The 57671-nt window shown below is 39.3% G+C and carries 52 protein-coding genes (2 of these 52 cut by a window edge); 26 read left to right on the top strand and 26 right to left on the bottom strand.

What is annotated here, in order from left to right:
* Both ACQ2HE_RS06670 and ACQ2HE_RS06665 read right to left on the bottom strand, forming a co-directional pair.
* Positions 1-727: the start of an aldehyde dehydrogenase (NADP(+)) gene (locus ACQ2HE_RS06670; protein WP_430897172.1), read on the bottom strand. Its footprint begins 755 nt before the window's first position; only the first 727 of its 1482 coding nucleotides appear in the window; its start codon is at positions 725-727; the stop codon falls past the left edge of the window.
* A gap of 147 nt (positions 728-874) precedes the next feature.
* Positions 875-1789 carry a dihydrodipicolinate synthase family protein gene (locus ACQ2HE_RS06665; protein WP_430897174.1) on the bottom strand — a complete coding sequence of 305 codons (915 nt, stop codon included), beginning with the start codon at positions 1787-1789 and terminating at the stop codon, positions 875-877.
* Between the two features lie 129 nt (positions 1790-1918).
* On the opposite strand from ACQ2HE_RS06665, the gene ACQ2HE_RS06660 reads away from it, so the two are divergent.
* On the top strand, positions 1919-2782 hold the full coding sequence (locus ACQ2HE_RS06660; RefSeq protein WP_430897176.1) for an AraC family transcriptional regulator: 864 nt from the start codon (positions 1919-1921) through the stop codon (positions 2780-2782).
* Here ACQ2HE_RS06660 and ACQ2HE_RS06655 read toward each other — a convergent pair whose 3' ends face one another.
* Entirely contained in the window at positions 2783-7930 is a 5148-nt protein-coding gene (locus ACQ2HE_RS06655; RefSeq protein ID WP_430897178.1) for a PAS domain S-box protein, read from the bottom strand.
* Between the two features lie 206 nt (positions 7931-8136).
* Between ACQ2HE_RS06655 and ACQ2HE_RS06650 the strand changes: the two genes are divergently transcribed.
* Entirely contained in the window at positions 8137-10548 is a 2412-nt protein-coding gene (locus ACQ2HE_RS06650) for a TonB-dependent receptor plug domain-containing protein (RefSeq protein WP_430897180.1), read from the top strand.
* 1 nt (position 10549) lies between these two features.
* Here ACQ2HE_RS06650 and rimO read toward each other — a convergent pair whose 3' ends face one another.
* A complete protein-coding gene (rimO, locus tag ACQ2HE_RS06645) occupies positions 10550-11860 on the bottom strand; it encodes a 30S ribosomal protein S12 methylthiotransferase RimO (protein ID WP_430897182.1) in 1311 nt (436 codons plus the stop codon).
* 193 nt (positions 11861-12053) lie between these two features.
* On the opposite strand from rimO, the gene ACQ2HE_RS06640 reads away from it, so the two are divergent.
* The gene (locus ACQ2HE_RS06640; protein WP_430897184.1) at positions 12054-12533 is read left to right on the top strand and encodes a hypothetical protein; all 480 of its coding nucleotides are present in this window, start codon (positions 12054-12056) and stop codon (positions 12531-12533) included.
* Positions 12534-12599: 66 nt separating this feature from the next.
* Here ACQ2HE_RS06640 and ftsY read toward each other — a convergent pair whose 3' ends face one another.
* The 4 genes from ftsY to rpmB all read right to left on the bottom strand — a co-directional run bounded on the left by ftsY (position 12600) and on the right by rpmB (position 14350).
* Positions 12600-13559 carry a signal recognition particle-docking protein FtsY gene (ftsY, locus tag ACQ2HE_RS06635; protein ID WP_430897186.1) on the bottom strand — a complete coding sequence of 320 codons (960 nt, stop codon included), beginning with the start codon at positions 13557-13559 and terminating at the stop codon, positions 12600-12602.
* A gap of 78 nt (positions 13560-13637) precedes the next feature.
* Positions 13638-13811: a DUF4295 family protein gene (locus ACQ2HE_RS06630; RefSeq protein ID WP_430897188.1), complete on the bottom strand. Its 174-nt coding sequence runs from the start codon at positions 13809-13811 to the stop codon at positions 13638-13640.
* A gap of 94 nt (positions 13812-13905) precedes the next feature.
* Positions 13906-14088 (bottom strand): 50S ribosomal protein L33, encoded by a 183-nt coding sequence (gene rpmG / locus ACQ2HE_RS06625; protein ID WP_038107717.1) that lies wholly within the window; start codon positions 14086-14088, stop codon positions 13906-13908.
* A 25-nt stretch (positions 14089-14113) separates the two neighbouring features.
* Positions 14114-14350, bottom strand: a complete 237-nt coding sequence (rpmB, locus tag ACQ2HE_RS06620; RefSeq protein WP_430897190.1) for a 50S ribosomal protein L28 — start codon at positions 14348-14350, stop codon at positions 14114-14116.
* A gap of 210 nt (positions 14351-14560) precedes the next feature.
* Here rpmB and ppk1 point away from each other — a divergent pair, with 210 nt between their 5' ends.
* The 7 genes from ppk1 to ACQ2HE_RS06585 all read left to right on the top strand — a co-directional run bounded on the left by ppk1 (position 14561) and on the right by ACQ2HE_RS06585 (position 24162).
* The gene (ppk1, locus tag ACQ2HE_RS06615) at positions 14561-16675 is read left to right on the top strand and encodes a polyphosphate kinase 1 (protein WP_430897192.1); all 2115 of its coding nucleotides are present in this window, start codon (positions 14561-14563) and stop codon (positions 16673-16675) included.
* 4 nt (positions 16676-16679) lie between these two features.
* Positions 16680-17585: a Ppx/GppA phosphatase family protein gene (locus tag ACQ2HE_RS06610; protein WP_430897194.1), complete on the top strand. Its 906-nt coding sequence runs from the start codon at positions 16680-16682 to the stop codon at positions 17583-17585.
* Between the two features lie 29 nt (positions 17586-17614).
* Positions 17615-18430, top strand: coding sequence for a 3-methyl-2-oxobutanoate hydroxymethyltransferase (panB, locus tag ACQ2HE_RS06605; RefSeq protein WP_430897196.1), 816 nt, complete (start codon positions 17615-17617; stop codon positions 18428-18430).
* 49 nt (positions 18431-18479) lie between these two features.
* Positions 18480-20003 (top strand): L-piperidine-6-carboxylate dehydrogenase, encoded by a 1524-nt coding sequence (gene amaB / locus ACQ2HE_RS06600; protein WP_430897198.1) that lies wholly within the window; start codon positions 18480-18482, stop codon positions 20001-20003.
* A gap of 148 nt (positions 20004-20151) precedes the next feature.
* Positions 20152-21651 carry an OmpA family protein gene (locus ACQ2HE_RS06595; protein WP_430897200.1) on the top strand — a complete coding sequence of 500 codons (1500 nt, stop codon included), beginning with the start codon at positions 20152-20154 and terminating at the stop codon, positions 21649-21651.
* Between the two features lie 158 nt (positions 21652-21809).
* Complete coding sequence (locus ACQ2HE_RS06590; protein ID WP_430897202.1) at positions 21810-23519, top strand: S8 family peptidase; 1710 nt, start codon at positions 21810-21812, stop codon at positions 23517-23519.
* Positions 23520-23622: 103 nt separating this feature from the next.
* Positions 23623-24162 (top strand): DinB family protein, encoded by a 540-nt coding sequence (locus tag ACQ2HE_RS06585; protein ID WP_430897204.1) that lies wholly within the window; start codon positions 23623-23625, stop codon positions 24160-24162.
* 1 nt (position 24163) lies between these two features.
* On the opposite strand, the gene ACQ2HE_RS06580 is transcribed toward ACQ2HE_RS06585, so the two are convergent.
* The gene (locus ACQ2HE_RS06580) at positions 24164-24928 is read right to left on the bottom strand and encodes a Rossmann-like and DUF2520 domain-containing protein (protein WP_430897206.1); all 765 of its coding nucleotides are present in this window, start codon (positions 24926-24928) and stop codon (positions 24164-24166) included.
* A 16-nt stretch (positions 24929-24944) separates the two neighbouring features.
* On the opposite strand from ACQ2HE_RS06580, the gene ACQ2HE_RS06575 reads away from it, so the two are divergent.
* From ACQ2HE_RS06575 to ACQ2HE_RS06565, 3 genes are all read left to right on the top strand, one after another.
* Complete coding sequence (locus ACQ2HE_RS06575) at positions 24945-25790, top strand: alpha/beta hydrolase (protein ID WP_430897208.1); 846 nt, start codon at positions 24945-24947, stop codon at positions 25788-25790.
* A 69-nt stretch (positions 25791-25859) separates the two neighbouring features.
* Positions 25860-27167 (top strand): 4Fe-4S dicluster domain-containing protein, encoded by a 1308-nt coding sequence (locus ACQ2HE_RS06570; RefSeq protein ID WP_430897210.1) that lies wholly within the window; start codon positions 25860-25862, stop codon positions 27165-27167.
* Positions 27168-27178: 11 nt separating this feature from the next.
* Positions 27179-27508 carry a DHCW motif cupin fold protein gene (locus tag ACQ2HE_RS06565; RefSeq protein WP_430897212.1) on the top strand — a complete coding sequence of 110 codons (330 nt, stop codon included), beginning with the start codon at positions 27179-27181 and terminating at the stop codon, positions 27506-27508.
* A 56-nt stretch (positions 27509-27564) separates the two neighbouring features.
* Here the strand turns inward: ACQ2HE_RS06565 and ACQ2HE_RS06560 are convergent, their stop codons facing one another.
* From ACQ2HE_RS06560 to ACQ2HE_RS06510, 11 genes are all read right to left on the bottom strand, one after another.
* Positions 27565-28410: a hypothetical protein gene (locus ACQ2HE_RS06560; protein ID WP_430897214.1), complete on the bottom strand. Its 846-nt coding sequence runs from the start codon at positions 28408-28410 to the stop codon at positions 27565-27567.
* 107 nt (positions 28411-28517) lie between these two features.
* Positions 28518-29153 carry a LysE family translocator gene (locus tag ACQ2HE_RS06555; RefSeq protein ID WP_430897215.1) on the bottom strand — a complete coding sequence of 212 codons (636 nt, stop codon included), beginning with the start codon at positions 29151-29153 and terminating at the stop codon, positions 28518-28520.
* Position 29154: 1 nt separating this feature from the next.
* Complete coding sequence (locus ACQ2HE_RS06550; protein ID WP_430897217.1) at positions 29155-30117, bottom strand: ATP-grasp domain-containing protein; 963 nt, start codon at positions 30115-30117, stop codon at positions 29155-29157.
* Between the two features lie 98 nt (positions 30118-30215).
* The gene (locus ACQ2HE_RS06545) at positions 30216-30944 is read right to left on the bottom strand and encodes an NRDE family protein (protein ID WP_430897219.1); all 729 of its coding nucleotides are present in this window, start codon (positions 30942-30944) and stop codon (positions 30216-30218) included.
* Complete coding sequence (locus tag ACQ2HE_RS06540; protein ID WP_430897221.1) at positions 30932-31432, bottom strand: DinB family protein; 501 nt, start codon at positions 31430-31432, stop codon at positions 30932-30934. Before ACQ2HE_RS06540 ends, ACQ2HE_RS06545 begins: the two co-directional genes overlap by 13 nt.
* A gap of 63 nt (positions 31433-31495) precedes the next feature.
* Positions 31496-32038, bottom strand: a complete 543-nt coding sequence (locus ACQ2HE_RS06535; protein WP_430897223.1) for a YceI family protein — start codon at positions 32036-32038, stop codon at positions 31496-31498.
* 50 nt (positions 32039-32088) lie between these two features.
* Complete coding sequence (locus tag ACQ2HE_RS06530; protein ID WP_430897225.1) at positions 32089-32520, bottom strand: DM13 domain-containing protein; 432 nt, start codon at positions 32518-32520, stop codon at positions 32089-32091.
* A gap of 1 nt (position 32521) precedes the next feature.
* Entirely contained in the window at positions 32522-33052 is a 531-nt protein-coding gene (locus ACQ2HE_RS06525) for a hypothetical protein (RefSeq protein WP_430897226.1), read from the bottom strand.
* A 26-nt stretch (positions 33053-33078) separates the two neighbouring features.
* On the bottom strand, positions 33079-33642 hold the full coding sequence (locus ACQ2HE_RS06520; RefSeq protein ID WP_430897228.1) for a DoxX family protein: 564 nt from the start codon (positions 33640-33642) through the stop codon (positions 33079-33081).
* A gap of 7 nt (positions 33643-33649) precedes the next feature.
* Positions 33650-34111 (bottom strand): YHS domain-containing (seleno)protein, encoded by a 462-nt coding sequence (locus ACQ2HE_RS06515; protein ID WP_430897230.1) that lies wholly within the window; start codon positions 34109-34111, stop codon positions 33650-33652.
* A gap of 50 nt (positions 34112-34161) precedes the next feature.
* Entirely contained in the window at positions 34162-34908 is a 747-nt protein-coding gene (locus tag ACQ2HE_RS06510) for a Crp/Fnr family transcriptional regulator (RefSeq protein ID WP_430897232.1), read from the bottom strand.
* Between the two features lie 89 nt (positions 34909-34997).
* Between ACQ2HE_RS06510 and ACQ2HE_RS06505 the strand changes: the two genes are divergently transcribed.
* Entirely contained in the window at positions 34998-35774 is a 777-nt protein-coding gene (locus tag ACQ2HE_RS06505) for a (Fe-S)-binding protein (protein WP_430897234.1), read from the top strand.
* Here ACQ2HE_RS06505 and ACQ2HE_RS06500 read toward each other — a convergent pair.
* A complete protein-coding gene (locus ACQ2HE_RS06500) occupies positions 35752-36546 on the bottom strand; it encodes a hypothetical protein (protein WP_430897236.1) in 795 nt (264 codons plus the stop codon). The two genes, ACQ2HE_RS06505 and ACQ2HE_RS06500, sit on opposite strands and share 23 nt — an antisense overlap.
* A gap of 78 nt (positions 36547-36624) precedes the next feature.
* On the opposite strand from ACQ2HE_RS06500, the gene ACQ2HE_RS06495 reads away from it, so the two are divergent.
* Complete coding sequence (locus ACQ2HE_RS06495) at positions 36625-37134, top strand: hypothetical protein (RefSeq protein ID WP_430897238.1); 510 nt, start codon at positions 36625-36627, stop codon at positions 37132-37134.
* A 3-nt stretch (positions 37135-37137) separates the two neighbouring features.
* On the opposite strand, the gene ACQ2HE_RS06490 is transcribed toward ACQ2HE_RS06495, so the two are convergent.
* Complete coding sequence (locus ACQ2HE_RS06490; protein ID WP_430897240.1) at positions 37138-39546, bottom strand: outer membrane beta-barrel protein; 2409 nt, start codon at positions 39544-39546, stop codon at positions 37138-37140.
* 156 nt (positions 39547-39702) lie between these two features.
* Here ACQ2HE_RS06490 and miaB point away from each other — a divergent pair, with 156 nt between their 5' ends.
* The 7 genes from miaB to ACQ2HE_RS06455 all read left to right on the top strand — a co-directional run bounded on the left by miaB (position 39703) and on the right by ACQ2HE_RS06455 (position 46264).
* Positions 39703-41124 carry a tRNA (N6-isopentenyl adenosine(37)-C2)-methylthiotransferase MiaB gene (gene miaB, locus ACQ2HE_RS06485; RefSeq protein WP_430897242.1) on the top strand — a complete coding sequence of 474 codons (1422 nt, stop codon included), beginning with the start codon at positions 39703-39705 and terminating at the stop codon, positions 41122-41124.
* A 22-nt stretch (positions 41125-41146) separates the two neighbouring features.
* Positions 41147-42388 carry a sigma-54 interaction domain-containing protein gene (locus ACQ2HE_RS06480; protein ID WP_430897244.1) on the top strand — a complete coding sequence of 414 codons (1242 nt, stop codon included), beginning with the start codon at positions 41147-41149 and terminating at the stop codon, positions 42386-42388.
* 3 nt (positions 42389-42391) lie between these two features.
* Positions 42392-42913: an LPS assembly lipoprotein LptE gene (gene lptE, locus ACQ2HE_RS06475; protein ID WP_430897246.1), complete on the top strand. Its 522-nt coding sequence runs from the start codon at positions 42392-42394 to the stop codon at positions 42911-42913.
* 9 nt (positions 42914-42922) lie between these two features.
* Entirely contained in the window at positions 42923-43864 is a 942-nt protein-coding gene (locus ACQ2HE_RS06470; protein WP_430897248.1) for a hypothetical protein, read from the top strand.
* A 3-nt stretch (positions 43865-43867) separates the two neighbouring features.
* Positions 43868-44191, top strand: coding sequence for a preprotein translocase subunit SecG (gene secG, locus ACQ2HE_RS06465; RefSeq protein WP_430897250.1), 324 nt, complete (start codon positions 43868-43870; stop codon positions 44189-44191).
* A gap of 67 nt (positions 44192-44258) precedes the next feature.
* Positions 44259-45296, top strand: a complete 1038-nt coding sequence (mltG, locus tag ACQ2HE_RS06460) for an endolytic transglycosylase MltG (protein ID WP_430897252.1) — start codon at positions 44259-44261, stop codon at positions 45294-45296.
* Complete coding sequence (locus ACQ2HE_RS06455; RefSeq protein WP_430897254.1) at positions 45293-46264, top strand: YihY/virulence factor BrkB family protein; 972 nt, start codon at positions 45293-45295, stop codon at positions 46262-46264. Before mltG ends, ACQ2HE_RS06455 begins: the two co-directional genes overlap by 4 nt.
* On the opposite strand, the gene ACQ2HE_RS06450 is transcribed toward ACQ2HE_RS06455, so the two are convergent.
* On the bottom strand, positions 46254-46736 hold the full coding sequence (locus ACQ2HE_RS06450; protein ID WP_430897256.1) for a TlpA family protein disulfide reductase: 483 nt from the start codon (positions 46734-46736) through the stop codon (positions 46254-46256). The two genes, ACQ2HE_RS06455 and ACQ2HE_RS06450, sit on opposite strands and share 11 nt — an antisense overlap.
* The gene (locus ACQ2HE_RS06445; RefSeq protein ID WP_430897258.1) at positions 46726-47340 is read right to left on the bottom strand and encodes a TrmH family RNA methyltransferase; all 615 of its coding nucleotides are present in this window, start codon (positions 47338-47340) and stop codon (positions 46726-46728) included. Before ACQ2HE_RS06445 ends, ACQ2HE_RS06450 begins: the two co-directional genes overlap by 11 nt.
* 71 nt (positions 47341-47411) lie before the next feature.
* Between ACQ2HE_RS06445 and ACQ2HE_RS06440 the strand changes: the two genes are divergently transcribed.
* From ACQ2HE_RS06440 to ACQ2HE_RS06425, 4 genes are all read left to right on the top strand, one after another.
* On the top strand, positions 47412-50078 hold the full coding sequence (locus ACQ2HE_RS06440; RefSeq protein ID WP_430897260.1) for an AsmA-like C-terminal region-containing protein: 2667 nt from the start codon (positions 47412-47414) through the stop codon (positions 50076-50078).
* A gap of 194 nt (positions 50079-50272) precedes the next feature.
* On the top strand, positions 50273-52687 hold the full coding sequence (locus ACQ2HE_RS06435) for a sodium-translocating pyrophosphatase (protein WP_430897262.1): 2415 nt from the start codon (positions 50273-50275) through the stop codon (positions 52685-52687).
* Positions 52688-52838: 151 nt separating this feature from the next.
* Positions 52839-53225, top strand: coding sequence for a BlaI/MecI/CopY family transcriptional regulator (locus ACQ2HE_RS06430; RefSeq protein ID WP_430897264.1), 387 nt, complete (start codon positions 52839-52841; stop codon positions 53223-53225).
* On the top strand, positions 53225-54904 hold the full coding sequence (locus ACQ2HE_RS06425; RefSeq protein ID WP_430897266.1) for a M56 family metallopeptidase: 1680 nt from the start codon (positions 53225-53227) through the stop codon (positions 54902-54904). The genes ACQ2HE_RS06430 and ACQ2HE_RS06425 overlap by 1 nt, the downstream gene beginning before the upstream one ends.
* 1 nt (position 54905) lies before the next feature.
* Here ACQ2HE_RS06425 and ACQ2HE_RS06420 read toward each other — a convergent pair whose 3' ends face one another.
* Both ACQ2HE_RS06420 and ACQ2HE_RS06415 read right to left on the bottom strand, forming a co-directional pair.
* A complete protein-coding gene (locus tag ACQ2HE_RS06420) occupies positions 54906-55925 on the bottom strand; it encodes a PorP/SprF family type IX secretion system membrane protein (protein WP_430897268.1) in 1020 nt (339 codons plus the stop codon).
* Positions 55926-55987: 62 nt separating this feature from the next.
* Positions 55988-57671, bottom strand: the final stretch of a protein-coding gene (locus ACQ2HE_RS06415; protein WP_430897270.1) for a PKD domain-containing protein. 2651 nt of this gene lie beyond the right edge of the window; the window shows 1684 of its 4335 coding nt (coding positions 2652-4335); the start codon falls outside the window, past its right edge — the gene reads right to left on this strand; it ends in the stop codon at positions 55988-55990.

The raw sequence follows: 57671 nt of genomic DNA, 5'->3' as shown, positions 1-57671 counted from the left end.
TTTCGTTTAAAATAAAAACAGGATTTACGCTTCCCATTTCAGCAAAAACGGGAATGGGTTCTGGTCGTTGATTCGCCCAATCGAACAATTGCTTACCACCTCCGTAAGAACCTGTAAATCCAACTGCTTTGATGCGGTGGTTCGTTACCAGCGCCTTTCCTACCTCAAAAGACTTCCCATACACATGTGTGAAAATATTCTTTGGCATGCCACATTTTTCAACTGCCTTTTGGATGGCTTGTGCAACAATTGTTGAGGTTTCCTCATGTGCGGGATGGGCTTTCACAATAACAGGGCACCCGGCGGCAAGTGCACAGGCTGTATCTCCTCCTGCAGTAGAATAAGCAAAAGGGAAATTGGATGCGCCGAATACTGCAACAGGTCCTAAGGGCACTAACATTTTCCGAATGTCGGGTTTAGGAGGGTTTTTGTCAGGAATCGCCGTATCAATTCTAATTTCCAACCAATCGCCTTTTTCGCAGGCATCTGCATATTGTAGCAATTGAAAAATAGTTCTTCCTCTTTCCGCTCTTAATCGAGCTTCCGGTAAATTCGTTTCCTTCATTGCAACGGCAATCAATTCATCGCCGGTCTCTTCTAAGGCAGTTGCAATTGTTCTCATTAGCAGGGCTCTTTGACTAACTTGTGTTCTTTTGAAAACAAGAAAGGCATCCCAAGCATTTTCACAAACCTCTGCTAAAGCAGCTAGATCAATATCGTTGTACATAAACATCGTATTTTATTTGTAAATGAATTCGCATTAAAAGATAGTACGAACCATTCAACAATTAACTAAAAATGTTTTCTTCAAAAAGAGGTTGAAAATTCAACCTCCTTCGAAGAAAACGTTCAAGCAACAAGAACGCAAGGCGTTTTATAAATTAAGATAGTCCGGTAAAACAGGACGATTTCTTATACCACTCTTTATAATTGACAACACGGCTTCTCTTTCCTCACCAACCAGTGTTAACCTTGGAGCACGAACTGCCTCTGATCCAATTCCTGCTTCGGTTTCAGCCAATTTAATATACTGGACTAACTTAGGATGAATATCGAGTTCCAAAAGGGGCATAAACCATCTATAAATGGCAGCTGCTTCTTGGATACGACCGGCTTTTACCAAACGATAAATTGCTACTGTTTCAGCAGGAAATGCACAAACAAGTCCGGCCACCCAGCCGTTTGCACCCAAAACCATTTCTTCCATCGCCAAAGTATCAACACCACACAAAATTTGAATGCGATCGCCGAATTTATTGATCATTCGTGTAACATTGGTAACATCTCTAGTACTTTCCTTTACCGCTTGTATGTTCTTACACTCAATCAATTCTTCAAACATTGTCAGTGTAACTTCAATTTTATAGTCCACCGGATTGTTATAAATCATGATGGGTAAATCGGTGTTTTGAGCCACTGTTTTAAAGTACGTTACAGTTTCACGATGATCAGATTTATAACGCATCGGGGGCAACATCATCAATCCTTTGGCACCCCATTTTTGAGCCAGTTCTGCTTGTTTAAGGGCTTCCTTTGTTGCTCCTTCTGCAATATTGATTACAACAGGCACCTTTCCTTCTACTTTTTCAACAGCATTCTTAACTAGTACTTCTTTTTCTTCTGTAGTCAATACACTTGCTTCCCCGAGTGTACCGCCTAAAATGATACCATCTACACCAGATTCCAGTTGGTACTTCAAATTCTTATTGAACAAAGCCAGATCCAATTGATCATCGGCAGTAAATTTAGTTGTCAGTGCGGGAAACACTCCCTTCCAAGTAATAGACATGATGTATTGTTTTAAGAATTCAAAACTACCATTACTTCTGAAGTTTGTATTAACAGGATTGATGAAAAAATAAACAAATATTAACCTAAATATGGCATTTTATGTAATTTTATACATAATATTGGCTAAATGAAGGTAATTCCCTTTACGATACCAGTTCCTAAAGACAAGAGTATTATTTTACAAGAAGAGCAGTTAATACAGTTCTATCCGCATTTGCACCAACATGCTGAAGCGCAAATTACTTGGATACTAAAAGGATCCGGTAGTTTGATAGCCGGTAGTTCGGTTATTCCCTTCCATCCCGGTGCTGTTGTACTTGTTGGAGCTAATGTTCCACATATCTTTAAGAGTGATCGAATTCCAAAAAGAATCAAACAAAAAGCGGTACATGCAAAAACCATTTTTTTTGGAGGGCACCAAAGCATTAGAGGACTGCTAGACCTCCCTGAATTGAAAAAAGTTTCCAAATGGATCGACGCATATCGATTTGGCTATTATGTTCCGGCAAATGCAGCCGGATTGCTAACTCAAGTTATCGAAGCAATTTATAAGTCGGAAGGAGTGCATCAAATACAACTTTTTCTTCAGTTATTAGATCTCTTCACGCATATACATTCGGGAACAGCCATTTCGGGCAATAGAGACTCAGAAGTTGTGTCTGAAGCGGAAGGACAAAAGTTAAATGAAATTTACAACTATACACTTGAACATTTTTCGGAGGATATTCAACTTGCCCAAGTGGCCCATTTGGCGCATATGAGTGTGCCTGCTTTTTGTAGGTATTTTAAAAAGAGAACCAGAAAAACCTACATAAATTTTTTAAATGAAATTCGAATTAGTGAGGCATGTAAAATGCTTCAAAAAGAAGATGCCGAATCGGTTCAGGAAATAGCCTATGCCACAGGCTTCTCACATTCCAGTTCTTTTATAAGAACATTTAAACAAATCACAGGAATTACTCCAAAAAAATATCAATTATTATCCGAATAATTAGAGTGGAATAGTTACCACAATTTGAAAGCCTTGTCCAGGCTTAGAATGAATGGAAAGAGAACCATTGAATACACTAACCCTTGCAGCGATATTGCGAAGTCCTATGCCCGTACTTTTATTGCTTTCGTTCATACCTTGACCATTGTCGGAGATCGACATTTTGAGTTGAGATTCAGAGTATTCAATATAAATGGTTACTTCAGACGCTTTCGCATATTTTAAAATATTAGAACATTGCTCTTGAGCAATTCTGTATATCGCAAGCTTTTTTGCAGCATCGATCTTTTTGTCATCAAAATCATCAGCTAAAATACTAACACGAACTCCCGCCGTTTCTAACATATCGTGCCCTAAATGTTTCAATTCTTCGATCAAGTTTTCTTTGCGCATATCAGGGCTAACCAAAACGTGAGCGATCTTTCTATTTTCATTAATGGCATCTTGAAGATTGTTCATGCAACTCTGTATCAAATTGAGACGCATAGTGGGATCGTCGTAGGCCAAAGACATCAAAAGCTTGGTGCCCACCAAAATTTGGTTAACATTATCATGCAATTCAAGTCCAATCAAATTGCGCTCTTTTTCCTGTGCCTCCAGTGCGGTTGCAGTAATTTTTAATTGTTCATTTCGTTGTTGTTCTCGTAAATTATTTTCGAGACGTTTGCGCTCCGAAATGTCCACAAAGGAGCCAATTAAACGTACCAGCTCACCATCTTGTTTTCGGATAGCAAAACTTCTAGTAAGTGCTGTTCCAATTGATCCATCTTTGCGATAGAATCGAATTTCCTTCTGCCACTCTTTCAATCCGTTTTCTGCAAAATCAATCAAGTTTTGATTCAACACTGTTACATCGTCGGGGTGAATTTTGGTTAGAAACTCTTCCCTAGTGGGCACCGGTAGTTTCGGGTCAAAACCAAACAGTTTGAAATGGGCCATACTCCACCAAAGATCATTCGTTTGCAAATTCCAATCATAAATTGCATCTGAAGAAGCCATTGAAAACAATTGAAAGCGTTCCGAAAAGGCTTTCAATTCCAAATCTGCTTTTCTTCTTTCACTGGTATCAATTCCAATTTCACTGATACATCTTTTACCCTCATATAGAATAGATACCGAATTATTATAAAATGAGATTAGTTGCCCCGATTTCGTCACCAAGTTGAGTTCAATTCCTTGAACTTTTCCATCAATTACCTCGCTCATTCGCTGAAGTAGAATCGCCTTCTTATCCGGTTCATAAAAATCAACTGGATGCATTCGCTTGATTTCACTTTCTGAATACCCGGTAATGATTTCAAAATTTTTATTCCAACGAATGAAATGACCGTGTTCATCACAGAGATAATATATTCCCGGTAAATTATTGATAACGGTATCGGAGAGCAGCTTCTCACTTACAATCAAGCGTTCCGAGTTTTTACTTTCAGTGATATCGCGTATCGATCCAACCATTCGGATCGGTTTGCCTTGGGCATTGTAAATAGCTTGGCCAACAGCCTTTTGCCATTTATAATCTCCTGACCTATGCAGGTGCAAATACTCAACATCAAATTCTGTTCCTTCTTCTAAATGACGTTTAAACGCAATTTCCACCATCGCTCTATGGTCGCGGTGAATTCTGCTCAGCCAAAAATCAAAAGAAGCGATCAAAGGTGAATTGTCATTAGCGTAACCAATAATCTCTTTCCACCGTGGAGAAAAGTATTGAACCTGTGTTTCTAGATCCCAATCCCAGATTCCGTCTTTCGTTGCCTGAATTGCAAGGGCATATCGCTCCTCGCTTTTTTTCAGTTCTTCTGCTGCCTTTCTTCTTTGTGTTATATCAATAGCGGTTCCTAAAATGCTGTTTTTCCCCTGATACTCAACTTTTACAGCCGTGACTAAGTATGGAAGTATCTCTTCGTTCTTGGACACCAAATTCAATTCGGTTTCTGTATAGCCATGATTGAAAATATCTGTTACATGCTGTTCAGCATATTCATATTCGGACGGTAATACAAAATCTATGAAATACTTACTTTTCAATTCTTCTTCATCATACCCCAAAACCTCCCTTAAGCGAGTATTCCATTTAATCAATTTCAAATCATTATCAACTAAAAAGAAAATACCCGGTAAACTATTGATGATGGAATTTGAGAATTCGGTTTCTCTTTGAAGTTTTTGAGCTTCTCTGGTTTCGGAGATTGCCCAAGCTACATCCATTGCTACAGTTTGCATTAAGAAGCCGTCTTCATCAGTAAAATCATGTATTCTATCATAATATACCATGAACTTGCCTAATAGCTTGTTTTGATACATCAATGGAATAAAAGCCAATGATCGTATACCTTCTACTTCAATCGTCTTTCTTAATGAATCCAAGGAAGGCTCCTCAGCTACATCACGCACATATATAGGATGAATATTTTGGTCACTTACTTTCCAAGGAGAATGGCCTTTACAAATTTTCTGGTAATTTGTCGACAATCCTTCGGTTGCAACAAACTGCATGACATCATCTTCATCTAAAAGCAAAATTGATGCATGATCGGCATTCACAATTTTTTTCAAGGATTGCAATGCCAACTTATAAATTTCTTCCAAACTTTTTGCATGACCCACCATCTTACTCAAATCCGATAGGGTTTGAATTCGATCGAAGTGATCTGCCTGCTTTAATTCTGCTTTTCTCCTTTCAGAAATATCTTTAATAATAAGAGTTGCCCTTTTATTGCCCATGGCATCTTTAAATACAGAGGAGTTTACTTCACACAAAAACTCAGCACCGCTTGAATTTAAAAAAGAAAGCTCACCACTTACAGAACCTTGCTCTTCTCTTTGTCTAATCAGCACTTCCGCTTTTGTACATTCCAATTCTGTTACCAAATTACTAGTTGATAAACTCAATAAATCTTCATGCGAATATCCAAACATAGCACAAGCTGCTTTGTTGGCAGCAAGTATCTTACTTTCAGCATCAGTTAATAATACGGCGTCAAGATTGTACTCAAATATTGACCGGTGCAAAGCCTCACTCTCTTCAATTTTGTGCTGTGCCAAATATAAATCATGTATATCTCTGAAATTAACAGTGATCGCTTCAACTCCGGGCAGATCCAGTAAATTGGTATACGTTGCTTCCAGATAACGATATGATCCATCTTTAAAGCGGGATCGATATTGAATAGTTGTACTTGCACCAGGATTACTTCTAATGTGCTGCATTTTTTCTGCAATCATTGGAACATCATCTGGATGAGGGAATGACCTAGGATCCTGATTAATTACATCGTCGATTTCGAACCCGGTTATTCGTTGACAAGAAGAACTTATAAACTTATATCTGCTATTCCTATCTAACAGAATAATCCCAGATGGAGAATTTTCAGTCAATTCTCTGAATAATACTTCACTGTTCTTAATCTTGTTTTCTGCTTCTTTGCGTTCAGTAATATCGATGAAAGACCCGAACAAACAAGTAGGTTGCCCCCATTCATCTGTAATTACATTTGCCTTGAATTCAACAGGAAACAGTGATCCATCCATTCTTTTACCGATGTCTTCACCGTTTTCAAAACCCTTCTCTTGTAAGGCAGCAATCGTTTGATAAACTCGATTGCCTTCGAATATTTCGGTCAACTTTTTACCAATGAGATCTTCTTTATTCTCACATCCCCACATATCAGCAATCGCCCGGTTTACATAGAGGATATTCCCTTGCAAATCGGTGATACCGATACCTCCAAGGGCTGCTTCAATGGAAATTTCCTTTAATCGGAGTTCTTTTTCAGCTCTTTTACGGTCTGAGATATCTCTCCAAATCACATAAAAACAAGGTTGCTTATTAAATTCAACGCTAGTCAATACAATTTCAACAGGCACCGATTCATCATTTGCTTTCTTATGAATCCACTCAAATCGAAGATTACCTTTCTCGATGCATTCTTGTAATTTGATAGGCACTAAATCCTTGGACGGGATTCGATTGTATTGAAACTCAGGTGAAATTTCTTCGGGTGATTTGCCAAGTATGTCTGATTTTTTCGAATAACCGAGTAAGTCAAGAGCCGACTGATTGCAATCAATAAAACCATCGTAACCTAAAACCAAAACCGGATCTGCACCTTGCTCAAAAAGGCGCTTGAACAATTCCTGGTTTTCCTTCAGTGTTGCCTCTGTTTTCTTCCGTTCACTTATATCTCTTGCAATTACAAGAATGTTTTGATCCGGCAATACTTTGCTATTTAATTCAAAGGGGCGAAGTTGTCCGTCTTTACACCTCAAAAGTCTTTCCTGAATCATGCTTTTGTTTTGCCTCAACTCATCAAGTCGCAAAGGTGGTTCCCCTTCTTGAATTTCGATCACTCGCATCAAATTCATTGATTGAACATCTTCTCTTGTAAAGCCGGTTTGCTCATGAAAAGCTGTATTCCCTTGAATGTATTTCCCTTCAAAACTGACGATCAAAATTCCATCTGAGGCGCGTTCAACAAGCGTTTTGTATAAATCATTAGACTGGGACGATTCCGAATTGAATGCAATGTAGTTTGAAACTTCATTTTCAATAATTCGAAATCCTTTTGTATCCTGAGTTTGATCTAATAGCATTAAAAGACGATATCCCAGTTTTCTCTCACCTTTCTGAATTTGATAAACAATTTCATAATACGGGCGTTTCGATGCCAATACATCACTTATACCTTGGTACATCTGTTCCTTCAACGCTGCATCTAATCCCGGCATCATCTTTACCGTTTCTAATATGTTGAGCTTCGCCAATGTGGCAAATCCTACAATACTGCTTCGTTTTGATTGAACTTTGTGAATTTGCTGCTGAATACTCCCCAACTCGGAAACAATGATTTCCAATGTGCATGATTCTTCCCCATCAACTTCCTTGGATGGAGTACCAACTATTAAAACTTGCTGAGACGGTTGTGGGATAATTTGAAAAGAAAAGGGCTCTGCATAAGGATACCCATTCTTAATATGAAGTGTAAATTCGCGAATCTCTAATTGCTCGCTAGATAATCTGATTTCATTTTTGACAAGATTCCATTGCTCCGAATCCAAGTTTGAGAAATAATCAGCAATGATCTTTTCATCGTCCTTGTTTTCAGAATGGGCAAGTTTACTATCGGCCGAAATCAGAATGCTTTTCATAAGAGTTTTTACCTAATCGATTCCCTTGTTCAATGAATTTACTAAAAAAACAATGCAGCTTTATCAGTATTTCATCAACCTACATGAAGTTAGGGCCGAATTCATAAATATTTTCTTTAATAACTCAGAAAAAACACTTAGAGTCAAAAAAAACCCAGCTGCAGGCTTCGACTCAAATTTTGAACCGATTTTTTGTATTTTTAAGGATGAAAAAACGATTGCTGTTTGGAGCGCTCCTCGCCACCTACTGTTTTTCTATTGTGATGGGCCAAGATATCTCTCCTTTTAATCAAATAGCCTCCCGTTTGTATGCAAAACAACAGACTTCGCCTGCAAGAATGAATTTGCTTCATACAAGTCACCGATTCTATAGAACAGGAGAAACCATTTGGTTTAGTTTTCGTCAGATGCTCCCTGAACTCCATCAATCCATGCCTCGTGAAAAAACCCTGAGTGCTCAACTAGTTGATGTAAGAGGTGTTGATGTGAGCTCAATAGCACTTGCCAACGCAGGAGCCGTTACTCCGGGTTCTTTACAGATTCCTGATACAATACCTAGCGGCTGGTATCAGTTGGTAGTTTCTGGTCCCACCATACAGCAACTTCAAGAGAAGCCGGGTGCTTGTTTACTCTACATTTACAATCATAAAATACCTCCTCCAACCGTTTCGACAGAGAAAAATCCGAATCAAAACCCCGTGGAAGTTTTCTCGCTCGACTATGTAATCGAAGGCCAACATATTATTTCCGGAGTCCCAAATACTTTGATGGTTTATACACATGCAAATGGCAAAGGAATTTCTGCTCCAATTGTGCTTACCAACAATGTAGATACGGCTAAAATTTACTCCAGCACGAATAAAGAGGGCAATGCCACGCTTCAATTCACTCCTCAAAAAACAAGAAAATATAAGCTTTACACAAAATGGGACAATGGATTAGTTGAGCAATCACTACCCGATATCAGTCCCTTTAGTGCTCAGGTTAGCATCATTTCGAAAAATGAGCAAGAATACATTGCTAGAGTTGCATTAGGCGATTCATTGTATAAGAAGAAAATTAAAACCTTTTTCCTCGCAGTCAACAATGGAAGGGTTGTTTATGCTGCCGAAGGCAGCAGCATGTATCAAGTTACAGTACCCGCTTCTTCATTTTCACCCGGAAATGCATCGTTTCAAATTTTCGACGAACAATTGAATCTTTTGAGTGAACGTCGTTTTAAGGTGACAAAAAAAACGGTGCAATTAAGTATCAAAGACGCAAATACCACAAAAAATCCTAGAAACCCCAACCAGCTTACATTACAAGTAACTGAACGAAACAAGCCTGCATCGGGGAGTTTCGATATTAGTATAGTTGATTTGCCCCAGGGTACCGAAAAGATCGAAGAATTATGGTCTGAAACAGGTTCTGCTACCACTGATGCTACTACAGCAAAATTCTTAGAAGACTTTTACGCCCAGCAAGAACAAACTCTTGTTAATATCACACTTGAAAATTATCCGGAGCTTTCATTTTATCTCTCAGGGACAGTAATCAACAAAAAGAAGGAACTGCAAAAGAATACTGCTCTAACCATCTTTACTTCCCAATTGAATCAGTTATTCATTCTCGACACCACCGATCAAGATGGCGCCTTTAAAACTTCACTCCCACTGATTTCCGGTCTTACCCCTATATATGCCAAAGTAAGCACCGATAAGGGCAACGCAGGAGATTATACAATTCAATTGAAGAGTTCGGCACTGCCTCCTTGTGAAGGGCTGATTGAATTATGGAAAGACACACTATTCCTTGAAAAAAATGCTTTTCTGTTCCGAACTTCTCAATCTCCAATTATTGAGAAGTATCTAGAAGAAAAATCAAAGTTCAAAGAATTACCGGCCGTAGCAGTGCAGGCAAATTATAGACAACTGAATGAGATCATTCAAAAGAAACGAGTAAGCAAGAATTCTTGGATAGCCGGCCCTGAATTATTAGATCAATTGGGAGACGGAAATACCGCCAATGCAATTTTGGGTGCACCCGGAGTAATGATTATGAATGGATTTCTGACGATTCAAGGAGGTATGCGATCTATGAATGGAGCCGTTACGGCCAATTCAGAACCCCTTGTTGTAGTCAACGGTGTAATTGTAAATGTTGGTGGATTTGCCGGAGCTATAGGTTTCAATATCAATAATAGTCCAGTTATTAACTACCTGAATACTTTCTCGGCGCGAAATATTGACTTTATTGAAGTACTCTCGGGCGCCCAAGGCGCACAGTACGGCACTGTAGGCGCTAATGGTGTAATTTTGATAAATACCAACGTTCGCCCTAGAACGGGTTTAGAAGATGAAAAGAATGCAGACAAATCGAACTCAATTGTTTTCCATGGACTACAAATACCAATAGCATTTGAAACGGTAGACTATTCAAAAGAGAAGGTAAAAAACTCCCTTCCCGACATTCGGAACACCCTGTTTTGGAAAGCCGACTACGCACCTGATAGTGCCGGGGAGATAAAGATCAATTATTACAACTCTGATTACATAAACAAAAAACTCCTGATTGTTTCAGGAGTTACCGGTAACGGCACAATTGTAAGAGAAGTAATTACCATCCCATTAAATTAAGTTAAGAAACCACTTCGCCTTCAATATCATAATTGTAAGCTTTGGTGATTTTGACATTTACGAAATCACCAATAACCAAAGGAGTGTCTGAATTGACCACTACCTCATTGTCAACTTCAACGCTGTCAAACTCTGTTCTGCCGAGGTAACGGCCGGCCTCTTTCTTATCAATAATTACTTTAAAAGTATGTCCAACTTTTTCTTGGTTTTTTTCCAATGAAATCTCTTGTTGTACTTCCATTACTTCCTGCGCTCTTCTTTCTTTTTCTTCGGCTGGAACATCATCTACCAAGTCATATGCAGAAGTTCCTTCTTCATGCGAATAAGTAAAAATTCCCACTCTATCAAACCGTTGCTTTTGAAGGAAGAATTTTAATTCTTCGATATCGTCTAAGGTTTCTCCGGGAAATCCTGCAATTAAGGTGGTTCGAAGACAAATTCCGGGAACCTTTTCTCTAATGGCTCCAATCAGATCTTCCATCTCTTCTCTGGTAATCTGACGCTTCATTGCTTTAAGCATGTTATTGGCGGCGTGCTGAAGCGGCATGTCGAGATAATTACAAATATTGGGGCGCTCACGCATCACATCCAAAATATCCAAAGGGAATTTTGATGGGTAGGCATAATGCAAACGGATCCACTCTAATCCTTTCACATCGCTTAAATGTTTGAGCAAATCGCCCAGCATTCTTTTTTTATACAAATCGAGGCCGTAGTAGGTCAATTCTTGTGCAATTAACATGATCTCTTTTACACCACGTTTTACTAGGCCTTCTGCTTCTTTCACGATTTCCTCAATCGATTTGCTAGTGTGCGCTCCGCGCATCAAAGGGATCGCACAGAATGCACAAGTTCTATTGCATCCTTCTGCAATCTTTAAATAGGCATAGTGCTGAGGAGTGGCTAATAAACGCTCGCCGAGCAATTCCGATTTATAGTCAGCTTCAAAGCGCTTGAGTATTAAAGGGAGCTCCATCGTACCAAACCAAGCATCCACTTCAGGAATCTCTTTTTCGAGATCATCTCTGTAACGATGACTCAAACAACCGGTAACATATACTTTATCTAATTTACCTTTTTGCTTTAAAGCAACTTGATCAAGAATTGTATTTATCGATTCTTCTTTTGCTTTTTCAATGAACCCACAAGTATTAACGATCACGATGTTGTGGTCTTTCTTTCCACTTTCATGCACTACATCAATATCATTTGCTAACAATTGGCCACTTAACACTTCGCTGTCAACCATGTTTTTACTGCAGCCTAATGTAATGATGTTTACTTTGTCTTTCTTGAGCGTTTTTGCCTTCATATTACTTGCAAAGATAGTGTATAAACGCCTTTGAGTAAGGTAATAAGTGCTGCAAAATCAAGCTGGTACGCATAATATAATATATTGAATGTCATACAATTGTTAATCGACCACTTTTTGACTACCTGGATTTACAGTATCCGTAAGTTTGGCACAGTTTTTTCAAATAGGCCTTTTACTAAACTAATCGAATATGAAAAGAGTTATGATCAGTGTAATGGTACTTTTTATTTCAGTAGGTGCCTTTGCACAAGCAAACGGAAGTAGTTATCAAACAGCAATTGGTGTAAAATTCTATCCAGGTGCAATTTCAGTGAAGCATTTCACTCAAAGTAACCGTGCCTTGGAAGGACTTGGATATTTCTGGAACTATGGTTTTCGTTTCACAGGCTTATATGAATTTCATGGGGATATTCAGGGAGCGAAAGGGTTGAAATGGTACGCTGGTCCAGGCGCACACGTAGGTTTCTGGAACGATGATTGGAAGAATCGTTATCCGGATCGTGATCGCGGCGTAGCTATAGGTATTGATGGAGTTCTTGGACTGGACTATAAAATTTCAGGAGCCCCTTTGAACATCAGCATCGATTGGCAACCGTCTTTCAATTTAGTAGGGTATTCCTATTTTGAAAGTGGTTGGGGCGGCGTTGGCATCCGATACACCATTAAATAAGCGAAAAAAGAACATAAAAAAAGTGCGGCACTTACTAGTACCGCACTTTTTATTTTAGCGATTTTCTCATTTCAGAGAAAACAAACTATCTACGAATTCGTGTTTATCGAATACCAATAAGTCTTCCATCTTTTCTCCCACTCCTATAAACTTCACCGGAATTTTAAACTGATTGGCAATCGCCAGAACAACACCACCTTTTGCAGTTCCATCTAATTTAGTGATGGCTATTGCAGTTACATCGGTGGTAGCTGTAAAATGTTTGGCTTGCTCCAAAGCATTTTGACCGGTACTGCCATCTAATACTAACAGAACTTCATGTGGAGCATCGGGAATGTGCTTCTGCACCACTCTTTTTATCTTATTCAATTCATCCATCAGGTGCGCTTTATTATGCAAGCGTCCGGCTGTATCAATAATTACCACATCACTGTTACGAGCCACACCACTTTGCACTGTATCGAAGGCAACTGATGCCGGATCGGCCCCCATACCCTGCTTCACAATTGGCACACCGGCTCTTTCACTCCAAACAGTCAGCTGATCAACGGCTGCTGCGCGAAAAGTATCGGCGGCGCCTAAAAGCACGTCTTTCCCGGCCTTTTTAAAATTATGTGCGAGTTTACCAATGGTGGTTGTTTTCCCTGCACCATTTACACCTACAACCAAAATTACATATGGCTTTGCTGGAAGTGGGCTGGTGAAACTATAATTATTAGCTGCGGGAGGATCAACCAATAAAGATTCAATCTCTTCTTGAAGAAGCTTGTTTAATTCAGAAGTAGTGAGGTATTTATCTTTGGCAACGCGTTCTTCAATTTTTTTGATTATGGCAACGGTAGTATCAACGCCAACATCTGCACTAAGCAAGGCCTCCTCTAAGTTATCGAGAACCTCATCGTCTACTGAACTCTTACCAGCGATCGCTTTGGTAATTTTCGATAGAAAGTTTTCCTTGGTCTTTTGCAGTCCTTGGTCTAAACTTTCTTTTTCTTTCTTACCAAACAATTTTCCAAAAAAACTCATATGCTCAATTGAAAAGCTAAAATACAAAAAGCTGTTCTTAACGGAACAGCTTTTCTTAATATCAAGTACTAACCCAAATTATTTTTGAGCCAAATATTCTTTGATCTTGTCTTTGTGAACGATCGCTTCTTTGAAAGTATAAGCGCCGCTTTTAGGACTGCGAACAGCCTTAATCACTTTTGACCAGTTTTTTGCTTCTGCTGCGGCCTTTTGGTCTTTTGTTTTGATCGCCGTTTTTGCTGCTTTTGCCATGATGCTTCGGTTTGAAAATGTTTACAAATTTGAATCTTCGGTATGATGTGCCGAAATCTTCAAATACCGCACATCCACTAAGGGTTCAAACAAATTATTTGATTTCCTTGTGTACAGTCACCTTCTTTAAGATAGGGTTGTACTTTTTCAACTCCAGACGTTCAGGAGTGTTCTTTTTGTTCTTGGTGCTGATGTAGCGGCTAGTGCCTGGCTGACCACTGTTTTTGTGCTCAGTACATTCCAAAATCACCTGAACTCTGTTACCTTTCTTTGCCATTTTTATAGCTTTTTACTGTTGTTTGTTAGATTTTTTCTCCTTTCGCTCTCAATTCCTTCACTACACTGTACAATCCGTTTTTGTTGATGGTGCGAATAGCTTCGGTAGAAACTTTCAAGGTAACCCATCTTCCTTCTTCGGCGAGGTAAAAGCGCTTCACCTGCAAATTGGGCAGAAAACGACGCTTGGTTTTAATATTTGAGTGAGAAACCTTGTTTCCTGTTACGGGAACTTTACCAGTCACCTGACATACTCTTGCCATGATTCAAAAAAATTTAGGACGGCAAAGGTCGGGAAAACTACCGTATCCACAAAAGAAATCCACATTTTTTTTGCCATTTTTCTTAACAAATGTGGATTACCTTCAGAACTCTCTCAATTTTAGCGTTTCTATTGGGCCTACAAACTTAATAATTTATTAATTTGTAATGAATTATGCTTGGCCCAATTTTGAAGATAAACCCTGCTCCGGATGAAACGAAAAACCATTGCTCGTGATATTAGTTGGCTCTCCTTTAACGAGCGCGTGTTGCAAGAAGCTGCCGACCCTACCGTTCCACTTCGCGAAAGAATTAAGTTCCTGGGAATCTTTTCCAATAACTTAGACGAATTTTTCAGAGTTCGCGTGGCAACGCTAAAGCGCATGGATCAATTTGGTAACAAATTGAAAAACATGCATTTAGTAGAATCGCCGGGGAGAATTCTGAACGAAATACAAGATATCGTGCTTCAGCAGCAAACCAAATTCGCAAGTATATGGGAACAAGTGCGAAAGGAGCTGGCAGCAGAAAAGATCTATTTGGTTACCGAAAAGCAACTCAACAAAGACCAGCAAAAGTTTGTACAAAACTACTTCGAAGAGGAAGTGCGCAGCAATACCATCCCTTTGATGGTTGAAAGCATTCCCCAGTTCCCGTATATCCGCGAAAAATCACTATACCTAGGGGTGGTTCTCTCACGCCGCGATGGGGCGCTCAAACGAAAATTCGCTATTATTGAGGTGCCGGCTCGCGCTAACGGCAGGTTCAAACAACTGCCTTCAGGAACAGACGAAACCCGGATCATCCTGCTCGAAGATGTGATTCGTTACAATCTAAAAAGCATTTTCTCCTTCTTTGGATACGATAAATACGAGTCATGGATCTTTAAAGTAACCAAAGACGCCGAAATTGATATCGATAACGACCTTTCAACCGATCTGGTGGAAAAACTGGAAAAGGGAATCAAAGACCGGAGAAAAGGTAAAGCCGTGCGTTTGGTTTACGACAAAGACATGGATCCCTCTCTACTCGATTTCCTCATTAAGAAATTAAGCCTTACCAAGAAAGACAACATCATTCCAGGCGGAAGAATTCACAATTTTCGCCATTTCATGGATTTCCCGGATGTATTCAAGAAGAAAGGATTGCGAAAGAAACCCTTTGCACACCCACTTCTAAAAGATTCACCTCGGGTTACTGATGTAATTCTGGAGAAAGATGTGATGTTGAACTTTCCTTATCATTCCTTCAACCCCGTTATTGACCTTTTGCGCGAAGCGGCCATTGACCCGGAAGTGAAATCCATAAAAATTACTGCATACCGCCTTGCATCGAACTCCAAAGTAGTGAATGCACTAATTAATGCCGTTCGTAATGGAAAAGAAGTGACCGTTATGCTCGAATTAAGAGCTCGATTCGAAGAAGAAGCAAACCTTTACTGGAAGAAGGTTTTGGAAGAAGAAGGCGTGAAAGTATTAATTGGAATACCCAATACTAAAGTGCATGCCAAAATGTGTTTGATCAAAAAAAGATTGGCTACACACACCATTCATTACGGTTTCGTTAGTACCGGAAATTTGAATGAGAAAACTTCCCTTGTATACGGCGATCATTGTTTACTTACTTCCGACCGTCATATCATGGCCGATGTGAATCGGATGTTCAACTACCTGCAGAATTGGAAAGATGGAACTCAGCTCTTAAAAGCGTGTAAAACCATTCTCCCCTGTCCTACCGGCCTCAGAAAAGAATTGATCAGACTAATTAAAAAGGAAATCAGAAATGCAAAGCAAGGCAAGGAAGCCGCTATTACGCTTAAAATGAATTCCTTGTCTGATGAGGTAATGATTTCATTGTTAACAGAAGCCGCCGCCAGTGGGGTGAAACTGCGACTTGTGATAAGAGGCATCTTTTGCATGTATACAGAAAACAAGAAATTTAAATTCCCTGTAAAGGCCATCAGCATCATCGACGAATACCTCGAACATGCGAGAGTATTTATTTTTCACAATGAGGGTAAAGAACTGGTGTACTTATCGTCTGCCGATTGGATGCAACGAAACCTCGACCACAGAGTTGAAGCTACTTTCCCGGTGCTCGACGACAATATTAAAAGAGTGTTGAAAAATATTCTTGATATTCAATTGAGTGATAATGTAAAAGCCAGAATTTTGGACAACGAATTGAAAAATGCGTACGTAAGGGAAAAGGGTGTAAAAAAGATTCGATCTCAAGTTGCCATTTTCGAGTACTTGTTTCAAAAAGCTCACAAACAGCATATAGTAGTCGATCCCGTTCCTCCCGACCTAACGCTTCAAACAACTTAGGCTTATGATGCGATTGGCAGCAATAGATATTGGAAGTAATGCAGCTCGTTTGTTGATTTCGGAGGTAATTCCAACCGACAATTTCCAGACACAGTTTCAAAAAATCAATTTGGTACGGGTACCACTTCGATTGGGATTTGATGTATTTGAATATGGTCGAATTTCTGATGCGAAAGTGAATATGATCATGAGTACCATGTACGCCTATCGAAATTTATTAGACGCCTACGGTGTACCCTTAAGCCATTTGAAAGCAGCTGCTACTTCTGCCATGCGCGACGCAGCCAATTCGAAAGAAATCATTGAAATGGTGAAAGAAAAAACCGGTATTCAAATTGAAGTGATTTCGGGAGATACGGAAGCCACCTTAATTTATGAAAACCATATTGCAGAAAACTTAGAAACCGGCCATGCTTACCTGTATATTGATGTTGGAGGTGGAAGTACAGAGCTAACTTTCTTTGCCGAGGGAAAACTAGTGTTCAAACGTTCTTTCAATATTGGCACCATTCGACTATTAAAAAAGCAAGTTGAAGAAGATCATTGGGACGAATTAAAAGAATACATCAAAAAAGCCACGAAAGGATTCGACGATATTATTGCCATCGGTTCGGGTGGTAATATCAACAAAATATTCTCCATTTCGAAAAAGAAGGAAGGAAAGCCCCTACAACTCGACCTTTTAAAAGACTACTATAAAGAATTCAATGCCTTTTCGGTAGCAGATAGAGTTAGAATTTACCACCTTCGGGAAGATCGCGCAGATGTAATTGTACCCGCGCTTCAAATTTATGTAAATGTGATGCGTTGGGCAGCTATAGACGAGATCTTTGTTCCGAAAATCGGATTGGCCGATGGACTGGTACAGCATTTATACGAAGAATTGAAGAATCAAGTGGTTAGTTCCTAACTTTGCAGGAATCTATAAACCGCTTATCCATGTCTACTCATAAAGAAATCAAGAAAATTACCACACACACCCTTCACAAAATGAAGGAGCAAGGTGAGAAAATAGCAATGATCACTGCTTACGACTACTCCTTTGCACGATTGTTCGATGCGGTTGGAATTGATGTGATTTTAGTTGGAGATTCTGCTTCAAATGTGATGGCAGGTCACGAAACAACCCTTCCAATAACATTGGATCAAATGATTTACCATGCAGCCTCGGTTATTAGAGCAGTTACGAGGAGTTTAGTGGTGGTAGATCTCCCCTTCGGAACATATCAGTCAAATCCTAAAGAAGCGCTGGCATCTGCAATCAGAATCATGAAAGAGACAGGTGCCCATGCCATTAAATTAGAAGGAGGCTCTGAAGTAGTGGAGTCTGTGAAAAAGATCGTTGCAGCCGGAATTCCTGTAATGGGTCACTTGGGATTGACGCCACAGTCAATTTATCAATTCGGAACCTATAATGTTCGAGCAAAAGAGGAAGCAGAGGCAACTAAACTTAAAACGGATGCACTGCTGCTGCAAGAGGCCGGATGTTTTGGGATTGTTTTAGAAAAAATTCCTGCGGAATTAGCCGCAGCAGTTTCTAAAAGTTTACACATCCCCACAATTGGAATTGGTGCGGGCTCAGAATGCAATGGACAAGTGTTGGTGATGCACGACTTGTTGGGGATCAATAATACCTTCAAACCTCGATTTTTACGTCAATATTTAAACTTAGAAGAGCTTGTATCGAACGCCGTAAAACAATACATTAGCGACGTTAAATCGGTTGACTTTCCAAATCAATCGGAACAATACTAGTTCTCGCGGATACAGATTGCTGTTATTATGAATTAAAATTTATTTGAACATGGATTTCTTAGTCAATCTCGGTATTAAACCAATTAATGAAGGTGTGTCTACCGGTAAAAATTGGATCCCCGGATCATCTGAAAAAATAGAAAGTTTTTCTCCCGTAGACGGAAAATTGATTGGCGCTGTTACAACTGCCGATGCTACATCGTATCGTAAAGTTGTGAACACAGCACAAGCAGCCTTTATTGAATGGCGCAAATGGCCAGCGCCGAAACGTGGTGAAGTGGTGCGCCAAATTGGCGAGGCACTTCGTGCTAAAAAAGACGACCTCGGAAAATTGGTGAGTTATGAAATGGGAAAAAGTTTGCAAGAAGGATATGGTGAAGTACAAGAAATGATCGATATCTGTGATTTTGCAGTTGGATTGTCGCGTCAACTTCATGGGTTAACTATGCACAGTGAACGTCCTGGTCATCGCATGTATGAGCAATGGCATCCACTTGGGCTGGTGGGAATCATTTCAGCTTTTAATTTTCCGGTTGCAGTTTGGAGCTGGAACACTATGTTAGCTTGGATTTGTGGCAATGTTTGCATTTGGAAACCATCCGAAAAAACACCCCTCTGCTCCATTGCTTGTCAAAATATAGTCAATGAGGTTTTTGAAAAAAATCAAGTACCGGAAGGAGTTTCTAGTATCATTAATGGGGGAAGAAATGTTGGTGAATGGATGAGTAACGATCCGGCCGTTCCGTTGGTGTCTGCCACCGGTTCTACTAGAATGGGAAAAGCAGTAGGCGCTGCAGTAGGTGCTCGATTGGGTCGTGCCCTTCTCGAATTAGGAGGTAACAACGCTATTATAATTTCTAAAGACGCGGATCTCAATATTGCCATTACGGGTGCTCTTTTTGGTGCTGTAGGCACTGCAGGACAACGTTGCACTACCACTCGCCGCCTTATTATTCATGAAAGCATCTATGACACTGTAAAAGAAAAGTTGGTCAATGCATACAAGCAATTAAAAATCGGCAACCCCTTAGATTCAGCGAACCATGTTGGTCCTTTAATCGATAAAGATGCCGTAAAACAATACTTACAGTCAATTGAAGCCTGTAAAGCGCAAGGAGGAAACTTCATCATTGAGGGTGGTGTTTTGGAGGGTACGGGATATGAAAGTGGTTGTTATGTGAAGCCATGTGTTGCAGAAGCAGAAAACCACTACCCTATCGTACAACATGAAACATTTGCCCCGATACTATACCTTCTAAAATATGCAAACATTGAGGAAGCCATTTCACTTCAAAATGGAGTTCCGCAAGGTTTGTCTTCTTCAATAATGACCTTGAATTTGAGAGAAGCCGAACAATTTCTTTCCGCCGCCGGAAGTGATTGTGGCATTGCGAATGTGAACATTGGTACATCAGGTGCAGAAATTGGAGGGGCTTTTGGAGGTGAAAAGGAAACGGGGGGCGGGCGCGAAAGCGGAAGTGATGCCTGGAAAAACTACATGCGTAGGCAAACCAATACCATTAACTATTCAACGCAATTGCCGTTGGCACAGGGTATCAAGTTCGATCTTTAAATGAATTCAAAGAGCGCTTCAATCAGCGCTCTTTTTATTTTACTGTAAATCAATATTTTACACAGAACTTTTAGTACTCAAATTAATCATCATTACATACTATCAGAATCAATTTTTCGTTATAGAAGTTCATAAAGTTTGATTGATTATGAAGCAACTGTATGTTTTTCTCGTAGGTTTACTGGCTTTTTCAAGTACCAAAGCTCAATTACGCCTTTCGCTTATTGGCGGTCCGGCTTCGGCTTCCGTAGTTGAAACCAATAGTATTCCGAACTGGGAAACCACTACGAAACCTAACTACAAATCGAAAACAGGTATCCAATTAGGTTTTCTAGCAGAAGTTCCGCTCGATAAGAAAAACAGATTTTTCTTCATGCCCGGCGCTCTGTATACTCAAAAAGGGAGAAAATATGCCCAAACGAACGACGCCGCTACCGCTCAATCAACCGATACCCTTACGTTTAATACCACTCTTAATACAAACTATATTGAAATTCCTTTGAATTTGGGCGTAAAGCTTCCCCTGGGCAAAAAAGTAAAGTTTTTCGCAAGTGTAGGTCCTTATTTGAGCTTCTTTTACAATGGCACATACGTAACAGAAAAGCGTGCTTTTTCCAATAATAAATTCACCAAAAACACAAATAATCTTGAAGTTGGTAAAGAAGAAAACAAAGTAACCACCTTTGATTTTGGTCTTGGAGGACGTGCAGGGTTTGATTTTGGTGGAGTATATCTTTCTGCTTTTGCTAGCAGAGGGGTTTCTGATTTCTATCGTGCTGCTTACGATGGTAGCTTCAAACATCAAGTAGTTGGGGGTTCTTTAGGCATTTGGTTAAACAGAACTACGCCGAAACCTCCAAAAGATTCTGATAAGGATGGAGTACGGGATGATAAAGATGGTTGCCCTTCAGTTCCTGGCACAATTGCTGCCAATGGATGTCCTGACAGGGATAATGACGGTATTCCGGATGCTACAGATAAATGCCCAACAAAACCAGGGAAAGCCGCTTATAATGGCTGCCCGCCACCCGATTCGGATAAAGATGGCGTAAATGATGAAGAAGACAAATGTCCTTCTGTACCGGGCTTAAAAAAATACAATGGATGTCCAATTCCGGATAAAGACCAGGACGGAATTAACGATGAAGAAGATGCCTGCCCTGAAGTTGCCGGTATTGCAGCTCTAAAAGGTTGCCCTCAAAAAGATACAGACGGCGATGGAATTACAGACGATAAAGACAAGTGTCCTACAGTGGCTGGTATCGCAGCAAACAGTGGATGTCCGGAGATCAAAAAAGAAGTAGTGGAAAAGGTCAATTATGCTGCACAGAATATCTACTTCCGAAACAAGAGTGATGTATTGGCAATAACGTCTTACAAATCACTTGATGATATTGCGAAGTTGCTCAAAGAGAATGCCTATGTTCAAGTTACCATCAACGGACATACTGACAATATTGGTTCACCGGCATTTAATAAGGAGCTTAGTTTGAAGCGTGCAGAAGCAGTAAAACAATACTTTTTGATGAAAGGTATTGATGCATCCAGAATCAAAGCAATTGGATGGGGGCTTGAAAAGCCAATCGCTTCTAATGCAACGCCTGAAGGAAGATCAAAGAATAGACGCGTGGAAATTACATTAGAATAACATTACATAAATAAGACCTAAAAAGAGAAAGCCGCTTACGAATTCTATTAGTAAGTGGCTTTCATTTTTTATCTTTACTGAATTCTGTTAACATTAACACAAAAAGAGTAGCGGTACAACGAAATAGGTACTAAGCGCATCATAGTAAAAAATAGAATATGAGTAGAATTACAAAGATTTTGGGAGCATTTATTCTTACCCTTCTGTCCATCAAATCATTCGCACAAGGAACTTCAAGTAAAAAAAGCAACGAAGTGCCCAAGGGATGGCATTTAATGGACAAAGAAAAGGATGGTCAATATGGAATTAGTTTAAATAAAGCGTACGATTTCTTTAAATCGAAAAAACTAAAAAGCAAACAAGTAATTGTTGCAGTCATTGATTCAGGGATCGATACACTTCATGAAGATTTAAAAGATGTACTATGGGTTAATACTAAAGAAATTCCGGGCAATGGCATTGACGATGACCAAAACGGTTATGTAGATGACATCAATGGTTGGAACTTCTTAGGAAACAAGAATGGAAAAAATGTTGAACAGGATTCTTATGAAGGAGCACGTGTTTACCACGCCTTGAAATCTAAATACGAAGGTAAAACCATTGACATCAATTCACTTTCTGAAGATGATAAGTATGAATATACGATGTGGAAGAAGGCAAAAGAAGCCGTAATGGGAAGTTCAGAAGACGAAGGTGTTGACTTGTATTTCCTAAAAAAAGTAGTAGGCGCTTCCAAAAAGCAAGATAGCATTTTGAAAAAAGCAATGGGAAAAGATATCTATACTGGAAACGAATTAGATGCATTTGAACCCAAAACACAGGCTGAGCGCGTTGCAAAAACATCCTTATTGAGTTTGTTCAAAGGGAATAATATGATGGAGCTCTCTAACAAAGAGTTCATCGAAGGATTTGAACAATATTTGCGCGGAGAAGAAAGTAAAGCAGAGGCAAAAGAAAAAGCTCCCATCCCCTATCGAGCTAATGTAGTGGGCGACAATGAAGATGACATCAATGATAAAGGATACGGTAATAACAATGTTATGGTAAGCCTCAGTGCAAGTGAACATGGAACACACGTATCAGGTATTATTGCCGCAAGCAGAGGAAATGGAAAAGGTGTTGATGGTATTGCCGACAATGTAAAAATAATGATGCTACGAGCCGTACCTGATGGAGATGAACATGATAAAGACATTGCATTAGCGATACGCTATGCAGTTGATAATGGAGCAAAAGTTATCAATATGAGTTTTGGAAAGAGCTTTTCTCCGCACAAAAAATGGATTGATGAGGCGGTTAATTATGCGCAAAGCAAAGGAGTGTTGCTAGTTCATGCAGCAGGAAATGATCATAAAAATGTAGACTCAACCGACAATTTTCCAAATCCATTGTACTTAGGTTCAGGTAAACAAGCAACCAATTGGATCACTGTAGGAGCAAGTGCAAATGGTGACCCCGATCAAGATGGGTTTACAGCTTCGTTTTCGAACTATGGCAAAGAACAAGTGGATGTATTTGCACCCGGAGCTCGAATTTATGCTACATTCCCAGGAGGAAATGTTTATAGAAGTTTAGATGGTACAAGCATGGCTTCTCCCGTGGTAGCAGGAACGGCAGCCTTACTACTATCCTACTTCCCCTATTTAACCCCCGAACAATTGAAGGAATGTATCGAAAAAGGTGCTGTATCTCCCGGTCAAAAAGTAAGAAAGCCGGGAACAGATCAAATGATAGATCTGTCTGAAATTTCAAAAACGGGCGGTTTGCTCAATGCGTATGAATCGGCAAAAATTGCAGCAAATATGAGCCCGCAATCAAAAAATGAGAATAGCTCAAAGCCGACACTTAAAAACAAAAAGAACTAGAAAATAAAGTATCCTAAAAAAGGCAAACATGGTTTGCCTTTTTTTATGCCTAAAATTTAACATTGGAAAAAATCCTAAAAAACTACCTTTAAAATAAAAAACAATGATTTCGCGAAAAGAGTTATCAGTTCCGGAGTTCTTCAATAATTATTTAGGCAAAGCCGGAGACGATCATTTATTAAAAGCATTGGCAGGAAATACCAAAAGACTAAAAAAATGTTTGAAATCAATTTCTGCAAAAAAATCGGGTCATGCTTATGCAGAAGGAAAATGGACAATCAAAGAATTGATTCAACACATGATTGATACTGAACGCGTGTTTATCTTTAGAGCTTTGTGGTTCTCTCGAAAAGACCCTAATCCTCAATTCGGTTTCGATGAAAATCACTGGGCACAAAACGCCCCGGTTACTCATAAAAGTTGGGAAGATCTGTGTGCCGAGTTTTTGGCACTGCGTAAAGCAACGGAACTATTCTTTCAAGGCTTGACCAATGAGCAGCTTCAATCGGTAGGAATAGCCAGCAACAACCCAATCAGCGTTGCAGCATTGGGATTCATTGCTGCAGGGCATTGTAATCATCATATTGACATTATCGAAGAACGATACTTCCCTAAAAAGAAATCGAAGAAAACGAAGAAATAAGTTATACTTTGAAATAGTGTTTAATAGCATTGGTGAGGAATGCATACATTTCATGTAAGCGTTCCTCATTTTTTATTAAGTCCAAATGTTTTTGAATGGTAACTTCATCTTTTCGAATGGCAGGTCCGGTTTGCCAGGTATTAGCGGGCCCTATGTTCAACCGGTTGAGTGTTTCTTGTAATAGTGGCATTACTAAATCAAAATCCAAGTTCTTAGCCCTCATAAATTCTTGAAGCTGAATAAGAATATAATTCGTGAAGTTATTCGCTACAATAGCTGCCAAATGGTAGTTCAATCGTTGCTCATCATTTACCACCGTTACCGACAGCGCCCATGGATTGGCAAGGGCTTCTAGGCTGTTTATTACTTTGGGTGAATTTCCATTTATGAATATAGGAATTGGCGGGTTCGGTTTTCGCTCTTTTCGCGTAGACTGGTACGGATACAAGACTCCATAATTTGAAAATTTCTCCTCAAATATTGTTTGAGGAATAGAGCCGGCCGTATGAACAACGATGCCTGAATAAGGCGGTAACGACGATACAAGAGGAGTTAATGCCGCATCGGATACGGCAAGAATCCAAATATCTGAACCGTTTGGAACTTCATTCAAATTGACGATCGCTTTGGCTCCGAGCTGTTTTGAAAGTTCATCTGCATTTTCCGGGGTACGTCCATAAATAAAATCAATATCGTTCCCTGCATTCTTCAAAAGAGTGCCGAAAACAGTTGCAATATTGCCTGTTCCAAAAATTCCAATTCTCATACCGTAACTTTGAGCAATGAAATTAGCACAAAAATTAGTGGTAAACTATTTGAGGGCAAGGCTCAATTTATTAGCAGTTGTTTCAAAAAAAAGAGCCGCAAAAAAAGCATTTGCACTATTCAGTACGCCTTTTAGAAAGCCAAAAAAGAAAACCCCTCCTATCTTTTCCAAAGGGGAAAAACTCAGTTTCAAATTAGACGCAAACACCACTATTCGCGGGCATCGCTTTAATCATCCTAGTAAAGACAAAGTTCTGATCATTCATGGCTTTGAATCTGCTTCTAAAAACTTTGATCGATATATTAGTGCATTTGTAAAGAAAGGCTATGAAGTATTGGCTTTCGATGCACCGGCACATGGCCAATCGGATGGAAAAAGAATCATACTTCCGATGTATATTGAAACCATAAAAACTATTGATCGACTGTACGGTCCAATCAATAAGTTTATGGCCCACTCCTTTGGTGGATTGGCACTAGCACATTTTCTGGAGTTTGTAAGCCATGATGAATCAACTAAAGCCGTTTTCATTGCTCCTGCAACGGAAACCACCACTGCAATTGATACATTTTTCAAATTCTTAGACCTATCTCCGGAGGTTAGAAAAGAGTTTGATCAACTTATTTTTGAAAAAGCTGGGGTGTATGCAGATCATTTTTCAGTTCGTAGGGCCATGCATCACATTAAAGCTACCGGACTTTGGTTACACGATGAAGACGATGACCTTACCCCCTTGTCGGATGCGCTTAAAGTGAAAGAAGACCAACACCCGAATTTGGAGTTTATTATTACAAAAGGCTTAGGTCATCGAAAAATATACCGCGACAATATTGTGAAGCGAAAAATCGTGGATTTCCTATAAAATAAGGGTTTTACAAAATACGAATAACTGTTAGGAAACTATTATCTTAGTCCTCTAAATGTATCAGTTATGCATTATTTGCAACAAGGATTGTTTGTGCTGAGTGCCGGATTGGCCATCTTCTTATTTGCGAAAAAAGCCGGTCAAATCAAAAGAAACATTCTCCTGGGTCGTGATGCCAACTTTAGCGATCGCAGTGGAGAAAGATGGAAAAACTTGTTTCTACTGGCATTTGGACAAAAGAAGATGTTCCAAAATCCAATGGTTGCTGTTTTACATTTCATCATTTATGCCGGCTTTTTGATCATCAATATTGAAGTACTAGAAATTTTCTTGGACGGTATATTAGGAACGCATCGCTTATTCTTGCCCGTGCTGGGGTCGTTTTACACCTTTTTGATCAATAGTTTTGAGTTGTTGGCTTTGGGTGTATTGATTACTTGTGTAATTTTTCTAACTAGACGATATGGTATAAAGGTTAAACGCTTGGTGAGCCGCGACTTAACTGGCTGGCCCAAATCAGACGCTACCATTATTTTGGTTACTGAAATTGTACTCATGAGTTTGTTTTTAACCATGAATGCTGCCGATAGAAGTTTGCAGTTACAAGGGGTTGAAGGATACCATGAAACCGGTGGATTCATTGTTTCGAACTATTTAGTTTCCGCCTTCAGCACTTGGAGCAGCACTTCACTAATTGTATTAGAGAGAACTTGTTGGTGGTTGCATATTCTAGGAATCTTTGCATTTTTGAATTATTTACCATGGTCAAAGCATTTACATATTATCCTCGCTTTTCCGAATGCTTATTTCGCAAGACTGGAGACACCGGGTAAAATAACAAACATGCCCTCGGTTCAAAACGAAGTACTTTATGCCATGCAACCCGAGTTGGCACCTACAGATGCGGCAGCTCCCGGGAAATTTGGGGCTAAAGATGTGATGGATTTAACCTGGAAGAACTTATTGGACGCCTATAGTTGTACAGAATGTGGACGCTGTTCCTCGCAATGTCCGGCTAATTTAACCGGAAAGGCTTTGTCGCCTCGAAAAATAATGATGGCAACAAGAGATCGCCTCGAAATGGTAGGTGAAAACATCAATAAAAATGGATCCTTTGTTCCTGATGGGAAAACGTTACTTCACGATTTTATTACTGTAGAAGAATTGAGAGCTTGTACAACCTGCAATGCTTGCGTGGAAGCATGCCCTGTTTCAATCTCTCCATTGGAAATTATAATTGATATGCGCAGAGCATTGATAATGGAAGATAGCAATGCTCCACAGGAATGGAACAGTATGTTTAGTAATGTAGAAAATAATTTTGCACCTTGGAAATTCTCTCCTGATGACAGAGATGCCTGGGTTAATTCATAACTGAGAATAGCATGGAACTAGCTTCTTTCCCCTTTCAAACAATTCCTTGGGACTCAATTCCATGGCAGCCCCACAAGGGCGAATCGGGTGTTGCCTATTGGAAAACCTTTCAGATGGGTACCATTCGAATTAGGAAAGTGAAATACTCAGAAGGATATATCGCAGATCATTGGTGCACAAAAGGTCATATAATTTTTTGTTACGATGGTAAAATGTTGACTGAACTGGAAGACGGAAGAAAGTTTGAACTAAAAGCGGGTATGACCTATTGTACTGGTGACAACAATGAACCGCATAAAACGAGCACCAAGTACGGATGTAAATTGTTTATTGTAGATTAATAAAATAGAAAAGCAGTTCCAAAAAGAACTGCTTTTCACATTTTAGTATTGGTGAGCTATTTTAATTGAATAGGATATTCTATACCAAGAATTTTTACTACAGCAGCATTGTCGCAACCGGTGCTACCATAGTCCAAGGTAATTTTCGGTGACCCGGTTAAAGTAAGGTCAAGCACTCCACTTTCAAACCATTTGCAGTTCATTTTACGAACCAATTCTTGTGTTATTGCAATGGTATATTCTTTTCCTTCGATGGTTGTTCCGCTGGCATTTCCGGTAATTCCATATACATCATCGAGTATATTTAAAGCAGTTGCTGCACCTGCCTTCCATTCACGATAACGCGTGCTAGCCCAAGTGAATGTTCCTCCATTGTTTGCTTTGGTAATCGCACCATTTACCACAATTTTATATACCCAGTTGCCGGCCTGATTCAACCCTTGATTCGTAATAGTTTTTGTGCCTTCAATTTTATTATCGTCTACATAGTAATTTTCGAGCGTGAAATTTACAATCGTGCCCGACTCACGGTACTTACCCGTATAAGTTGCAATAACTTTACCTCTTCTATTCCTACCATCTAAGCAATAACAATTGCTGGTGCCGAAGTCTACAGTAATTTTTTTGGGATTGCTTGTTGTATCAATTGAAAGCGTGATACAGGATGATCCCATTTGGGATATCTGACCGTCGCGGATACCGTTTACATCAAAATTTACGGTACTATTAATAGCAGCTTGATCTATTAAGGTAGTCAGATCATTGAATTGTGCTTCCGCGAACGCATTGTTTTCTGCCGCTTCCGTAGATTGTTGAGAATTTTCCGCCGATTTTTTGCAAGAGAAAAGTGACAAGGATACCAACAATCCTAACACAGAAATTTGAAGAAGTTGATTTTTCATGAATAGGTTTTAAGCGATAAAGGAAAACCTTTAAACGAAAAATCAGAATGATTTGGTGTGTAAGAACTGTTAATAACAAATAAATGCGATATCTAATTAATAATCAACTAATTAACATTTCGCTTTTTCTTGATTAATTGGATAATTTGAACCAATGCTGCTATAGCGAAAGCCGCTGATATACAATAGTTTATTATCGTTTTTGCTGTAGCCAACCGCTCTGAAAGTAGTAGGCCTCCAAAAATAAACACGGCATTTCCGAAAAATGTTCCAACTCCAATACCTCCAATATAGGAGTTATAGGCCGATGATTTTCTTTCAAGTGTGCCTTTTGAAAACAGAATTGAGCTCCACCCAAACCAGAAGGGTATTTGGGCCGGATTAATAGCACTAAGCAACAAACCCGCTAAAAAAGGGGAAATAGAATGAATGATACTACTGGAGACACTTGTTTGCGAAGATTCGGCCGATAAAAAAGTAGTGACAGCTAAAATTAGAAGAATGCCAATTGACGTCAATTGCAGCCATTTGAAAAAGCCCTCTTTCTTCAAAAACCAATCAATAGTAAGTAAGGAAAGACGTACGTAGATCATTTCTACCACAAGTGCTCCCAGTGAAAAGCTAAACGCCGACAGCAGTCCATATTCAATCGATAGTTGCAATGCTGTAACATTCAGTACACCCAATGGCAGTGTGCCTAAAAAGCTGATGAGCATTCCTGTAAAAAGTAAACGAACATTCATGTTACAAGGGCATTGCTTCTAGTTTTTTACTCCACTCTTTGTCTTCTCGTAACATTGCCACTCCTTCTTTATAACTCAAATATGGTACCCCATTGCTATGATTCGCTGTACTTATTTTATAAAGAATTTTCCAGTGTCGCAGGATCTCTTTCCATGCATAAAACAAAGAGTGTTTGGGGTCGTACATATGTGTTGGTTCTGCACCGGCTCCATTTATTTCGATAATAATAAAGTTGGCTCCTTTTTTTAACTCTTCCCATGATTTATATCGAATGTCCAATCTTCCAAAGTAGAAATCCGGAATTTGCTTGCAAACAGCATCAAAACAATCGATCAACTCTTGATCAATCAAGTGACTGTCGTCTAAAAACAATGCACCGCGAGCATGATTGCCAAAAGGAGAAATAATCCGCTTCTCACCCAAAAGAGGAATTTGATCTAACTGATCTTTTGCAAGAGTGGTTAACGAGCTCAAATACATCAAAGACCTTTTATCGGCATGTAACAGTTGGGAAACGGTTTGCTTTCCGTCTCCTATAACACTTAGAAATTCCTTACGAACGATGCCTGATAAAGTGCCTTTGTTCGCACCTGGAAATCGATAGTAGAACAATCCGATTTCATTTTCATATTCAATGTATTCCTGTATATGAAAATCTAAAGCGGCCGATTGAACAAATGTTGCAATATCCGCTTCTGTTTTCAAGATTTTGACTCCTCTACCTCTAGCTCCAATATTTGGTTTGCCAATTAAAGGGAAGGTGAGCCCGGCTTCAACCACTTTTTCGATTACAACAGAAGCAGTTTGAGGTAAATCAAAAAAAAGGGTCCTTGCCGCATATGCCGGCGGAATAATTGGATGAATGTCCTTCTTAGATTCGTTCAAAAAACCACCGTTCTTAATGGAAGGATTTGAAGCAGTGTAGAAAAAAAAGGACTTTGCCTTTAAACAAAAGTAAAGCATTATAGGATAGATTGGCCCATAAACTGCTGTAAAAGGCCAATATTCCCAGTTAGTAAGGCGAACCAAGAACGGAGTATGGTACCACTTCTTCCTCTCCATCATTTTGAGTAACTTGAAGAAACCATCGGAAAATTGGTTTTCGATTCACGATTGTTTTTCAAATCGATGTAGCGCATATTGGCTTGATCTGATCGCCATTCAATTGAAGAAACACTTACGGTAAAAACTTCTCCATTTCTATTCATCTTTAAATCGTTGTGTTGGTCTCCATCACCGGTGAATTGATGGAAATGAAGAATTTCGTCTTGACTTGGATTTGGATTTTTTTCGATCCACTTTAAAAACCAGCCCTCTCTTTTTTTGATAGTAGATTCATTGTACAATGTAACTGAAGACCAAATATGTGGCTTGTTTTCGTCAAGTAATTTCATGTACTTTTCTTTTCCGTCCCATCTGCATTCGAATAAATGGCAGTCGTCCCAAATAACCGCTGTAAAAGGCTCAATTTGACTGAGTTTTATGGCTTGGAAAGTATTGGCGGGAGTAGCGCCTTCAATAATATCGAGAAGAATGATTCCACGACTTTTACGATAGGGAGGCGTGGAAATATGTGCTTCAAAACCACCATTCAAAAAAACTATGGCATTTCCGTTTTCATGTGCTGCAATCCAAGTACCTCCGGCATCTGCGTCTTTTGGAAAAAGTATTTTTCCGGATTCATACTCATAAATGTCCGGAGCTAGCGCATCTTTACGCCACTGCTTTTCGTCTCTATTAGAGGTTAGAAATATCGAATTATTTGAAGGGATAAAACTTACTGTGCACATTGATTTCTAAACTTAACGGTGGCCGATGCAACGCCGAAGCTTTCCGGTAATTCAATGGATGAAATTTCTTGCACGCCAATTCGAATCAATGCCATGTGATGAATCGTATGCTCTAAGTTATAGGCAATTTCTCTAAAATAATTGCTTTGTAAACGTATCAAATCCACCGACTGTTCATCATACGCACCCTCTAATAACAAATCTTTATTAGGCTTATTCAAAGCTTCTTGAATTTGCTTCATTAAATCTTGTGTAAACAGTCGATCCGTTTCAATTTTTCCGTCTCTCTTGCGCTTTTCATAGTTCACAATCCCTGTTTCGTACCCGAGCTCTAAACACTGAAACATTTCAATTATATGCCGAACGTGCTGACCAATGGTATTGTTAGATAACTGAACACAAGGATGCGAATACTCTTCGTTCGAGAGATTTTCAATAGTGGCAGACAATTGTGCAAAAACAGTATTTACAGCTTTTTGAAGTTGCATCTACAATTTTATTTATACAATGATAACAATTTCGTTTCAATAAATTAACCTCTGTTAATAGCTTTAGCTCTTTTGTGTATAAACATCCAGCAATACGGTAACCTCGTCCGACATGGTAACACTGCTTCCCCCTACCCCTAAATCCCTTCTATTTATCTTAAATTGCCCTTGAAATCGGTAGCCATTTTCTTGTGGCAATGCGGAAAAAGGAAAGGAAAGGTCCATTTCTTTACCTTTTACATTCAACTTCCCAAACATGTACAGGGTGCCTTTTTTATTAGACAGAGTAACTTTAGTAGATACGAAACTTATAGTTGGATAGTTTTTTTCGTCAAAATATTCCTCTTTCTTCAAATGATCGTCGCGCAACTCAATTCCGGTATTGATCGAAGATGTCTTAATTTGAACTGAGAACTTTGATGCCGACAAATTTTCGGGGGAAAACACTATGGCACCGCTGTATTCACCAAACACTCCACTTATCCAAATTCCGAGATTCTTTATTTTGAATTTAACTGCATTATTGGTATTCTGAATCGAATAATTTTGAGCTTGTATTCCACCCATTGCTAATAAACTCCAGATCGCAAATAGGAATAATTTCATGGTATCGCTTTTTTTCAAATTTAGTTTATAAATGCTAAAAATTAAGTTAATCAAGGCATGCGCAAAACCGACTTTCCAAACTGGTGGTTATACCGTTCACAATGAATAATAACATACTTAAATGCATTAAAATCAATCCTTTGCATAATTTTATATTCCTGATTACCTGAAAAGGCTTGCAAACTTCCCAAGCTGTAAAAATTCAAAGGTTCGGCTTCTTTAGAAATATATACTTTTAGGTCGGGCCCGTTGGAAACACGAAAGTCATCCAACCTGAGCTTCAAAGTGTCACCAACCTTGTAAATAAACACTTTACCTGTGCAGGATCCATAAAAGCCATTCTCAAAATCACCCCTCCAAATTAAATTAGTAGAAAGTGTATCTAACATCGGTAAAGAACTAGTAGGTTCATTCAAAGTATTGCCGGTTTTTGAGCAAGCCGCAATAAATAGTGCTATGCAGATAAAAATCGAGTATTTCATATTAGTTGGAGTTTAATTGATAACTTATTCCGATACCAAAAGAATTCACTTTGTTTCGAAATCTATTTGTTTCATTTCCATCAGAAAATTGCTGTTTAAATGAATTAGACCTGTATTCAACAAAGAGAAATTGATAAACGAGTTTGTAGCTCCATCGGTTGTTTACACTGTATTTGAGATAAAACTCTGAATTCAACGTACCGAGGTCATGATCACCGGTTAACAACAAATTAAAATTCGTTGGTTTTACGGAAGGGTCTGTTCTGGTGAGTCCGTTTGATTTAAAAACTGCACTGGTTTTTCGCGCTACCGTAAATCCAATGAGATCGATGTTAAATCCGGCACTTAACTTCGGGTTGAATTGATAGGCTGTATGAAGAACCGCATTTAGTGAAAAAGAAACCGGCATTTGAACCACTAGCGTGTCGAAATTCTCTTCCTTTTGACCCGCAAAAAAGATCAAAAATGGAGCTGTAAAACTTCTCGTATACCTCGCCGGGCCGGCGGTAATAAAGTCGCGCTTGTCACCCAAATAATTGGTTAACCGAACCCCATACCCTATTTGCCATCTTTTTTTTTTGAGACTAAGAAGAGTTGATCGAATCCAAAGGCTAATGACCCTTGCTTCTGGCCAACTGTTGCTGTAAAATCAAATTCTTTCTTGGAGCTAATCTGTTTTTTAATTTGAGACGACGCGTTCAAACTGAAAAACAACAGAAACAGCATTAATAGATTTTTAAACTTGAATCCGGACTTCAGGAAGTCAAATATATTCTGCCTATTAATACCAATTAAAATTAAAGCCGCTACAAATGCTACTACGGCATACGTAAACAAGATATAGTCACCACCAAACTTAATCCCAATCAAAAAAAGATGGGTAGCAATAGCCCCAAACATTAGCCCAACAGTTATGATAGCGCCTATTAAATAGGTCCTTGGAATCAGAATAAGTATAGCCGCAATCAATTCAAATACTCCCAATCCTATTCTCCCCCAGGGTTCTACTCCTAATATTGTAAATAATTGCACAGACTCATCTGCCCCGGTAAACTTAAAGAAAAGGGTTTGCAACATAATTACTGCCGCCAGTATGCGCAATACCCAACTAATTATTTTCATAATGAGATTATTTTTGAATGATTCTATTCCAGCTATTATCGGCCTTTGACTTCAAATTGGCCTCATCTTTATTCCAAGATTTCAATGTGTTGTTGAAAAACTTGTTGTAGAACAAATAGAGTTTCCCGTTTATTATTTTAAACGTTTCAGGGTCAATTTCAACCTTTTCTCCGGTTGCGCCCATCGCATAAGCACACCATCCACCGTATTGTGGTTCGTATGCACCTGGGTTTTTCTTGAAGGTCTCTTTGTTTTGTTCCGATGAAAAGTAATAAGTAACTCCATTGTGAAATACCGACCAACGTTTATCGCCCTCAATAGCTTTCGATTGTGTAAAATAGGCTACCGGATCATATCCGGATATGGCTAGACCATTTTCTAGATTGAAACTTGATCTGCGTTTTTCTGCCGTTTGGGAATAGCCGGTATAAAACATCAAAATGGCTGAAAGGAAAGCAAGAATCTTCATTTGACTAATTTTAAATAAAGCTAGCTTACCCTGAGCCTGTATTTTGTCGGCTATCCGACAGTCATCATATTTTGAAGTTTTTTAACATCAGGCACCCAAATTTCCTTGCGGCTAAAATGAAGTATTTCTTCTTGCGATAGCTGAGTTAACATGGTTGTAACGGTTTGGCGAGTAGAGCCTACCAATTGCGCAATGTCTTCATGAGTAAAGAAATTAGGTATCCTAATTTCAGTTGGTAAAGGAGACTTCACCTGTGTCAGCACCAAATTTGCAAAAAAATTGATGAGCCTAGAACGGATATCTTTACTCAAAAGATTCAACAATCGGCTTTCCACTCGTTTCAGCTTGGTTCCTACTTGTTGAGTGTATTTAAACGCTAACTCAGGCTTCTTTTTTAAAAGTGTTCTAAAGTCTTCTATAGTAAAGGAGCAAAGACTGACGTTCGATTTGTGAGCCAGGGCAAATTCACCCATCATATTGTTTCGTTCAAGTGTTATTTGCCCGAACAATTCTCCTTTTTGGAGAATTTCTTTCACAATTTCGTTGCCTGCAGTATCTATGTGACCAATCTTGATATACCCTTCTTTTAGGAAATAAATTCTGTTGTGTAAATGCGCTTCAAAGTAAAGGTAGTCGCCTTTTTCCGCCTCAATAAAATTGTGAATAATATTGAGTTCCTCATATTCTTCATCGCTAATATGAGCCCAGAGATCATAATTTCTGATAAGCAGTAATTTCTCGTCTACAGACATTATAGCAACTTTCTGTAAATCTAGTGAATTTGTGAGAGTGTCCATTTTTAGAAATGTTAATACAAATTTTCGAATCTTCTTGCTCATAAACTAACACCCGTTATATTTGTAGTAATAACACGAAAATGTCTCTTATGGCAATACAAACGATGGCCGATTTTATGGCAAGAGGAGAACAACCTGAAATCTTGTTTTGGGTTGGATGTGCTGGTAGTTTTGATCAGCGTGCTCAAAAGATTACAAAAGCTTTTGCCACCATACTTGAAAAAGCCGGAATTAGTTTTGCTATTCTAGGTAAGGAAGAAATGTGCACGGGCGATCCCGTTCGTCGCGCAGGAAATGAGTTCATGTTCCAAATGATGGCTTATCAGAATATTCAGCTACTAAACACTTATGGCATCAAAAAAATAGTAACCACATGTCCGCACTGCTTTAATACTTTGAAAAACGAGTATAAAGAGTTGGGAGGTGATTATGAAGTGATTCACCATACTGTTTTGATGCAGGAGTTGATTGATACAGGAAAAGTGAGAATCAAGGATGGCGGTGCATTCAAAGGGAAAAAAATTACCTTCCACGACAGTTGTTACTTAGGCAGAGCTAACAATATTTATGAAGCTCCACGTCATGTACTCGAGCAATTAGATACTGAATTGGTAGAAATGAAGCGTTGCAGAACCAATGGTTTGTGCTGTGGTGCGGGCGGTGCACAAATGTTTAAAGAAGAAGAAAAAGGAACAACTCGTGTAAATTGGGAACGAACCGATGAAGCAATCGCAACGAACGCTTCAATTATTGCATCAGCTTGTCCTTTTTGTAATACAATGATGACAGACGGGGTAAAAACAAAAGAAAAAGAAGGCGTGGAAGTTTTAGACATTGCAGAACTTATTGCTCAGTCGCTCGACTAAAATATAATTCTTTTAATTCCTCACATAACTTTACAGCTTCACTTAATTTACCCATCGGTACAGGTAGTTTTAAAGCCGAGGACTCCTTAGAATTATGGCTATTCCAGTAACTCTGCAAGGTTATTTGCGAAACTCGACTGCCTTTTTCAAGAAGCACGTGTGATAGCCACAAGCGTTGATTTACAAATTCAAAATAGTTCTTGTTATATCCCACTGAGCGAGTGGTGATGGTGATATGAACCGATTTGAATGGAAACGGGTAAATTCGAGTGATCATCCAAACCAAACACAGCATACATAGTATCCCGATAAAGCCCAGTGAAATAGAAAGCAGAAGTGAATTCTCCACTATAATTCCTACTAATAATCCCGTTCCGGTTAACACAAAGGTAAGTATGAAAAACCCTACTTGCAGTTTGTATTGAGAAATCCAGAACCAGAGCCAATCAGCGGCATCGACTTTCCATTCATGTAGAATCGGCAACCCGGTCAACATTCCGGAGGGGCCTACCGTGTATTCTAGAGATATATTGTTTTTTGCTTTTAGCTGAAGTTCCTTTCGCGCTGAAATTGATTCCCTAAAACTGATGTAGAACCCAATAATTGAAATCAAAAAACCCATCAGCCCAAATGTGAAAAACAAGATTCCGAGCACTTCTTGATCTTTCGCCCAAAATGAGTAATAGATTCCTATTGCTACCGTGAAACTACTTATCACCAATAGCAGAAAAAGTCTCAGTTTCTTATAAAGTAAGCCCGAAAACACTGACATACGCCCAATTTAGCCGATACTCGCAGCGAAACCTATACCCGTAAGACGGTATTTATTTGAAAGCATTATTTTTGCACTATGAAATTGAAGTATCAGGAGCTCATTCCGGCCGAATTTCACCCGGAGAGCCGCGTTTGGATCTACCAATCAAGTCGACTTTTCACGCTTCAGGAAGCCCTCGCCATTGAAGATCAAATCAATCAATTTGTAGCATCTTGGAAAACTCATGGTGCCCAAGTTAAGGCCTATGGCAATCTATTGTTTGGTCAGTTTATCGTACTTATTGCCGACGAAACACAAGCAACAGTAAGCGGCTGTAGCACTGATAGTTCGGTACGATTTATCAAAGAAATAGAAAGGCAATTCAATGTAACCATGTTTGATCGCCAAATGCTGGCATTTCTGATAAACGACCGCGTACAGGTACTTCCTTTATCGCAAGTTGGTCCTGCTTTAGAGCTTGGAAAATTAACTTCAGATACCCTTTACTTCAATAATCTGGTGCTTACAAAACAAGCATTAATCGACTCTTGGATTGTTCCTATTAGTCAATCTTGGCTTAGCACTCGTTTCTTGAAGAAACAGTAAAATTTATTTTTTGGAAGGAAGGAATTTGTTGATCTTTTTATTTGACTGTGTGAAATTGTAGGTAAGCGACAAACGGTAATTTCTCGTTCTGTTGTAGCCATATGATTCATGCAAGAAATTGATTCCCGCTGTGCTTGTACGATTAATTTGTTGTTGAACCGGGTCTATTACATTCACACTAACAATCAACTTTTTCTTAAAAAATTTATACTGAGCACCCACACTCATACTGGAATTCCATCGAACATACCCCTGAGGATTGGCGAATCGATTAACCGTAAAATTTAGATAGGAATTGAATTTTTCTGAGGCCGCAAAGTTTAGGTTGGTATTGGTATTGAAACTTCCACCATTTCTATATTTCAGCAACAATTTATCTGCCGCACTGTATAAATTATAAGTATAACTGGCACTCCAATTAGCGCGCCATTTTTTGGAAAAATTATAGCCGTTCCAGGTACTGATAACCCATTCATTCCGATCATCGATATTCTGCCAACTTACAAATGTTTTACCATCGGGCTGCAAAGTTCTTATTTGTGTGAACACATCTTGCACTAAATGATATCCCATTCCAATATTAGCATAAAAAACAGGTGTACCAATTCCAAACGAAGCATCAAAATTGTGAGATGTAGTAGGCTTCAATGAGGTATTACCAAACCTAAGGTTGTAGGGATCTGTATAATCAATGGCGGGATTCAGCTGACCTATTCCTGGTCTTGAAATAACCCTTCGATAGGTAAACGCTGCATTCCACTTTTCTTTCCAATTGTATTGAACAGTAATAAATGGCAAGGGAGTCCAATAAGTATTGCTACTTTTCTTTTGCTGCGAAACTACATTGAAGTCAATAGTCGTTTCTTCTACATTTATCCCCGCAGTTATCGTTCCTGTTCTCGCATACAACTGCCGAAGTGAAAAACGAAATTGCTTTATAGCTTGGCTGAAATTGAATGTTGTACTCAACAAATCATTTTTTACAAAAACACTATCTGATTTTCTTAAGCTAGACGATAGTTGATCAACATCATTATAAGCAAACAGGTATTGAGCTCCAATAGCCATAAAGGTTTTATCCTTTACCAACATCTTATCATACAAAGTATTAAAATACCAGTTCGTATTGAATGAAATGGTTTGCTGAAACTGTGTAGAATCTAGTCCTGACTTTGTACCGTCAGTATTCAAAAATTCTTGAAACCAATTTTTATGATCACGGTTGTCGGAATATTGATAGCCGGTCCAAATTCGAAAACTAGTTGTAGGAACAGCGCCTTTAAACGTGTATGTTAAATTAGCAATCGGAGTTCTGTTATTACCCCAACTGTGCAACTTTCGTTCACTCCAACTCGACACTTGCTTTAATTGCGTTAACCCTTGAAATCCAATATTAGATTGATTGTTGTAGCGGTTTTCGTTGTACTGTAAAACAATGTTGAGCGAATGATGGGGATTGAAAGTTACGTCCAACGCTGCTCTTATGGACGGGCGCTTCGTATTATTTGAATAGTTACTGTTTGTGTTAAAATAGGTAACTGAATCGGGATAAATATTTTGTCTTTTCGAGTATCCATACCCCGAATAGTCGTTATCGTTCCATCCTGTATTCAAGTTAAAATTGAACCCTTTCTTACGCAAACTAAAGCTACCGGAGCCAGCTCGCTCTCCTCTTGATCCACCTGTAATGGATAACCGTCCTGATCTCCCCATTTTTCCTTTCTTGGTAATAATATTGATTACGCCACCCGGTTCGTTAGCGTATTGTGGGGGTGGATTGGTCATTACTTCGATACGTTCAATCATACTGCCAGGCATCGATTCTAGGAAATCTTGTAACTGCTGAGCATTCATGTCAACCGGCTTGTCGTCAATTAGAATCTTAGGTTCTTTGCCTTTAACGGAGATCCCGCCATTGGGATCAATGGCCACTAAGGGCAATTGCTTCAAAAGGTCGGTAGCCGAACCGCCTGAAGCCAAGGGCGATTCCGATGCGTTCATTATTATATTCCCTCCATTGCTTTGAATGAGCGGCTTTTCTGCGTAAACAATTACCTCCTGCAATGCGTCGGAGCTGTTCTTTACAACCAAGTCTTGCAAATTGATTTCAGTGCGTTTAGAGCGGATCCAAATACTGTCCATAATTAAGGGCTGGTATCCAATACCTGAAACTGTTAGACGGTAATACCCAAATGGAAGATCTGAAAAATGAAATACTCCTTGCTTATCGGTCACTCCTCCTCTGCGAATACTTGAATCAGAAAGAAATACCAATCGAATGCTGGCCGACTCAAGTGCTTGCTGCTTCGAATCCACAATACTCCCCATGATGGTACCTGTTGAAACCACCTGAGCAGATAATGAACTATGAAAAATTAGGAAAAAAGCACCCAAAGCAGTCAGAAAACGCATGAGTCAAAAATACCCAAAAGGAAAATCCCTGTTCTCCAGACCTTGTTCAATGGCCCAATTCATACATGAATGGAATCCAAGAATTTGTAAAAAACTGCCATCCTGTCACTAGAATGATCAATTTTTGCTAATTTTGTCTTTCGAAAAAATAACGAGATGGAGGAATTGTTGAAATTAAAAGAACACGACGAAGCAAGGCAAGGGGAAGCCTATGCCCCTTTTGCTATGGATCCAAACCACTATAAAAAGCACTTCTACATAGAAAGCTATGGATGCCAGATGAATTTTAGCGACAGTGAAATTGTGGCGTCAATCTTAAACCAGCATGGTTTTGGAGCAACGCGAAATGTTGAAGAAGCAGATCTGGTGCTCTTAAATACCTGTTCCATTCGTGAAAAGGCCGAACAAACAGTTCGCCGAAGATTGGGAGATTTTCAGCAAGTGAAACAATCAAAACCCGGTTTGTTGATTGGTGTACTGGGGTGTATGGCTGAACGCTTGAAGTCGAAATTTTTAGAAGAAGAAAAGCTGGTTGACATGGTGGTGGGCCCTGATGCCTACAGAAGCTTACCCGCTTTAATTGAAGAAGCAGAAACCGGACAAAAAGCCGTGAATGTACTACTCAGCCGCGACGAAACTTACGCAGACATTTCGCCTGTTCGCCTCGATAGTAACGGAGTAAGCGCTTTTGTAAGTATCATGAGAGGTTGCAATAATATGTGTGCCTTTTGTGTGGTTCCTTTTACCAGAGGAAGGGAAAGAAGCAGAGACGCATTATCAATTGTTGCCGAATGTCAGAATCTATTTGAAAGAGGTTTTAAAGAAGTGACTCTTTTAGGTCAGAATGTGGACAGCTATTATTATGTGAGCGACTCTAATGAAGTAGTGAATTTTGCACAATTATTGGAACGAGTGGCGTTGATATCCCCGGAATTGCGGATCCGCTTTTCAACATCACATCCTAAAGATATCACTGATGATGTGTTGCATACAATGGCCAAATATGAAAACATTTGCAAGTACATTCACTTGCCTGTTCAAAGTGGTTCAACCCGTATACTTCAATTGATGAATAGAACCTATACAAGGGAATGGTACATGGCCAAAGTAGATCGCATAAGGGAAATAATGCCCGATTGCGGCATCAGTTCAGACATAATAGCCGGTTTTTGTACAGAAACAGAGGAAGATCATCAAGATACCTTGAGTATCATGGATCATAGCAAATACGATATGAGCTACATGTTCTTTTACAGCGAACGCCCAGGCACTCTTGCTCAAAGAAGATATAAAGACGATATTCCTGATGAAGTGAAAAAGCGAAGGTTGCAGGAAATCGTTGACAAGCAAGGAAAATTGAGCTTCGCCAGCAATAAACAAGATTTGGGAAAAACATTCAAAGTGTTGATAGAAGGAAACAGTAAGAAAAGTGATAAAGATTGGATGGGACGAAACTCTCAAAACAAAGTGATTGTTTTTTCAAAAGATGAAACAAATTTGAAAAAAGGCGACTACGCTTTTGTAACAGTTACTGATTGCACTCAAGCAACTCTCATAGGAAAGCTTATTTCGCAATAGTAGCACCATTAGCATTTTTTCTATGGAAATTCAAAGTATCAAGAATCGATTTGGAATTATAGGAAATTCACCTGCATTGAATTATGCTTTGCAGGTGGCTCACCAGGTTTCCGGAACCGATTTAACGGTTTTAATTAACGGAGAAAGTGGTGTAGGTAAAGAAGTATTCTCACAAATCATTCATGCATTGTCGGCCCGAAAGCACAACTCATTTATTGCAGTGAACTGCGGCGCGATTCCTGAAGGAACTATCGACTCAGAACTATTCGGGCATGAAAAAGGATCCTTTACCGGTGCGGTTGACTCGAGAAAAGGATACTTCGAAACAGTAAACGGAGGTACCATTTTCTTAGACGAGATTGGAGAATTGCCTTTAGGAACTCAGGCTCGATTGTTAAGAGTGTTAGAAACAGGAGAATTCATTCGAGTAGGTTCTTCAAAAGTGCAAAAAACCGATGTTCGCGTTATTGCCGCCACCAATAGGGATTTGTTAGAAAGAACTCAACAAGGGAAGTTTCGAGAAGACCTCTATTATCGGTTGAGTACCGTTCCAATTCGGGTTCCATCATTACGAGATCGAAAAGAAGACATTCCCCTTTTGTTTAGAAGATTTGCAGTAGACTTTGCTGAAAAATATAAAACGGCTCCAATTCAACTGGATGAAGAGGCGAAAAATCTGTTAATTAACTACCCTTGGCCCGGTAATGTTCGCGAATTGAAGAATATTGCAGAGCAAATTTCCGTTTTGGCGCAAGATAAACTGGTAACTCTTCGCGAACTTCAAAAATTCTTACCCGATAAACAAGGAAATAGATTACCGGTTTTGTCGGGAATGAACATGGGTAGCGGCGGTGAATTTAATAATGAAAGGGAGATTCTTTACAAGCTTTTTTTTGACATGAAAAAAGATGTAACTGAGTTGAAAAAAATGTTCTTCGAACTGATGCAGAACCCTTCCATTGCATCTCAACATCCGCAGTTTTTTAATGAATTGAAGGAGTTCAAAAGCCAAGAGGTTTTACAACCTTCCATCATGCAACCCATTTCTCCGAATACGGCTCAAGTGGTGATTCCTCATCACGACGATATCATCGATCATCATGAAGAAGTAGAGGAATCGTTGAACATTATGGATGTAGAGAAAGACCTGATTCTAAAAGCGTTGAAAAAGCATAAGGGTAAACGCAAGGATGCAGCTACCGATCTAGGTATAAGCGAGAGAACACTTTATAGAAAGTTAAAAGAATACGACATCAAAGAGTAACGCATGAAAAGTATGCTTAAAAATAGGTGGAAGCTGATGATCATTGTTTTCGGAACAATGCTATTTAGTTCTTGTGGGATCTATAAATTCAAAGATGTAAGTATTGATCCCAAAATCAAAACTTGCTACATCCATTATATTGAAAACAAAGCTCGTTTTGTTAATCCTCAATTAAGCCCACAGTTAACAGATAAATTCCGTCAGAAAGTAAACAACCAAACCCGCCTTACTCAAATTCAAAGTGCTGATCAAGCCGATTATGATATCAAATGCGTAATAACCGGGTATGATGTTAGTACAGCGGGTGTTTCACAACAACAAGCCGCCACAAACCGATTGATTGTTACTGTAAATATTTCTTTCAAAAACAGGCAAGACGAAAAAATGAATTTTGAAGCGCCTGTTTCCCGTAACTTCGACTTCTCGGCGAGTTTGAGTTTAGACCAGGCCCAAGCCCAACTGAGTGCTACCATTGTTCAAAACTTGGTAGATGAAATGTTTAACCGAATTTTCTCATCTTGGTAGTTTGTTCCCATGGAGGCATCTATAAATACACTTGTACATCATTTATTCAAAAAGAGTTCAATTCAGGATTTAGAACTTTCCGATATTGAAGCCTTCGTGAATAAATACCCATATGCCAATGCCGGACGGGTAGTGCTTGCTGCTAAAAAATTCTACCTTCATCCCGAATTTCAGGATGAAGTTCATGCGGCCGCTTTGTACTTAAAGAACCCCTTGTGGTTAGAGCAACTGTTGAATGAAGCCGCAGAAAAAACATCCCCTCCTACTTTCGTTGAAAACGGAGCAAATACATCAAATCTTTTGGAAGAGGAACAAGCAGCTGCAAAAGAAAATACAGAAGATAAATCGGAACAAGAACTAATAGCGGCTATTGCTTCAGAACCGGAATCCAATTTTGTTATTTCGGGAACCATTGTTGTTGAAGAGTCGGTTGACCAAGACATCGTTGTTGAAAACACGGTTGTGACTGAAAATGAGCCGGATGCCTCTGTTGAAATCAGCCAAATCGCTCCTCAAGAACCACAAAATGAGGAGCCCCCGGTGGTTAATATCCATAAATTACCCACAATTTCCGCTGTTCTACCCGAAAATACCGTTAGTTTAATAGAACCCTATCATACTATTGATTATTTCGCTTCGCAAGGAATCAAAGTAAAGCTAGAAGACTTAGACAAGGATAAATTCGGCCGTCAGTTAAAGAGCTTTACGGAATGGCTTCGAACAATGAAGAAAATTCCTAAAGTGTCTGAAAACGTTACAGATGAAGCAGTAGTGGTAAAACAGGCGGAAGAATCGATCGAAAATACGGAAGTAGAAACAGAAGCCATGGCTGAGGTCTGGCTGAAACAGGGTAAAACCACCCGTGCTAAAGCCATTTACCGCAAATTAAGTTTGCTTAATCCCGATAAAACCGCTTACTTTGCATCTAAAATAGACCAAATTAAAGATTAGTATATGTTGACTTTGTTCTTGATTCTAGTGATTGTAGCCTGCGTAGCTTTAGGTTTTATCATTTTGATCCAAAACCCTAAAGGTGGCGGTTTGGCCGGAAACATTGCAGGATTTAACAACCAATTTATGGGTGTTAAACAAACAACTGACACTTTGGTAAAAGGTACTTGGGTTGTTTCAACCATTATAGCTGTACTTTGTGTGGTTTCTTTGGCATTTATGAGCGGTTCTAAATCGGTGGAAGTAAAAGGTGAAAACATTCGACCTAATGCTACAAACACTACACCTGCAACGACACCTACGCCTGCTCCAGCACCCCAGAAATAAGCATTTTTCCAGAATATATTTTACAACCCTGCTGGATTCGGCAGGGTTTTTTCTTTATTTTAAATCTATGAAATTTAGAAAACTGCGACTAATCTTAGTAGTGCTGGTTGCCCTTGTCGGTATTTCGGCCTGGTTTGTTTTTGGAAGCGCAACAAGCTTTTCTGAAAAAAACAGGTTTTTATACCTTTCATCAAAAAATAGCACCTACCAAGCTTTGATTCAACAACTAGAAGACAGCGATCTTGTGAAGAGTGTGAGTGCATTTGAATTTGTTGCAAAACGCTTCGATTTAGCCAATCATCTTGAACCGGGCAAATACGAAATAAAGAACGGCATGAGTGTTTTGTCTATAGTACGAATGTTAAAGAATCACCGCCAGTCTCCAGTTGTTATTAATTTTAATAAGTTTAGAACAAAAGAACAACTGGCAGGATATTTAGGGAAGCGATTTGAAAACGATTCGCTTTCATTTATTGCGCTTTTTACGAATAATGATTCGCTGAACCAATTTGGTTTGGATAGTAATACCGTGATGGCCGGCGTGTTTCCTGACAAATATGAATTTAATTGGACGAGTACTCCCGTGCAGGTATTAAAAAAGTTCAATGCTCAAAAAGAACGATTTTGGACAGAAGAACGTAAAGCAAAAGCCACACAACAGCATCTAAGCCCCATACAAGTTTATACCTTGGCGTCTATTGTTGAAGAGGAAACCAATGCACTTGATGAAAAAGATACCATCGCAAGTGTGTATTTGAACCGTTTTAGAAAAGGGGATCGATTACAGGCTGATCCTACTGTCAAGTTTGCGTTGAAAAACTTCACCTTGAAACGGATCTACAATGACTACTTGCTGGTTGAAAGTCCTTATAATACATATAAATACAAAGGGCTACCTCCCGGTCCTATTTGCACCCCTTCTAAAGCTACGATCGACGCGGTTTTGAATGCACCTGCAACTAACTATTATTTCTTTGTAGCAAAAGCGGATTTTTCCGGAAGACATGAATTTAGTGTAACTTTTGAGGAGCATGTTACGAAAGCAAATGCATTTCGAGCAGCACAAGACGAACAAGAGCGTATTAGAAACAGTAAGAACAAATGACCAAACTAGAGCGCATCATACTGGATTTCCCCTTAATTAGATTCCTCATCACTAAAAGTAAAAAAGTGGTGCTTCCAGGTTTCAATGGAGTGCCTTTGTATGAAGTAATGGCTTTCTTCTATGAGGAAGTTAAAAAGGTAGGGCTCAATGAAAGAGCCGCTGCAATTGCATTCAACTTTGTAATGGCAATTCCTCCTACTTCATTGTTTCTTTTTTCACTACTCCCCCATTTGCCTTTGTTGAAAAAGAAAACGATCATCGGTCAACTCACTCAGATGATCAAAGACATTATTCCGGCAAAGGAACACAATACTAACTTGATCAAATTTGTTTCAAGTTTTTTTGATGAATCGAGAATAGGGTTATTGTCGTTTGGTTTCATTTTATTGATCTTCTTTGCGTCAAACGGAATGATGGGATTGATGAGAAGCTTCAATAAAAATTACATGGGCTTTTCAAAACGCACCGGATTACAAAATCGTTGGATCGCGATAAAGCTCACCATCATTATTATGAGTTTATTGATGGGTTGCTTACTGCTTTTAATAATGCAGGGCGCAGTGATGGATTTTATTGGAATCAAGAGCCACTTGATCAAAGACATATTGAACTATTTCAGGTGGTTGTTCATGCTTGCACTGATCTTTTTTACTTTCGGCTTTATCTATAAATACGCGCCGGCGGTAACGAAACGATGGCCCTTGCTTTCACCGGGCACCATTTTAGGTTCTTCTTTGAGTGTACTGGCAACCTTAGGGTTTTCTCTATTCGTTAATAATTTTGGTCGCTATAATGCGCTTTATGGTTCCATCGGTACCGTTATCATGTTTATGGCGCTGATCTTTATCAATTCACTGGTACTACTGATAGGTTACGAATTGAATGTAAGCATTCATTCATTGAAAGTAATGGCCGAAGAACGAGCGAAAATTGATGCGGAAAAACAAACGGAGCCAATTAGTCCTTAAGTAAATTGTTCAACTCTCGTTTTATTTGCAGCTCCGTCAATTGGCGGTTGAAGAATATCCTTCTATTTTTCTCATTTGATCGCAGATAGGTTGCAGGAATTCCATCAGTCCATCGAATATTCATCGCTTTTGCAAATTCGGGAATGGATGGATTTTGCCAAATGTACACCTTGGAATGAAAACCTTTTCGAGCAACAAACAATTCGATGTCTCGAACCGTTTTTCTAGTATCCAAACTTATCAAAATTAACACAATGCTGTCATGAGCCTTACCCGAAATCTCCTTTTCCAACCAAGGAATTTCATTCAAACAAGGAGAACACCAAGTGGCCCAAAAACTTACAATGATTGGCTTCTTACTTGAATCAACCATTTGTATCAACTCAGCAGTTTGAATCGTTGAAACCCCGGTTTGTGCGAACATCAAAACAGGACTACATATAACTAAAAGAAGAAGGAGTCTAATTTTCATTTGATAAGGCATCTTTGTCTTCTCCGAGGAACCCCCATTGATCCAATAAGGTATTGAATTGTTCATCGGGCAAGCGACGCTGATTGTAGTGACCGGCCACCGACTTCTGACGCATAGCTTCATAAATAGTAACCGCACAAGCCACGGAAATATTCAAACTTTGAATAATACCTACTTGAGGAATGATAAAATTACCATCGGCTAAAGCAAGCATTTCTTCACTCACACCGGCATGCTCATTCCCAAATACCAATGCTACACTTTCCGTTAAATTCAATTCGTGCAAACTTTTCGCATCTGTGCTTAAATGTGTGGTGTAGATTTTGGCATATTTCGACCTTAATACATCAACACATTCTTTAATATCAGAAAACTGATGTACCGTGAGCCATTTTGCAGCGCTGGAAGAACTTCGAGTCCCCCACTTTTTGTGACGAGGAACTTTATTAGTAATAACATAAATTTCTTGGATGCCTACGGCGTCGCAAGTACGCATTACCGCGGAAATATTATGTGGATCGAATACATTTTCTAAAACTACTGTAAGATCGGGTTGTCGTTTATTCAAAACTCCCGCTAACTTTGCTCTTCTTTCTGGCGTCATATTTGTAAATAAAGTGGAGCGAAATTAAGAAATCGTATCCTAAGTGAAATAAACCTTATAAACTGTTGTAAATGAAACGCTTCAAAAAAATTGCGAAGATCACGGGTTTCAGTTTTCTAGGCCTTCTGTTGATCTTGATTTTGGTGCCCTACCTCTTCAAACCGCAACTAGTAAAACTTCTTAAAAAAGAATTGAATAGCCAGCTGAATGCAAAAGTCGATTTTAATGATTTAAGTCTGTCTTTTATTCGGCATTTTCCAAAGGCGTCGGTTACAATTGAAGACTTGTATATCGCCAACAATGCACCATTTGAAGGCGATACCCTCTTCAAAGCAAGCGCTATCAATCTCTCATTGAATTTGATGAGTGTTATAAAGGGAGAAAACATGACCATCTATTCAGTAATAGCTGAAAAACCGGTGGTTAATGCAATTGTACATCGCGATGGTACAGCGAATTGGAACATCACGAAAGCGGATTCCGCAACAACAGACACTAGTACCTCTGCACTTAAATTAAATTTTGAAGAATATGAAATAACCGATGGTACAATCGTATACGATGATGAAAGCTCCAATATGCTCTTTAGCATGGAAGGACTTCAGCATCAAGGTAAAGGGGTCGTAAATGGAGATGAATTCAAACTTTCTACAACTAGCGATATCAAGGCACTTACATATAAGTACGGTGGCATTCCGTTTTTATTCAATACCAAAACCAAACTAAAAGCAGATTTTACAGCCAATACTGCTACAAGTACATTTGGCTATGATGCCCCTTCAATTGAACTGAACGCACTTCCGCTTACATCAAAAGGAAGTTTCCAAATTGTAAACGATTCGAGCTACAAAATGGACTTGCAATTGCAGTCAGCCAAATCAGATTTCAAGAATTTCTTGTCATTGATTCCGGCGATTTATGCTAAAGACTTTGAATCGATCAAAACCTCCGGAACGGCTAGCTTAGGTGGTAACTTAAAAGGTGTTTATAGTCCGCAGTCGATGCCCGCTTTTCATGTGAACCTGAACATCACCAACGGAATGTTCCAATATCCCGACTTACCTGCAGCTGTTAAGAACATACAATTGGATGCAAAAGTTGATAACCCCGATGGTGTGCCTGATAACACAGCCATAGCGGTTTCAAAAGGGCATATAGAACTGGATAAGGATCCCTTTGATTTTGAGTTTGGATTGACCAATCCAATGACCGCAAAGAACTTGATCGCTTCTGTTAAAGGGAGTGTCAACTTAGCTTCCATAACCCAATTTGTGAAATTAGAAGCCGGAACTGTTTTAAAAGGATTGTTGAAAGCCGACGTAGATGCTAGAGGAAGTATGGCAGGTTCTTACGATAAAATACTGGTAAAAGGCGGAGTAGACATGACTAATTTTGAATACAGTTCAAAAGCCTCTCCCGATCCAATCAATCTTCAAAAACTATTGGCCAATTTCAGCAATACCCAAATCAATATCGCTGAACTTTCCGGCAAGTATATGGGTACTGCGTTTAATGGAACCGGTTCTATCATTGATCCGCTTGCTTATTTCAACAAGAAAGCACCTTTAAAAGGAAACTTCACTATAAATGCAGATCAATTCAATGTAAACAAATGGATGGGGACGAGTACAGATACAGCAACTACAACTGCAAGTGAGCCATTTGCAGTTCCATCCGACATCAAGTTTACTTTGAATGCCGGAGTTAATAAAATCACTTACGACAAATTAGAAATTGATAACGCATCCGGCACACTTGAAATAACAGATGAAACTGTTTTCTTCAAAAACGTAAAGGGCAACGCTTTACAAGGAACTATGAATATCAATGGTTCATATAGCACACTTCAAAGTAAATCTAAGCCCGACATTGCGCTCACCTACGATGTGAAAAATGTAGATGTGCAACAAACTTTCTTCGCTTTCAATACTTTTCAAAAGATCATGCCTATCGGTCAATTCTTAGGCGGTAAACTTCAATCGCAGCTCAGCGTAAAAGGACAATTAGGTGAAAACCTTTTCCCGGTTCTAAATTCACTGAATGGCAAGGGAGATCTATTATTGATTGAGGGATTTCTTAGTAAGTTCAAACCATTGGAAGAAATTGCATCCCAATTAAAGATCAAAGAACTGGAATCTATTTCAGTAAAGGATGTAAAAAACTACATTGAATTTACCAATGGACGTGTAATGGTGAAACCGTTCAAGTTGAATGTAAAAGGAATAGAAATGGAAATTGGTGGGTTTCATGGTTTCGATCAGTCGATGGACTATCAAATTAATATGAAAGTACCACGTTCAATGTTGGGTACGCAAGCCAATGCTTTGGTATCTAATTGGGAAAGCCAATTAAGTGCGAAAGGAATTCCGGTAAAAGCATCAACCATCGTTCCGATACTGGTGAAAGTAGGAGGAAGTTTGGGTAAACCTCAAATCAAAACATCTATTAAAGAAGGAGCTCAAAGTCTTGCCGATGACTTGAAGCAACAGGTCACTGATTTCGCGAAAGCTAAAGTTGATAGCACCAAAGCGGCAGTAACGAAAGCGGTGAAAGACAGTGTTGAATCAGCCAAGAAACAAGTGGTAGATGCTGCAAAATCGGAGTTAAAGAAGCAATTATTGGGCGATACGGCCACTAAATCAGATCCTTCAAAAACAAAGAAACAATTGGAAGAAGCCGGTAAAGGATTGTTCAAACAGATTCTTGGAAAAAAGAAAAAAGACAGTACAAGCAATTAGGCCTAGTTCAATCGGAGTGTCTAAATACATAGAATATTGATTTACAGCTAAATAAACGCGAATCTAAGGTTGGATTCGCGTTTTTATTTACAATATCTGATAATCAGAATTTTCAGGCCTGAGAATCAGCATTTTTGGGTCTTTTCCCCTATTTTTGCCGTCCTTTTAACTCAATTTTAAGAACCAAACACATTATGGAGAATTTGCTTTACTTGGTACCGGCAATGGCAGTAATTGGTTTGTTATACACTTTTGTAAAATTCAACTGGGTATCCAAACAAGACGCCGGAAACGACCGAATGAAAGAAATCAGTACGTACATCGCTGAAGGAGCCATGGCGTTCCTGAAGGCTGAATGGAAAATCCTGAGCTATTTCGTTGTAATTGTTGCGATTTTGCTTGCGGTAATGGCTAAATCTAATCCACATAGCGATTGGACCATTGCATTGTCATTTGTATTGGGCGCCGTATTCAGTGCAACCGCGGGTTACATTGGAATGAAGGTTGCCACCAAGGCAAACGTACGCACAGCGAATGCTGCTCGTACCAGTTTGTCGAAAGCCCTGAACGTTTCCTTCACGGGAGGTGCAGTAATGGGATTAGGCGTTGCCGGTCTCGCTGTATTAGGTTTAGGTGGTCTCTATCTAATCTTAAAATCTTACTTCGGTGCCACTGCGGTTGATTCCGAAGAAATGTTGAAAACAATTGAAGTACTTACCGGATTCTCTTTGGGAGCGGAAAGCATCGCTTTGTTTGCTCGTGTGGGCGGTGGTATCTATACTAAAGCTGCTGACGTAGGTGCAGACCTCGTTGGTAAAGTAGAAGCAGGTATTCCTGAAGACGATCCTCGCAACCCGGCTACTATCGCAGATAACGTTGGTGATAACGTTGGTGACGTTGCCGGTATGGGTGCCGATTTGTTCGGTTCTTATGTTGCTACCGTTCTCGCAACAATGGTTCTTGGACAGGAAACAAAATCTACCGACAATTTCGGTGGCTTTGCTCCTATTCTTTTACCAATGTTGATCGCCGGTGTGGGTATCCTCTTCTCAATCATAGGTACTTTCTTCGTTCGTATTAGCGACAACGCAGGTATCAGCACAGATAACGTTCAAAAGGCTTTGAACATGGGTAACTGGGGTTCAATTGTGTTAACTGCAATTGCCTCTGTTGGTCTTGTTTATTATATTCTTCCTGAAACTATGGTATTGCGTGGTACTGAATTCACCAAATGGGGTGTACTCGGTGCAATTGCCGTAGGTTTAGTTGTTGGTACTTTAATGAGTATCATCACAGAATATTATACTGCAATGGGTAAACGCCCAGTAATGTCAATTATCCGTCAGTCCTCAACCGGTCACGCTACAAACGTTATCGGTGGTTTGGCGATTGGTATGGAATCTACCTTCCTTCCAATTCTTGTATTGGCTGGTGGTATATGGGGTTCATACGCTTGCGCAGGTCTTTACGGTGTAGCAATTGCTGCAGCCGGAATGATGGCAACTACTGCCATGCAATTAGCAATTGATGCATTCGGTCCTATCGCAGATAATGCCGGTGGTATCGCTGAGATGAGTGAATTGCCAGCAGATGTTCGTGAAAAAACAGACGTATTAGATGCTGTAGGAAATACTACTGCTGCCACAGGTAAAGGATTTGCAATTGCTTCTGCAGCTCTAACTGCCTTAGCATTGTTTGCAGCTTTCGTAGGTGTAGCTGGTATCCAAGGGATCGATATTTATAAAGCGGATGTATTGGCTTCTTTGTTTGTTGGAGCTATGATTCCATTTATCTTCTCTTCATTGGCAATTCGCGCCGTAGGTGAAGCAGCCATGAGCATGGTTGAAGAAGTACGTCGCCAATTCAAGTCTATTCCTGGAATCATGGAAGGTACCGGAAAGCCAGAATACGATAAATGCGTAGCTATCTCTACTCAGGCTTCTATCAGAAAAATGATGTTGCCAGGTGCTATTGCTATCATTTCTCCATTGATCGTTGGTTTCATTGTAGGCCCTGAAGCTCTTGGTGGTTTCTTAGCCGGTGCAACCGTAAGTGGAGTATTGATGGGTATGTTCCAAAACAATGCCGGTGGTGCTTGGGATAATGCTAAGAAAAGCTTTGAAAAAGGTGTTGAAATCAACGGACAGATCTACTACAAAAAATCTGATCCACACAAAGCTTCTGTAACAGGTGATACTGTGGGTGATCCATTCAAAGATACTTCTGGTCCATCAATGAACATCTTGATTAAATTGATGTCAATTGTATCATTAGTTGTAGCGCCTACATTGAAAGATATTCACGGAACTTCGGCTTCTACTCACGTTGAAAAGAAAGTAGAAATTACTTATTCAAATACATCAGCCGATGCAGGTTCTGAAAAGCAAACAGTTAATGTAAACATTGAAGGGGATGGTGTTGAAAACGCTACTAACCAATTCATTGAAACATTAAAAAAGGATTTGAACAATCCTACCTCATTGGATGTAAAATGGGAAAACAATGTTTTGACCATCAATGGCCAAACACAATCTGAGGACGTAGTTAAAAAGTATGCTGCGTTTTTAAGCTCAGGTAAAACCCTTAAATTTAAGATCGAGAATAAATAATTCAGGTGTTTCTGAGAAAAGAAGCACTAATCATACCAAATACCATAAGCCCCGATGTTTCTACATTGGGGCTTTTCTTTTGCCACAATTTTAGTTTTCTTAACAATTCATTACGAAATTTGTCGTAATTTAGAGATCAAAGCAACGAAACATGTCAACAAAAACGTTGAAACCCACAGAAAGTGAATTAGAAATACTCCAAGTGTTATGGGAGCGTAAATCGGCTAGTGTGAGAGAAGTTCATGAGGAATTATCAAAAACAAAAGAATCAGGCTATACAACTACCTTGAAACTGATGCAGATCATGTTTGAGAAGGGATTGGTAAAGCGCGATGAAAGCGCTAAAACGCACTATTATCAGCCTTGGGTAAGTAAAGAAAAGACCCAGAAGCATATGGTAGGCAAAATGATTGATACCCTTTTTGGAGGGTCTACTACTGAATTAGTGCTTCAGGCCTTGGGGAATCACAAAGCCAGCGAAGATGAACTGGAAGCCATTCAAAAAATGATTGAAGAACTCAAATCTGCCGGGAAATAATGACAAGCCTTCTCTCCTTCTTACAAGGATTGGGTCAACTACTGCTTCACAGCTTTTGGCTGATGGGGCTCTGTTGGCTGTTGGCATTGCTTAGTATAAATGTTTTGAAAAACCAGTCAGCAAGGATCAAGCAAAAAGTTCTTACGGTTCTTTTAATAATTGCGGTATCAACACTTGGGCTATTAGGCTTCTTCCTGTTTTCCAACAATCAAACGAAGGTTCTCACGATCTTCACCTGGCAAATTCAAAACGAATTCCTCATCGGTGATACCATTTCAAAATGGATACAATATACATCGATCATTTTCTCAGGATTGTACCTTCTAGGTATGGTTCGTAAAGTTTTTATTTTTACTTCCCAACTTCAAACACTGCGCTCTTTTTCCAATTTTTCTTCAAATAAGGTTCCTATCCATCTCAAACTTTATGCTGAAGAACAGCGTTTCTTGCTAGGAATAAGACGTCGTATTAGCATTATTATTAAAGAAAATATTTCTACTGCCTGCACTATTGGTTTTTGGAAACCAGTTATCCTATTACCCGCCGCAGCACTTTCTCAATTAACAACAATCCAGCTTGAAGCTATTATTCTTCACGAACTTTCTCATATAAAAAAGCTCGACTTTATTATAAATTGGGCATTGGTAGTGTTAGAGCAATTGTTTTTCTTCAATCCTTTTGTTCAAAAAATAAGTCGTCTAATAAAAGAGTATAGAGAACAATCAAGCGACGAATTGGTGCTTCAGTTCAAATACAGTCCATTATCCTATGCCGAAGCATTACTAATACTAGCTAAATACGAGCAGGCTGGCCATCCTTTAATGGTTTCTGCAACTGACGGAATGCTAAAAAGAAGAATCGAAAAAATGCTCTATGCCAGAGCGCCTAAAGTACAGTTTCCATTGATGCAACTATGCTGGATAGCATCAATAGCATTGGTATTAACAGTATCAATCAAGAATTTGCCGACAAGAGTACAAACAGATTTAACTCAAAATAACGGTGACTATACCGTTGGATTTCAACCGGTAAACATTCTTCCTGTATCCTATAGTATCAGCAAAACTTCCAATTCAAAGAAACCCGATTCAAAGCTTCCAGTCATGGTAGCTAAGCCGACAGAAGATGTAGTACTAGAAGATGTAGCCATTGAAAATACCCCCATACAACTGTCTTATATTGCCAATACGGAACCAGAGCGAGCCTATTCACTTGCAAATACCGACTATTTGATTGAAGGTGCGCCAGGTATTGGAAATGAGAAGAAAGAGCCCTACCTGCCAAAGAATAGTTTCGACTTTAAACTCTCATCAGATAATATCGTTCTCTCAACAGAGATCGATGCTTTCAAAGAAAATTTGATCAATGAAATGATTTCTGAAATCAATCAATTGAAATCAATAGAATTAATTGAAAGAGAATCAGGATCAGATCTTACGACTGAAAAAGAACGCAGTTCAAGCTCTTTCAAAAGTAAAATTGAAGATTTCAACAAGCGCTACCCCAATCAATTGAGCAAAGCTTTAACGGTAGATATGTTATCGAAGCAATTGCTTGCGCTTAAATATAAGACCAAAGCAATGGAGTTGAAAAACAAGAAAGAAAATCTCTTTGCTGAATACAAATACATAATTGAACTCAGTTCAGACAGTACAGGTAAAAAAACGGTGGTATTCTAGTTTACCACACGTTCTTGGGACACCAGTCTCCATATTTATTTCCCAGTGTGAAACCGATCAGCAATTCATGGGTTCCCTTACTCACCGTATTTAATTTAGAAGTAGTATAATCGTAAGAATAGCCTAAGCTAAGAGTATTCGAAATATTGATGCCCATCATTCCGGCAAACCCTTCACCGTTTCTATAGCTGGCTCCTACCCACATTACATCTTGGTATTGTAGCTTTAAGTTCACATCAACCTGTGTTGGTAAAGGACTAATGTACTTTACCATTAGGGAAGGGATAAGGTTTAAGTCATCATTTATCAATAAACGATAGCCTGCTGTTGCGAATAGATGCGGAACAAATTTTCCGTCGGTTGTTTTAACTTGATAATCAGAAAACGCGATTTTAGACGGAATAATTTGTTGAGCTGATAGTCCTACAAAATAGTCGGCTGAATACAAATACAGTCCGGCCATAAAATCAGGTTTGATTTTATTAATGATTCCGTTGTTATAAACGGCCGGATCTACAGGAACATAAATGAAATCGAGTTTACTTGTATTCAAACTATTATTGGTAATTCCTGCTCCAAAACCGGCAGCCAAACTGGTTCTGGCAGATATTCCTAGGTGATAAGAATAGGTAGCATAGGCAGCAAACCTACTTAGAGGTCCTGTACGATCATTGATGATTTGCATCCCTACTCCGTGATGCGGCTCTGCTGCCGTATATTGTTCCCAATATGCTTTTCCTCTTGGATTTTCACCCGGAACTCGCATAGACGTGGCAGACGTTCGAAAGTCACTCTTGCCAATTGGCGTGTGAATGGTAAAATAAGTTGTAATAGGCGCGTCTTGCAGTCCTACCCACTGATGTCGGTGGCTCAGTTTGATATCAGTATAGTTTTCAATTCCACTTAAAGCGGGATTGAGAATGTATTGATTCATTACATATTGGGTGTAATGTGGCTTCTGTTGAGCTTTCAACATCAACACCAAACAACTCGACACTAAAAATAAAACACACTTTTTCATGAAAAAACAGTTAATGGTACGCACGTATTACCTTGCTGCTTTCATTGAATATTGGAATGCGATTATCGAATGATTGTTATAGAACCATTCAATTGAGATCGACCATTCTTTGGATTTATAATATAATAATAGGTACCAATAGGCAATGGGCTTCCGTTGTAATTGCCATCCCAAGCTTTGCCATAGCCGATAGAATAGTATACACGTTGACCATATCTATTGAATACTTCTACTGTTGCTCCCGGATACGATTCCAAATGTTCAATTACCCATGTATCATTAATACCATCTCCATTTGGTGAAAAGGCATTTGGTATTTTAGGTGCACGCAATACTTTTATAAACACATTATCAGACTTCACACATCCATCGCTTGTTCTCACTGTGAATGTGTAAGTAATATCTTCTGTAGGCGTGCATTTAGGAGTTGCGATGGTTGTATTGTCAAGGTAAGTTGCAGGAGTCCAAGCATAGCTCAAACCGCTGCCGGTACCCTTTCCTTGAATAGTGATAAAGCCTCCCTCTAAAACAGTTCTATCTGGTCCGGCATCGGCAGTTGGTGTAGGTGAAACTACCACTGTTTGAGAATCAATTGCTTTACACCCGTTTGAAGCCTCAAACAAATAATAGATCATATGTGATCCGGGTTTTGCGGCCACAGGACTAAACAAACCGGCTGCATTAATACCATCACCGGAATAAGTGCTCACACCGGCTAAACCATAAATATCTCTAGCATAGGTAAAATTATAGGGAGCAATTTCCTCACAAACTAAAGGAATGACATCAAATTGAATTTTTGGGCTGGCTTTTAGAGTAATGGTCTTAAAGCTTTCATTGATACAATTGATACCGGAGTACACTACATATCTTATTTGAACATTTTTGGTTAACGGTGTTCCAAACTCTGGGTAGGTATGCGCGTATATTTTACCTGGAGACGGTACTTCGTCTACTGTTTTTATAGTTGGATTGTTCGCATAATCCCAATACACTTCCACCTTCACTATTGAACCAAAATCAACTCCCGAAGCATCTTTGATGCTGATCTCCTTATTAGAACAAAGATCGGTAGTGTTCAAATTAAAACCTGACTGTGGAATTGCACCATTTACAGTAAATGATTTCGTTAATGAATCGATACATCCGTCCTTTGAAGTTACTTTCAAGCTAATATTATAAATGCCCGATTGAACATACCGGTGTTGAGGATTTTTCAAAGTAGAGGTATTCGGGTTACCAGCATTGGCGAGTGGATCATTGAAATTCCACAAATATTTGAATTGATTTTGAGAATTATCGGTAATTGAAGAACTATCCGTAAACAATGCAAAAGGATCGCTCAAACACACTTCCGGAGTTCCAAATGCGGGCTTAGGAAGTGGATTCACTTGAACTTGTTGTGAAAGAACCGTACTCTTGCAGCCTTTAGAATTGATAACCTGCAAGGTAACATTGTAAGTTCCCGATGTATCATACTTATGGACAGGCTGATTAACAGTAGCGTTACTGTTGTCACCAAAGTTCCAGGTCCAACTACCCAATGTGCCTACGCTTGCAATAGATTTGTCTTGGAACAACACATCATTTTTCTCACAAATTGGAGCAATAGCAAGAAAAGCTGCCGTAGGCAAAGGATTTACTACGGTTTGCTTCCAAACGGTATCCGAAAAACAACCCTTATCTGTTTTAATGTACAGCGTATCAGTAAAAGTGCCCGGTGTTTGATAGATATGAACGGGGTTT

Origin of the sequence: Endoryza foliicola, from assembly GCF_050589245.1 — a bacterium.
Taxonomy (GTDB): domain Bacteria; phylum Bacteroidota; class Bacteroidia; order Chitinophagales; family Chitinophagaceae; genus Endoryza; species Endoryza foliicola.
This window is presented reverse-complemented; position numbering and strand designations above follow the sequence as displayed.

Excerpts from the sequence above, each read along its gene's own strand:
- ACQ2HE_RS06665 (WP_430897174.1), bottom strand. The coding sequence starts at position 1,789 with ATGTCTATTACTTGGAAGGGAGTGTTTCCCGCACTGACAACTAAATTT.
- ACQ2HE_RS06660 (WP_430897176.1), top strand. The coding sequence starts at position 1,919 with ATGAAGGTAATTCCCTTTACGATACCAGTTCCTAAAGACAAGAGTATT.
- ACQ2HE_RS06655 (WP_430897178.1), bottom strand. The coding sequence starts at position 7,930 with ATGAAAAGCATTCTGATTTCGGCCGATAGTAAACTTGCCCATTCTGAA.
- ACQ2HE_RS06650 (WP_430897180.1), top strand. The coding sequence starts at position 8,137 with ATGAAAAAACGATTGCTGTTTGGAGCGCTCCTCGCCACCTACTGTTTT.
- rimO (WP_430897182.1), bottom strand. The coding sequence starts at position 11,860 with ATGAAGGCAAAAACGCTCAAGAAAGACAAAGTAAACATCATTACATTA.
- ACQ2HE_RS06640 (WP_430897184.1), top strand. The coding sequence starts at position 12,054 with ATGAAAAGAGTTATGATCAGTGTAATGGTACTTTTTATTTCAGTAGGT.
- ftsY (WP_430897186.1), bottom strand. The coding sequence starts at position 13,559 with ATGAGTTTTTTTGGAAAATTGTTTGGTAAGAAAGAAAAAGAAAGTTTA.
- ACQ2HE_RS06630 (WP_430897188.1), bottom strand. The coding sequence starts at position 13,811 with ATGGCAAAAGCAGCAAAAACGGCGATCAAAACAAAAGACCAAAAGGCC.
- rpmG (WP_038107717.1), bottom strand. The coding sequence starts at position 14,088 with ATGGCAAAGAAAGGTAACAGAGTTCAGGTGATTTTGGAATGTACTGAG.
- rpmB (WP_430897190.1), bottom strand. The coding sequence starts at position 14,350 with ATGGCAAGAGTATGTCAGGTGACTGGTAAAGTTCCCGTAACAGGAAAC.
- ppk1 (WP_430897192.1), top strand. The coding sequence starts at position 14,561 with ATGAAACGAAAAACCATTGCTCGTGATATTAGTTGGCTCTCCTTTAAC.
- ACQ2HE_RS06610 (WP_430897194.1), top strand. The coding sequence starts at position 16,680 with ATGATGCGATTGGCAGCAATAGATATTGGAAGTAATGCAGCTCGTTTG.
- panB (WP_430897196.1), top strand. The coding sequence starts at position 17,615 with ATGTCTACTCATAAAGAAATCAAGAAAATTACCACACACACCCTTCAC.
- amaB (WP_430897198.1), top strand. The coding sequence starts at position 18,480 with ATGGATTTCTTAGTCAATCTCGGTATTAAACCAATTAATGAAGGTGTG.
- ACQ2HE_RS06595 (WP_430897200.1), top strand. The coding sequence starts at position 20,152 with ATGAAGCAACTGTATGTTTTTCTCGTAGGTTTACTGGCTTTTTCAAGT.
- ACQ2HE_RS06590 (WP_430897202.1), top strand. The coding sequence starts at position 21,810 with ATGAGTAGAATTACAAAGATTTTGGGAGCATTTATTCTTACCCTTCTG.
- ACQ2HE_RS06585 (WP_430897204.1), top strand. The coding sequence starts at position 23,623 with ATGATTTCGCGAAAAGAGTTATCAGTTCCGGAGTTCTTCAATAATTAT.
- ACQ2HE_RS06580 (WP_430897206.1), bottom strand. The coding sequence starts at position 24,928 with ATGAGAATTGGAATTTTTGGAACAGGCAATATTGCAACTGTTTTCGGC.
- ACQ2HE_RS06575 (WP_430897208.1), top strand. The coding sequence starts at position 24,945 with ATGAAATTAGCACAAAAATTAGTGGTAAACTATTTGAGGGCAAGGCTC.
- ACQ2HE_RS06570 (WP_430897210.1), top strand. The coding sequence starts at position 25,860 with ATGCATTATTTGCAACAAGGATTGTTTGTGCTGAGTGCCGGATTGGCC.
- ACQ2HE_RS06565 (WP_430897212.1), top strand. The coding sequence starts at position 27,179 with ATGGAACTAGCTTCTTTCCCCTTTCAAACAATTCCTTGGGACTCAATT.
- ACQ2HE_RS06560 (WP_430897214.1), bottom strand. The coding sequence starts at position 28,410 with ATGAAAAATCAACTTCTTCAAATTTCTGTGTTAGGATTGTTGGTATCC.
- ACQ2HE_RS06555 (WP_430897215.1), bottom strand. The coding sequence starts at position 29,153 with ATGAATGTTCGTTTACTTTTTACAGGAATGCTCATCAGCTTTTTAGGC.
- ACQ2HE_RS06550 (WP_430897217.1), bottom strand. The coding sequence starts at position 30,117 with ATGCTTTACTTTTGTTTAAAGGCAAAGTCCTTTTTTTTCTACACTGCT.
- ACQ2HE_RS06545 (WP_430897219.1), bottom strand. The coding sequence starts at position 30,944 with ATGTGCACAGTAAGTTTTATCCCTTCAAATAATTCGATATTTCTAACC.
- ACQ2HE_RS06540 (WP_430897221.1), bottom strand. The coding sequence starts at position 31,432 with ATGCAACTTCAAAAAGCTGTAAATACTGTTTTTGCACAATTGTCTGCC.
- ACQ2HE_RS06535 (WP_430897223.1), bottom strand. The coding sequence starts at position 32,038 with ATGAAATTATTCCTATTTGCGATCTGGAGTTTATTAGCAATGGGTGGA.
- ACQ2HE_RS06530 (WP_430897225.1), bottom strand. The coding sequence starts at position 32,520 with ATGAAATACTCGATTTTTATCTGCATAGCACTATTTATTGCGGCTTGC.
- ACQ2HE_RS06520 (WP_430897228.1), bottom strand. The coding sequence starts at position 33,642 with ATGAAAATAATTAGTTGGGTATTGCGCATACTGGCGGCAGTAATTATG.
- ACQ2HE_RS06515 (WP_430897230.1), bottom strand. The coding sequence starts at position 34,111 with ATGAAGATTCTTGCTTTCCTTTCAGCCATTTTGATGTTTTATACCGGC.
- ACQ2HE_RS06510 (WP_430897232.1), bottom strand. The coding sequence starts at position 34,908 with ATGGACACTCTCACAAATTCACTAGATTTACAGAAAGTTGCTATAATG.
- ACQ2HE_RS06505 (WP_430897234.1), top strand. The coding sequence starts at position 34,998 with ATGGCAATACAAACGATGGCCGATTTTATGGCAAGAGGAGAACAACCT.
- ACQ2HE_RS06500 (WP_430897236.1), bottom strand. The coding sequence starts at position 36,546 with ATGTCAGTGTTTTCGGGCTTACTTTATAAGAAACTGAGACTTTTTCTG.
- ACQ2HE_RS06495 (WP_430897238.1), top strand. The coding sequence starts at position 36,625 with ATGAAATTGAAGTATCAGGAGCTCATTCCGGCCGAATTTCACCCGGAG.
- ACQ2HE_RS06490 (WP_430897240.1), bottom strand. The coding sequence starts at position 39,546 with ATGCGTTTTCTGACTGCTTTGGGTGCTTTTTTCCTAATTTTTCATAGT.
- miaB (WP_430897242.1), top strand. The coding sequence starts at position 39,703 with ATGGAGGAATTGTTGAAATTAAAAGAACACGACGAAGCAAGGCAAGGG.
- ACQ2HE_RS06480 (WP_430897244.1), top strand. The coding sequence starts at position 41,147 with ATGGAAATTCAAAGTATCAAGAATCGATTTGGAATTATAGGAAATTCA.
- lptE (WP_430897246.1), top strand. The coding sequence starts at position 42,392 with ATGAAAAGTATGCTTAAAAATAGGTGGAAGCTGATGATCATTGTTTTC.
- ACQ2HE_RS06470 (WP_430897248.1), top strand. The coding sequence starts at position 42,923 with ATGGAGGCATCTATAAATACACTTGTACATCATTTATTCAAAAAGAGT.
- secG (WP_430897250.1), top strand. The coding sequence starts at position 43,868 with ATGTTGACTTTGTTCTTGATTCTAGTGATTGTAGCCTGCGTAGCTTTA.
- mltG (WP_430897252.1), top strand. The coding sequence starts at position 44,259 with ATGAAATTTAGAAAACTGCGACTAATCTTAGTAGTGCTGGTTGCCCTT.
- ACQ2HE_RS06455 (WP_430897254.1), top strand. The coding sequence starts at position 45,293 with ATGACCAAACTAGAGCGCATCATACTGGATTTCCCCTTAATTAGATTC.
- ACQ2HE_RS06450 (WP_430897256.1), bottom strand. The coding sequence starts at position 46,736 with ATGAAAATTAGACTCCTTCTTCTTTTAGTTATATGTAGTCCTGTTTTG.
- ACQ2HE_RS06445 (WP_430897258.1), bottom strand. The coding sequence starts at position 47,340 with ATGACGCCAGAAAGAAGAGCAAAGTTAGCGGGAGTTTTGAATAAACGA.
- ACQ2HE_RS06440 (WP_430897260.1), top strand. The coding sequence starts at position 47,412 with ATGAAACGCTTCAAAAAAATTGCGAAGATCACGGGTTTCAGTTTTCTA.
- ACQ2HE_RS06435 (WP_430897262.1), top strand. The coding sequence starts at position 50,273 with ATGGAGAATTTGCTTTACTTGGTACCGGCAATGGCAGTAATTGGTTTG.
- ACQ2HE_RS06430 (WP_430897264.1), top strand. The coding sequence starts at position 52,839 with ATGTCAACAAAAACGTTGAAACCCACAGAAAGTGAATTAGAAATACTC.
- ACQ2HE_RS06425 (WP_430897266.1), top strand. The coding sequence starts at position 53,225 with ATGACAAGCCTTCTCTCCTTCTTACAAGGATTGGGTCAACTACTGCTT.
- ACQ2HE_RS06420 (WP_430897268.1), bottom strand. The coding sequence starts at position 55,925 with ATGAAAAAGTGTGTTTTATTTTTAGTGTCGAGTTGTTTGGTGTTGATG.